Here is a 56,206-nt window from a genome sequence, read left to right as displayed (position 1 = left end):
GGCGCCGGCATCCCTCCCATCGCTTAGCAAGGAGTCAACCATGCCCGAAACCGAATGGTTCCCCGGCAATACGCTACCCGATCGTCAGGGCTACTTTGAAGTGGAGTTCGACACAGGCGAAACCGAAATCACGCGCTATGGACTGCTGGGCTGGGAGCCCGAGCAAGAGCGCGGCGGCATCGTGCGCTGGCGCGGCCTGGATCCGAAAATCGAAGAAGCCGAGATTACCCGCGAAACCGCGGTCCGCAAAAACAGCGACAACGTCATCGGCTAGCCGGTAGTCGCAATGCGCGGGGCATGCCATCCCTGCCCCGCTCAAAACAGAAACGCCGCGGAAATACTCCGCGGCGTTTTGCCTGGGACCGGCAGGGTCAGGGTTCTAACTTCGAGATCTTGGTGCCCGCCAACGACACGCCCGCCATCAGGCCGCCATTGTTCATCACAAAACCCACGATCGGCTGCTGCGCCGTATTGGTGTCTATGCGCCCGTTCGCGCCGATGTTGACGACGGCCACCGTGGCGTCCGCGCCCACGGTCCAGCCGCTGCTGTTGCGGAATTTGGTCAGGGCGTCGTCCGTCATGAACAGCAGGACCATCGCCTTGGACTGCGCGCCGGCCTGGAAGCCGATCGAGCCCGCCGTCGTGCTGTAGTAGCCCGCATTCGCGCCGCCAACCCGCAGCACGCCATTGCCGTGCTCGGCGCCGACAATGAAACTGCCGCTCAGCACGTCGGGGAAGATCAGCACGCCCTTGGCGCGGGCCACCAGCTCCTTGGACTGGGGAGAGGCTTCATACAGCTTCGAGAGCGTCGCGTTGGCGGCGCTGTTCATCGACTGTCGCTGCTCGGCCGTCGACGCGGCTGAAGACTTGGAGGGGGTGGTAGTAGTGCAACCTGCGAACAGCAGGCCGGCAACGCCGATCGCGGCGGCGATGCCGGTGCGGCGCAAGACAGGAAAAGTGTCAAACATGGAACTCTCCTTTTTTGTTGTCGTGCGCTGATACTGTACCGGCCAAGCCCCTTCCTGGCGAGGCACACGAATGTGATAAACGAAACAAAAACTAGCGCCAGCTAGAGAATCCCGTAGCGCGGTTCGCCGGTGGAGGCATCCACCGACACGATGCCCGACAAGACCAGTTCCGCGTGGCGCCGTGCCATGGCCGGGTCCTCGAAGGTCACGAACCGGGGCAGCGACCAGCGCTGCTGGAGCCCGCCATTGCCGGTCCGGCATACCGTCACTTCGATGGCCAGGACGCCGATATCCAGACTGACAACCTCGCACCGCACTTGAAAACCATCTATTTGACGCTGTGGCCACGCGCCCATGCTGCACTCCAGAAATCCGCCCATCCGGCCGCAATATGCCAAAAACAAACAGGCTTGGAAAGCAATGTTTTCAAGGGGTTAGGCAGTACTAGACAAGCTGGTGCAAACGCATCTTGCCGAACCCGAAAACAGCCGCGGCAATCCCTTTTTTCAGGCTTGCGCACAATTTCCCGGCGCCCCGCGAAATTGCCCTGCACTGCCGGTTTCCACCCACGGAAAGGACACGGCGGATCATGCGCCGCAGCACGTATTCCAGACTGACCGGCCATTCGCCGCCATAATGTCCGGGCGTCCGGCGCTGCGCGCCCGCATGCGCGGTCACACCGGCAACCGTCCCAACCAGCCCTTCGACTCCAATGACGAATCCCGCCTTCGAACCCGATACCGCTCCGCTCGAAATCCTGCCTCGCGACCTTTCCGCCTATCGCCAGGGCAACACCGGCATTCCGTACGTGCACCGCTTCGACTCGGGCAAGCCCGGTCCGCACGTGCTGATCAATGCCATCACGCACGGCAACGAGATCTGTGGGATGGTGGCCGCCACCCACCTGCTGGACACCGGCGTGCGCCCCAGGATCGGCACGCTGACCGTCAGTTTCGCCCACGTCGAGGCCTACGAGGCCTTCGACATCGACAGGCCCTACGACAACCGCCAGCTCGTCCACAACCTGAACCGCATCTGGTCGGCCGCCATGCTGGACGGCCCCGAAGACAGCCCGGAACTGCGCCGCGCGCGCGAAATGCGTCCGGTGCTGGACGCCGCCGACTTCGTCCTGGACATCCATTCCACCCGCGCGCCCGTGCAGCCTTTCTGGGTCTACAACGAGATGGACCGCAACACCGCGCTGGCGTCGGCCGTCGGCGCGCCGCAAGTGCACCTGGTCATGCCGCAGGACAAGTTCCCGGGAACCGGCGTCATGGGCTATGGCCGCCACGGCGATCCCGCGTCGGATAGCGGCGGCGCGCTAGTCGTGGAATGCGGCCAGCATTTCGCGCGGTCCGCGGCCGAACTGGCCACCGACGTGACGCTGCGCTTCCTGACCCACCTGGGCCTGATCGACCAGCCGGCCGACGCCGCGCCGCCGCCTGCGCCGCAGCGCTATCGCCTGCTGGAGGTCCACATGGTCAAGTCCGAAGACTTCCGCTTCACGCGCCCCGTCATCGGCTTCGAGACCTTCGACAAGGGCGAACTGATCGCCATAAACGGCGCCGAGGAAATCCGCTCTCCGGTGGACCACTGCACCATCTTCATGCCCACCCGCATGCCCATCGTCGGACGCGAAGCCGTCTACCTCACGCAGGCCATCTGAAGCCGCGGCCAGCCTGGTCTCCCGGGGCCGCACGCCGGGAGACCGGCGCGCGGCCCCCACCGGCCTTCAGACATCCGGGATCAGGCGTTTTCCCAGGCTGATCACCTCATCCTGCTGAAAGCCCAGGCCTTCGTAAAAGCGCTGCACCGCGATATTGCTGGAGCGGATCCGCAGATTGATCTTGGGACACCCCATCTCCAGCAGCTTGCGCTCCACCGCCCGCATGAGCGCGGTGGCATGGCTGCGCCGCTGGTGCGATGGCGATACGGCAAGGTAATTGATCCAGCCGCGATGGCCGTCGTAGCCGCCCATCAGCGTCGCGACGACGACGCCGTCGACCTCGCCAACCAGGAACAGGTCGGATTGCACGCTCAGCTTGCGCGCGATGTCCTTGCGCGGATCATTCCAGGGCCGGGTCAGGCCGCATTCGTGCCACAACGCGATGATGGCCGCCTCGTCGGACGGATGGAAAGCCCGGATGGCCAGGTCTTGATGGGTCATGCTTCATTCCTTGATCAAAGAAACGAAGGCCTTGCGATACGCCTCGGAAGCGAAATGGACATTGCAGACAAGAAAGGCCACGAGGGTATCGTGGCCTTCTGGGATGGGCGCTGAAGATTCAGCGCCCGGACGCGGGTGGCCACTCAACGTAGACGTCGAGTGACTCGTCGGTTATCGGCCCGGCATGCCGGGACGGGATGCGATGCGTTCATGGGGAACGAGCATACACGACGCCTGGCGCGGCCAGCAATGCCGGCGCATCAGGACTGTGTCGGCGCAGGCAAGGTGCCTTCCATCACCACCACGGCCTGGCCCGCCACGCCCGCCCACACACCGTCGCGCCGACGCTCGGCATGAGCCAGCAGCAGGCTTGCGCGCCCCATGTCCACACCCTGCCCCACGCGCAGTTGCAGCCGCCCTTCATCCAGCAGGGACGCGCGCAACGCAGTCATGGCCGCCGTCGCGCTGCCCGTGGCCGGATCCTCGGTCATGCGCCCGGTCAGCATGCGGGCCTGGACATCGGTGGGCGCGTCCATTGCGTCGCCCCTTGTGTCGGTGGTGTAGAGATAAATCGACTTCGCGCCCAGCGGCGGCATCAAGGCCTCATAGCCTGCTGCGTCCGGCGCGGCCCGGCGCAAGGCAGCGCGATTGGCGACCTGAACGACCAGGAACGGCAAGCCCACGGAAACCACCTGGGGCACATGCGTCGACACCTCAATGTCCGCCGGCTCCAAGCGCAGGGCTCGCGCCACGGCGGCCGCCGGCGCCTCGCTGCCGCGCGACAAAGGCTGCGGCGCGAGCAGTTCCGCGCCCTCCAGGCCCTGCGCTCCGTAAGACAACGCAATGCGCACCAGGCCCGCCTCTTCCTCGAACACATATGCATCCGGACGCGGCAGCCCTGCGGCAATCTGCTCGCGCGCCAACACCACTGCCGTACCAACGTTCGGATGCCCGGCAAAGGGCACCTCGCGATCCGGCGTGAATATGCGCACGCGCGCCGTGTGCGCCGAATCCTGCGGACGCATCACGAAACTGGTTTCCGAGTAATTGAATTCGCGGGCAATTCGCTGCATCTCGACCGCGCCCAGCCCGTCGGCGTCAAGCACAACTGCAAGCGGGTTGCCCAGATAGGCCTGGCTGGTGAACACATCGGCCGTGACATAGCGGTATCGCATGGAAGCATCCTCAAGAGCCGCGCGGATACGGCGGCAAGGCAGACATTCTGCCGACAGGGGCGCTTATGGCGAAAGGCACAGAGCCATGAAAATCCGCGCATAACAGATACCGCTAAACCGGCTCGCGCGGCCGGCTTATCCCGGCCGTTGCGGATCTGCCGCCCCCCTTCGCCACGCCTTGCGCACATGATGACGGCACCCTGCAAGATAGTGCCCGGTCACTATTGAAAATTGCTTTTTCGTGCGGAATACTTTGCTTCCCGATCACCCCTTTTGGAGGATATTGCAATGCAACGCGACGACATCCAAAAGCTGGGCGCACAAGCCGCCCGCGACGGATTGACCTTGTGGGACTGCCCCTACTATCGCGCCGCCGCCATGCCTGGCCACACCGGCGAGTCGATAGCGGAATGGCGCGACAAAGTTGAGGCCTGGGAAGCTGGATGGATGGAGGTAGCAGAATCCGGCCAGCCCCCTCCCCCTGGTCAAATCCGCTACTTGGCGCGTGCGGGCTCGCGACACCGCCATTGATCAATCCACAGCGCCCCGGATCTCGGGGCGCTTTTGTTTGGGCCGCAATCAAACCCCGATGGCATGGGCCGGGACGCGGTGTTAGCTCAGGAATTCCACCGCCGTAAACATCGGAAGGTCCTCATGCCCGAGTTCATTGAAGCGAACAGAAAACGGCCCGGAAATGAGAAAGGCCGTTAGTGATTTTCATCACTAACGGCCTTGGAACTGCTGGTCGGGACGGCGGGATTCGAACTCGCGACCCCTTGCACCCCATGCAAGTGCGCTACCAGGCTGCGCTACGCCCCGAAAGAAAAAGAGTATAGCAGAACAAAAAAATGTTTGCACGCATTGGTGCAAAAAAAGTGCTGAATACTCAAAAAAATTTGCGCCCTAGGTACCCCGCTTGCATCAGCATCGCATGATGGAGCGGCGTGCGCGTGGCGCAATGCGCTACGGCTTGCGTTGCGCGCGATCGTAAAGATCTTCGCGCTTCGCAGGTACTGCTTTAAATACTTTGGACTTCAAATGACGCGCAGGCCGCGCGCCATGCTCAGAACGCGGGACCGGCCTGGCCCGCGCTTGCGGCCGACGTGCTTGCCGCGTTGCCAAGGGCTTCGCCGAGCATCGCCGACACGTTGGTCAATTCGTTGCGCAGCGATTGCATCTCTGTGCCAGACAGGCGCACGGCGGCGTCCTGATCGTGCGGCACGTCGCGCGCATCGCCGAGGCGATTGCGTGCGCCGCTGATCGTGAAGCCTTGCTCGTACAACAGGGAACGGATGCGACGGATCAGCAGCACTTCGTGATGCTGGTAGTAGCGGCGGTTGCCGCGGCGCTTCACGGGCTTGAGCTGCGTGAATTCCTGTTCCCAGTACCGCAATACATGAGGCTTGACGCCACACAATTCGCTGACTTCACCGATGGTGAAGTAACGCTTGGCGGGAATGGGCGGTAAGGTAACGGTGGATTCAGTACGTGTCATAAGCGGATTTTATGCGCGCGGTGCGGCGGGTGCCGATAACAATTACCGACAAAGCGTATCACTCCGCGGCGTCGGGCGCCGCAGGCACTGCCTGCTCCACCACGCTCTTGAGTTTTTGACTCGCGTGGAAGGTGACTACGCGCCGTGCAGCGATGGGAATGGTCTCGCCCGTTTTGGGGTTACGGCCAGGGCGCGGCGGCTTGTCGCGCACCTGGAAATTGCCAAAGCCCGAGAGCTTGACAGAATCTCCGCGCGCCAGGGCGTCGCGGATTTCCTCGAAGAACGTATCAACGATGTCCTTGGCTTCGCGTTTGTTCAGGCCGACCCGCTCGAAGAGCAGTTCGGCCAGCTCGGCCTTGGTCAGGGTGCGTTGCTCGGCAAGCATACTAGTCCCCATGGTTCAGGCACGCTGGCGCGCGCCGTGCGCACTGACCAATGCATCCTTGATGCGTGCCAGGCAATCCGCCACGCGGGCTTCGTCCAATGTGACCTCAGTGTCCTGTAGCCAGAAACGGAAAGCAAGGCTTTTCTCGGCGACGGGTTCGCTGCCTGCGGCCTTCTCGCGCCACACGTCGAACACGCGCGCATCCTGCACCACAGCCAGTTGCGCATCGGACTTGACGGCAGCAGACACGGTATCAAGCATGGCTTGTGCGGACACATCCTCGTCGACCCACAGCGCCAGGTCGCGCACCACCACCGGCTGGCGCGAGAGTTCGCGCACTTGCGGCAGCTCACCTTCCGACAGCGCGACGACGTCGAGTTCGAAGACCACGGGCGCATGCGCCAGGTCGGCCTGCTGCGCCCAGCGCGGGTGCAATTCGCCGATCCAGCCGACCTGCTGCCCATCCAGCAGCACGCGGGCGCCACGGCCCGGATGCAGCGCGGGATGCGCAGCGGCCTCGAAACGCAGGCGACGACCGCGGGCGCCGAACAACGCCTCGACGTCCATCTTCACATCGAAGAAGTCGACGTGGCGCGTGGGCACGCCCCACTGCTCTTCCACCGCCGGGCCCCAGGCCGCGCCGGCCAGCTTCATGGGCTGGCGAACGCCGGCAACTTCAAGCGGACCATCCTGGGCCGAGGCGTCGCGCACGAAGACGCGGCCCAGTTCGAACAGGCGCACGCGCGATTGCTTGCGGTTGGCGTTGTGGCGGATGTTGGCCACCAGGCCGCCAATCAGGCTGGAGCGCATGACCGACAGATGGCTGGCGATGGGATTGACCAGGCGCACCGGATTGTCGTTGCCGGCGTAATCGCGTTCCCAGTCAGCTTCGACGAAGCTGTAGTTGACGACTTCCTGGTAGTCCTGCGCGGCGGTCAGGCGGCGCAGCGCATGCGCGCCGCGGCGCACTTCAGGCTGCGAGAACATCTTGGCGCGCGCCATCGGCGGCACGTCGGGGATGCTCTCGAAACCGTAGATACGCGCAACTTCCTCGATCAGGTCTTCCTCGATCTCCAGATCGAAGCGGTACGACGGCGGGCTGACGATGAAGTCGTCGCCTTCGACCGTGAACTCCAGGCCAAGGCTGCCGAAGATCTTCGCGACCTGTTCCTGCGTGACCGGCACGCCCAGCACACGGTGGCAGCGCGCAAGGCGCATGCGCACGGGCGGGCGCTGGGGCAGATTGACGATCTGGTCGTCGACGGGACCGACCTGGCCGCCGCAGATATCGACGATCAGGCGCGTAATGAATTCAAGGTGCTCGGGAATGCTGGCGTAGTCCACGCCGCGCTCGAAGCGGTGACTGGCTTCGGAGCTGAACTTGTAGCGGCGCGCGCGGCCGGCGATGGCCTGCGGCCACCAGAACGCGGCTTCCAGATAGATGTTCTGCGTGTCCAGCGTCACCGAGGTGGCTTCGCCGCCCATGATGCCGGCCAGGCTTTCGACCTGGTCGCCCGCGACCACCACGCCGACCTTCGGGTCCAGCGTTACGGTCTGGCCATTAAGCAGTTCGAGCGACTCGCCTTCGCGCGCCCAGCGCACGCTGATGTCGCCGCCGATCTTGTCCAGGTCGAACACGTGCGACGGACGGCCCAGTTCGAGCATGACGTAGTTGGAGATGTCCACCAGTGCGGACAGCGAACGCTGGCCGGCGCGCTCCAGGCGCGTCTTCATCCAGTCGGGCGTCGCCGCGCGGGCGTTAACGCCGCGAATCACGCGGCCGCCAAAACGGCCGCACAGGTCCGGCGCTTCGATCTTCACCGGCAGGCGCTCGTCCAGGGTGACCGGCACGGCGACCGCGGTGGGCACCGACAGCGGCGCGCCCGTCAGGGCCGCCACTTCGCGCGCCACGCCCAGGATGGACAGGCAGTCGGAGCGGTTCGGGGTGAGCTTGAGGGTAAAGAGGGTGTCGTCCAGATCCAGGGCTTCGCGGATGGACTGGCCGGGAACCATGTCGGCCGGCAGCTCCAGGAGGCCGGCGTGGTCTTGCGACAGACCGAGTTCGCGGGCCGAGCACAGCATGCCGGACGACTGCACGCCGCGCATCTTGGCCACGCCGATCTTCATGCCGCCGGGCAGTTCCGCGCCCACGCGGGCCAGCGGCACCTTCAGGCCAGCGGCGGCGTTGGGCGCGCCGCAGACGATCTGCAGGCGCTCGCCGGAGCCGTCGTCCACTTGGCAGACGCGCAGCTTGTCGGCGTCGGGGTGCGGAGCGATCTCGACGATATGCGCCACCACCACACCGGAGAATGCGGGCGCGGCGGGCGCGGTGTCTTCGACTTCCAGGCCGGCCATGGTGAGCCGGTGCGCGAGTTCATCGGTTGCGATCGGAGGATTGACCAGCGTACGCAGCCAGGATTCGGGAAATTGCATGATCAGCCGTCTGTTATTCGTTGAACTGGCGCAGGAAGCGCAAATCGCCTTCGTAGAACTGGCGCAGGTCGTTGACGCCGTAGCGCAGCATCGTCAGGCGCTCGAGGCCGGAGCCGAAGGCAAAGCCGATGTAGCGCTCGGGATCCAGCCCGAAGTTGCGCACCACCTGGGGATGCACCTGGCCGGAGCCGGAAATTTCCAGCCAGCGGCCGCGGTTCGGACCCGAGGTGAACATCATGTCGATCTCGGCGGACGGTTCCGTGAACGGGAAGAACGACGGACGGAAACGCACGACCAGATCGTCGCTTTCAAAGAAGCAGCGCAGGAAATCGGTGTACACGCCCTTCAGGTCGGCAAACGAGATGTCCTCGGCGATCCAGAGCCCTTCCACCTGGTGGAACATGGGCGAGTGCGTGGCGTCGCTGTCGACGCGATAGGTGCGCCCGGGCGCGATAACCTTGATGGGCGGCTTGTTCATGCGGGCGTAGCGCACCTGCATGGGGCTGGTGTGCGTGCGCAGCAGCAGCGGCAGGCCGTCCGCGTCGTTCATGTCGACGTAGAACGTGTCCTGCATGGAACGCGCCGGATGGTCCAGCGGGTTGTTCAAAGCGGTGAAATTAGTCCAGTCGTTTTCCACTTCGGGGCCGTCGGCCACATCGAAGCCTATGGAGCGGAAGATTTCTTCCACGCGTTCCCAGGTCCGGATTACCGGATGGATGCCGCCCGGCGCGCGACCGCGGCCCGGGAGGGTGACGTCAATGGTTTCGGATGCCAGACGGGCATCCAGCTCCGCCTGCGCCAGCGCTGCGCGGCGCGTGTTCAGGAGCTCTTCGATCTTTTGCTTGGCCTGATTGATCCGCGCACCCGCTTCGCGCTTTTGCTCGGGATCGAGCTTGCCCAGGCCTTTCAGCAGCACCGTCAGTGCGCCTTCCTTGCCAAGGAAGCGAGCCTTTGCGTTCTCAAGCGCGGCGGCGTCTGAAGCCGCTGCGAACCGTTCTTGCGCCTGGGATACCAGGTCATCAACCAATCGAGTCATGAAATCCAGCCTTCAAAACGCAAACGGGGCTATTACAGCCCCGTTTGCAGCGATGCGCGATGAGTTAAAGCGCGCGATCAGGCAGCCAAGGCAGCCTTGGCTTGCTGCACGATGGCGGCAAAGCCGGCCTTGTCGCGCACGGCCAGATCGGCCAGGACCTTGCGGTCGAGTTCGATCGAAGCCTTCTTCAGGCCAGCGATGAACACGCTGTAGCTGACGCCATGCTCGCGGACGGCCGCGTTGATACGCGTGATCCACAGAGCGCGGAACGTGCGCTTCTTGTTGCGACGGTCGCGGTAGGCGTATTGGCCAGCGCGCATGACTGCTTGCTTGGCAATACGGAACACATTACCGCGGCGGCCACGGTAACCCTTGGCGGCGGCAATAACTTTCTTGTGACGTGCGCGGGCAGTTACGCCGCGTTTGACGCGAGGCATAGTAGATCTCCCTTATATCAAGCGAAAGGCATCATGGCCTTGACGGAGGCCACGTTGGAGTCATGAACCGCCGCAGAGCCGCGCAATTGACGCTTGGCCTTGGTGGTCTTCTTGGTCAGGATGTGACGCTTGAACGCCTGACCGCGCTTGATGGAGCCGCTGCCGCGAACCTTAAAGCGCTTGGAAGCGCTTTTCTTGGTTTTCATCTTGGGCATGATGATTCCCTAAACTAAAACACTCGTTGTTGATTTATATGACGCCAGGTGCTTGACGCGCGCTTTGGGTTCATACCTTGGGGTTCATACCCTGGGGTCAACCTTTCACGCGACGGCAAAACTTGTAGACCTGTTGCCACTTCTGGGGTACTGCACCCGCGCCTGAAAGCTGCCGAAGGATTCCCAACTGGCATCGACTCAAGGCGCAAGCTCTTCCCAGCCGGGGCAAAAAGACAGCCCTGATCCGGGAAAGCCTTTGATTATATGGTGATTTCCTGCCGTTTGTCGAGTCGACGGGCAAGACGCACGGGAGGCGACGTTGCGTCCCCATCCCCGGCAATCACACGCTGGGGCGCCGGTACTGCACCGCCTGCGCAACATGGCGGGCCGCCAGCCTGTCCTGGCCGTCCAGATCGGCGATTGTACGGGCCACCCGCAAGGCGCGATGCATCGCGCGGGCGGATCCCTTCAGGCGCCGCATGGCCTGCACCAGGAGCCCGCGGGCTTCGTCGTCCATGGCGCAGAATTCATCCAGTTCTGCCCCCGCCAGCCCCGCATTGGGCTTGCCCTGCCGTGCCTGCTGCCGGTCGCGGCATTGGATGACGCGCGCCCGGACTGCGTCTGAGGCTTCGCCCGGCGCGGCCGCCATCCAGTCCGGATCAGAGGGCGGCAAGGCCACATGCAGGTCGATGCGGTCCAGCAGGGGGCCGGATATCTTGGCGGCGTAACGGGCCACCTGATCGGGCGTGCAGGCGCATGCGCGGGCGGGATGCCCGCGCCAACCGCAGGGACAGGGATTCATGGCGGCCACCAACTGGAACCGGGCAGGAAACTGCGCGGCGTACAGGGCGCGGGCGATGACCACCCTGCCCGCTTCCAGGGGCTCGCGCAGCGCTTCCAATGCGCGGCGGCTGAATTCGGGCAGCTCATCCAAAAACAGCACCCCATGATGGGCCAGGCTGATTTCGCCCGGTCGAGGCCGCCCGCCTCCACCCACCAGGGCCGCCACCGAGGCGGAATGGTGCGGCGCCCGGAAAGGCGGCTGGCTGGCCAGGGCCTCGGGCAGGCCGGCCATCGCTGCCACCGCGGCCGCTTCCAGGGCCTGGCCGCGCGCCAGCGGCGGCAGCAAACCAGGCAGGCGGGCGGCCAGCATGGTCTTGCCCGCGCCGGGCGGCCCCATCATCAGCAGGCTGTGCCCGCCGGCCGCGGCGACCTCCAGCGCCCGCCGCGCGCCGGGCTGCCCCCGCACGTCGGACAGGCAGGGAGCGGGCGGCGCTTCCGGCCAGGGCCTGGGTATGGCGTTCGGCAACTGGCCCGCGCCGGCCGCGTGCGCCGCGACATCGGCAAGGCTGCGCGCCGACAACACCTGCAGCCCTGGAACCCAGGCCGCCTGCTCGGCGCTGCCTGCGGGCAGTATCAGGGTGGCGCCGGGCGCATCGCGCGCCACGCTCAATGCAATGACCAGCGGCGCGGCAACCGGCACCAGCGCGCCAGTCAGGGAGAGCTCGCCGGCCAGGACCATATCCGCCAGGGAGGCTCCAGGCGTAGACGGTTTGGCGTCTTCGGCAGCGGGCGGCGCCAGTTGTCCGGACGCCAACAGCAGCCCCAGGGCAATGGGCAGATCGAACCGCCCCGACTCCTTGGGCATGTCGGCGGGGGAAAGATTGACGGTGATGCGGCCGGCCGGGAACTCGAACCCGCTATTGATGATCGCCGCCCTGACCCTTTCGCGGCTTTCCCGGACCTCGGTATCGGCCAGACCCACCACATTGAAGCCCGGCAGCCCCGGCCCCAGGTGCGTCTCGACGCGGACCTCGTGGGCGTGCATGCCGCAAAGGGCCCTGCTGGCAAGAACGGCAAGCGTCACTGCGGCCTCCGGATCGGTTCGGGAGCCGCCAGTATCCGCAAAAAACAAACGGCCGCAGGCGCGGCCGTGACAAAAGCATCGCGCGCAAGCGCATCCGACGATGCGCGGCGCGGCTTCCCGTGCTTACTTGTCCAGCGCGGACAGGCGCGACTCCATCTGCTGCACCTGGGCGGCCAGTTGATCAACACGCGCCCGGGTGCGGGCAAGCAGGTCGGCCTGCACATCGAATTCTTCGCGCGTGACCAGATCCAGCTTGGAAAACGCCTGCGTCATCATGGCGCGCACGTTGCGCTCGACATCCGCGGCAGGACTGCGGGCGATCAGGTCGGAGATGTTCTTCTGGAGATCTTCCATCCATTGGGTGCGATTGTTCATATACAGCCTCTCGATGTTCTTGATGCCCCAAGTGTAGTGCGTCGACGCATATGTTTCAGAGCCTCGACGCAGGCATGTGCCAAAAAAAAGGGCGGGCCGCATGCGGTGACCGCCCTTCAAAGCACAGGAGAAAACCGGGCTGCCAGACGGCAACCCCCTACCAACACCTTTAGCCCTGCCGCTGCCCGATACCGGCAGCGCCTTGGCATCGCCCAATTGACCGATGCCCTGTTCATGAATCCGATTCTTCTCGAGCCCACCCAGACCAACAAGCTCATCCGTGTAAACCCTCGTATCACGGTCGCTCCCCAATTTGAGGACTTTTTGGACAGATACGGACCGTGTCGCAGTCCGCCTGCCGCCCCCGAAGCCGCAGCCAGCAACGCTGAGCGGCCAGCTGCGTACCGGACACGGGCGCCGGCGGGTGTCGCGCGGCAAGGCTGGCCGCGACCACCACTGCATCAATTCGCTACAAATGCTTGATGCGGAACATATTTCGTTGCACGCCTCGCCGCGCCCTGGGAGCGCACCAATTTGAGGCCGCTCTGCGGTGCATGCCGCACCAACATAGTGCCTGAACGCACAATTCTTGCGCCGTTCTGCGGCGCTGCAGGGTCTCCCCGACATGGCACGGATATTGCTTTAACCACGGTGCGTGCAACCATGAGAGGAAATGCCATGAAACTCATCATCGCCATCATCAAGCCCTTCAAGCTCGACGAGGTGCGGGTGGCTCTATCCGGAATCGGGGTCCAGGGCCTGACTGTGACTGAAGTAAAGGGATTTGGCCGCCAAAAAGGCCACACCGAGCTCTACCGCGGCGCCGAATACGCCGTCGACTTCCTGCCCAAGCTGCGGGTCGAAGCCGCGGTGCCCGACCACCTGGTCGACCAGGTCATCGAAGCGATCGAACAAGCCGCCCGTACCGGCAAGATCGGCGACGGCAAGATCTTCGCCGCCCCCCTGGAACAAGTGATCCGTATCAGAACGGGCGAAGCCGGCGAAGCTGCGCTGTAAACAAATAAAGACTCAATGGAGCCCTGAAAATGGATAAAGCAGATATCTCCTGGTTGCTCGTCTCTACCCTGCTTGTATTGATGATGGCCGTACCCGGTCTGGCGATGTTCTATGGCGGCCTGGTACGCAGCAAGAACGTGTTGTCCGTGTTGCTGCAAGTGCTGTGCACGTTCGTGCTGGGCCTGGTTCTCTGGTTCATCTATGGCTATTCCCTCGCGTTCACCGAGGGCAACGCCTTCTTCGGCGGCCTGTCGCGCGCCTTCTTCTCCGGCATGTTCAATCCGGCCGACGGCGCCTACGCCATGTCGAACACCCTGACCGAGCTGATGTTCGCCTCGTTCCAGGCCACGTTCGCCGGCATCACCTGCGCCCTGGTGGTCGGCAGCTTCGCCGAACGCGCACGCTTCTCGGGCGTTCTGGTATTCACGGTGATCTGGTTCACGTTCGCCTACGTGCCCATCGCCCACATGGTCTGGTTCGCGTCCGAAACGGCGCCGGGTCTGCTCAACGCCCAAGGCGCGCTGGACTTCGCCGGCGGCACCGTGGTGCACATCAACGCCGGCGTTGCCGGTCTGGTGGGCGCTTATGTGGTCGGCAAGCGCGTCGGCTATGGCCGCGAAGCGATGCAGCCGCACAACCTGCCGATGACGTTCGTGGGCGCCGCCCTGCTGTGGGTGGGCTGGTTCGGCTTCAACGCCGGCTCGGCGCTGGCCGCCAACGAGAACGCCACTCTGGCCTTCTTCAACACCATGATCGCCACCGCTGGCGCCGTGCTGGCCTGGCTCTTCACGGAATGGGCCATCAAGGGCAAGCCCTCGATGCTGGGCGCCGCTTCGGGCGCAGTTGCCGGCCTGGTCGGTATCACCCCCGCCGCCGGCCTGGTTGGCCCCGTGGGCGCACTGATCATCGGCGTGGTTGCCGGCGTGGTCTGCGTCTGGGGCGTGAATGGCCTGAAGCGCATGCTGCGCGCCGATGACGCGCTGGACGTGTTTGGCATCCACGGCGTGGGCGGCATTGTCGGCGCCCTGCTGACCGGCGTGTTCAACGCCCAAGTCCTCGGCGGCCCCGGCCTGGCCGAGCCCGGCATGATCGCCCACCAGCTTTGGGTGCAGCTCGAAGGCGTGCTGCTGACCATTGTCTGGTCCGGCGTGGTGGCCTGGATTGCCTACAAGATCGCCAACGCCCTGTGCGGCATGCGCGTGCCGGAAGACCAGGAACGCGAAGGCCTGGACGTCACGAGCCACGGCGAATCGGCCTACCATAGTTGACCCACCCCCGAGGCGCGTTCGCGCCTCCCCCTCAACGGGGCGCCGCACAGGGCCCGGCAAAGCCGGCTCCCTGGCGGCCCGGATCGGGGGGGGCAGCGATTGGGTGTGGAGTATGGAAAAAGCCCGGAACTTGCGATTCCGGGCTTTTTCCATTCCATGGCCTGGCGGCGCCGAAGCGCGTTTCAGGTCGGACCCAGCGCGTCCAGGTCCACGGGCAAGGCCCGGTTCAGGGCCGTCGCCACCTTGATGCGCAACGCGTTGGAATGCGCACGGCGGATTTCTCGCTTCACGTCCAGCAATTGCTGCGGGTGCATCGAGAATTCGGTCAGGCCCAGGCCCAGCAGCAGCCGGGTCATGCGCGAATCGCCCGCCATTTCACCGCAGACGGCGACCGGCTTGCCGGCCCGTTCGCCGGCATTGATGGTGTTGGCCACCAGCCGCAGCACGGCGGGATGCAGGGGGTCGTAGAGCGTCGCCACATCGTGGTCGCCGCGGTCGATCGCCAGGGTGTATTGGATCAGGTCATTGGTGCCGATGGACAGGAAATCCAGCGCCTGAGCGAAGGGCTCGATGGCGATGGCGATGGCAGGAACCTCGACCATCGCGCCAATTTCCATGTGCGGCGCATAGGCTTGCCCGCGAGCATCCAGTTCGCGCCGCGCGCACTCGATGGCCGCCTTGGTCGCCACGACCTCATGCATGTGGGCGATCATGGGGATCAGCAGCCGGACCGGCCCGTGCGCCGACGCCCGCAAGATCGCACGCAGTTGGGTCGCGAACATTTCCGGCCGGGCAAGGCAGTAACGGATGGCGCGCTGCCCCAGGGCGGGGTTGGTCGCCACGGTGGCCTCGCCATCCAGCGTCTTGTCCGAGCCGATGTCGAGCGTCCGGATCGTGACGGGCCTGCCGGCCATCACCTTGACGACAGACGCATAGGCTTCGTACTGCTCTTCTTCGCCCGGCAGGTCCGGCCGTCCCATGAACAGGAATTCGCTGCGGAACAGCCCGATGCCATGGGCGCCCGCCGCCAGCGCAAGCGCCGCCTCGTCGGGAAGTTCGATGTTGGCGTGCAGAACGACGTCGATGCCGTCCAGCGTAACGGACGGCTCGTCGCGCAACAGGCTCAGTTCCGCGCGCTCGTCCGCGTATGCGGCCTGGCGGCGCCGGTATTCCTGCAGGATGCGTTCGGACGGATTGACCACCACCGCGCCTGCGCCGCCGTCGATGATGAGCATGTCGCCGTCACGGACGAGCTCTCGCACGTTGCCCATGGCGACCACCGCCGGCACACCCATGCTGCGCGCCACGATCGCGGTATGCGAAGTGGGGCCGCCCAGGTCGGTGACGAAGGCGGCAAAGCGCCCGCCGCGCAGACGCAGCATGTCCGCCGGAGAAATATCGTGCGCCACCACCACCAGCGCTTCATCGCCATCCATGTGGGACATGTCGGGCAGGATCGCCGACGTGCCGGCCAGGACGTGCAGCACCCGCTCGATGACCTGGCGCACATCGGCGCCGCGTTCGCGCAGGTACTCGTCTTCCATGGCGTCGAACTGCTGGCCCAGGATCTGGCCCTGAGTCGTCAGCGCCCATTCGGCGTTGTAGTGGCGTTCCGCGATCAGGGCGAGCGTCTGCTCCGCCAGCAGGGGATCGCCCAGCAGCAGGCTGTGCACGTTCAGCATGGCGCCAAGCTCGCGCGGCGCATCGGCCGGCAAGGTGTCGGCCAATTGCAGCAGTTCCTGTTGCGCGGACGCCAGCGCCGAGGTCAGGCGGCTGCTTTCGGCGGGTACGTCTTCCGGCAAAATGCGGTAGTGCGCCACCTCGAGGGCCGCGGCGCCCATGACGACCGCGCGCCCGATCGCGTAGCCCTTGGCGACGCCTTTTCCATATAGACAGACAACGGGGCTGGCAGAGCCAGCCCCGTTGCGGGCGTCCGCCATGGACGCGGGCGAACCCGTCCGAGCTGGGCTCGGGCTGGCCGCTACAGAAGATGTTCTATTCCTGCTCACCGAATTTGCTGTCGAAGAGGGTTTCGATTTCGGAAAGCGCCTGTTCGGCATCGCTGCCCGAGGCCTCGAGTTTGACCGTCACACCCAGCCCAGCGGCGAGCATCATGACGCCCATGATGCTTTTGGCGTTCACGCGCTGCGCGCCGCGTGAAATGAAGATTTCGCTGGAAAACTTGCTTGCGAGCTGGGTCAGCTTGGCGGCGGCCCGGGCATGCAGGCCCAGTTTGTTGCTGATGACAATGTCTGTATTAGGCATAGGAAATTTTATGACCGCGGCCTACGCCGCAGTGTTGATCGCAGCCAATCGTCGAACCGATCTTCGGCCTGAAATGATAGCCGACATAATAGGGCAATTCCCTGCCCGTCAGTCTACACGCAAGACGCCCTGCACCCCTCCGGCCAGGGCTTTTTCGCGCGTCTCAGCCAAAGGCAGGTTGCGGTACGTCAACGCGCGCAGCAGCATCGGCGTGTTCAATCCGGCCAGCACGCAGCACTGGATGCCCTGGGCCTGGGCGTCCGCGACTGCGCGCTTCGAGATATTGGCCGGCGTGGCGCCGATCAGGTCCGTCAGCACCAGCACGCCACCGCCGTGGTCTTGTTCCAGGATGTCCTTCAGGACAGCCGGAGCCTGATCGTCGGGCTGGTCCTCGGGCTGAATATCGTGGATGGCCAGCATGCCGTCGAGGTTGCCCATGACGTGGCTGGCGCATTCGCGCATGGCAGCGCCCAGGGGCGCGTGCACGACGATCACAATACCCGTGGTCATGTCAGGCGTTCCGGCACAGATCAGGCCGCTACCGCGCCGGCCGCCGCGGGTTTGACCGCAACGGCTTTTTCCAGCGCCTGGACGAACATGCCCGCGACATCGAAACCGGTTTGCTCGGCGATTTCCACGAAACAGGTGGGGCTGGTGACGTTGACCTCGGTGACGTAGTCGCCGATGACGTCAAGGCCGACCAGCAGCAATCCGCGGGCAGCCAGCTTGGGAGCCACGGCCTCGGCGATCTCGCGGTCACGGGGCGACAGTTCCTGCGCCACGCCGCGCCCGCCAGCCGCCAGGTTGCCGCGCGTTTCGCCGGCCAGCGGAATGCGGGCCAGCGAATACGGCACCGGTTCGCCGCCGATCAGCAGAATGCGCTTGTCGCCCTTGACGATGTCGGCGATGTAACGCTGCGCCATGATGGTGCGCGCGCCATTGTCGGTCAGGGTTTCCAGGATGGCGTTCAGGTTGGGATCCTTGGGCTGCAGGCGGAAGACGCCCGTGCCGCCCATGCCGTCGAGCGGCTTGACGATCACGTCCTGGTGGGTGTCGTGGAAGGCCTTGAGGCGGGCCATGTTGCGCGTCACGAGCGTAGGCGCCGTGAATTCGCTGATTTCGGTGATGGCGAGCTTTTCGGGATGGTTGCGGATGGCCGCGCCGCCGTTGAACACGCGGGCGCCCTGCGCCTCGGCGTACTCGAGCAGGTGCGTGGAATACACGTATTCCATGTCGAACGGCGGATCCTTGCGCATCACGACCGCGCCAAAGTCGGCCAGCGGCAGGTCGCGCGCGGCGGACTCGCGCCACCAGGCATGGCCGTGCAGATCGGCGTCGGCAACCAGTTCGATCGGCGTGGTCGTGGCCTTGACCGTGCCGGCCTCGATATAGAGGTCGCCCTGCATGGCCACGCTGAGCGTATGGCCGCGCGCCACCAAGGCGCGCATCATGGCGACGGAACTGTCCTTGTAGGCCTTGAGCAGCGGCAAAGGATCCAAAACGAACAAAACATGCATCGCGACACCCTGAACGGACGCCGCCTCCCCTCGCGGGAAGGCGGCTTGACTTTATGACATCGTAGCCCAGAGCCGCCCAATAAGCGAACCCGCCGGTCACGAGGCGGACACGGCGGGTCGCGGTATTGGAAGGCCGAGCCTTGCCTTAAGTGGTACGGCCGGCGCTCAGGCCGCCGATTCGGGCTTGCCCGCGGGCACGGCCTTCTTCTTGGGGGCCAGCACCATGACCATCTGACGGCCTTCGAGCTTCGGCATGGCTTCGACCTGGGCAAGCTCCAGGAGATCGTCGCGCACACGCTCAAGCACCCGCATACCCAGCTCCTGGTGAGCCATTTCGCGGCCGCGGAAGCGCAGCGTCACCTTGGCCTTGTCGCCTTCTTCGAGGAAGCGGCGCAGGTTGCGCAGCTTGACCTGGTAGTCGCCCTCGTCGGTGGCCGGACGGAATTTGACTTCCTTGACCTGGATGACCTTCTGCTTGGACCGGGCTTCGGCCTGGCGCTTCTGCTCTTGGTACTTGAACTTGCCGTAGTCCATCAAACGGCAGACCGGCGGCTCGGCGTTCGGCGCGATTTCCACCAGATCCACGTCGTTTTGCTCGGAAAGACGGAATGCGTCGGCGATCTTGACGATGCCCAGCTGTTCTCCGTCCAGACCTATCAGGCGCACCTCGGGGACGCGGATTTCACCGTTGATGCGATTGGCTTTTTCAGTGGCGATGTTGAAAGCTCCTAGAAATGTTAAGCAGCGCTGCTATCAGGTTGATTGACGTCGCGACGGGTGGCTACGTCCTCGGAGAGTCGCGCGACGAAGTCGTCGTATGCGATGGCGCCAAGGTCCAGTCCACCCAGTCCGCGTACGGCTACGGTGCCGTTCTGCTTCTCCTTGTCGCCGACGACAAGAATGTACGGCACCTTTTGCAGGCTGTGCTCCCGAATTTTACGAGTGATTTTTTCACCGCGCAAATCGGACTCTACTCTAAAGCCTTGTTTTTTCAGGCTTTGCGTGATTTCTGCCGCATAATCGGCCGAAGGTTCGGAAATGCAGCATACGACAGCCTGCACCGGAGCCAGCCACGGAGGCATCGCGCCGGCGTGGTTTTCGATCAGCATGCCGATAAACCGCTCCAGGGAACCCAGGATGGCCCGGTGCAGCATGACCGGGGGACGGCGCTGGTCGTTCTGGTCCACGTATTCGGCGCCCAGGCGCACGGGCATGGAAAAGTCCACCTGGATCGTGCCGCACTGCCAATGGCGCCCGATGGCGTCCTTCAGCGTGTATTCCACCTTCGGGCCGTAGAAGGCGCCCTCTCCCGGGGAGATCTCGAATTCGCAGCCGGTGCGGCGCAGGCTTTCCATCAGGGCGGCCTCGGCCGTATCCCAGACTTCGTCCGTGCCGATGCGTTTTTCGGGACGGGTGGCGACCTTGTACAGGACTTCGGTGAAGCCGAAGTCGCGGTAGACCTTCTGCAGCAGCGCGGTGAAATCGGCGCACTCGTCCTGGAGCTGTTCTTCGGTACAGAAAATGTGGCCGTCGTCCTGGGTGAAGCCGCGCACGCGCATCATGCCGTGCAGCGAACCCGAGGGCTCGTTGCGGTGGCACTGGCCGAATTCGCCATAGCGCAGGGGCAGTTCGCGATAGGAATGCAGGCCGGCGTTGAAGATCTGCACGTGGCCCGGGCAGTTCATCGGCTTCAGGCCGTAAACGCGGTTCTCGGATTCCGTCGTGAACATGTTTTCACGGTAGTTATCCCAGTGGCCCGTCTTTTTCCAGAGCGAGATATCGAGGATCTGCGGCGCCTTGACTTCCTGGTAGCCGTTGTCGCGGTAGACGGAGCGCATGTACTGCTCCACCTGCTGCCACAGGGCCCAGCCCTTGGGATGCCAGAAAATCAGGCCCGGCGCCTCGTCCTGGAAGTGGAACAGGTCGAGTTCGCGGCCGATCTTGCGGTGATCGCGGCGTTCGGCCTCTTCCAGCATGTGCAGGTAGGCTTCCTGTTCTTCCTTGGTGGCCCAGGCGGTGCCGTAGATGCGCTGAAGCATCTCGTTCTTGCTGTCGCCCCGCCAGTAGGCGCCCGCCACCTTCATCAGCTTGAAGACCTTCAGCTTGCCCGTGGACGGCACGTGCGGGCCGCGGCACAGGTCGATGAAGTCGCCTTCGCGATACAGGCTGAGCGGTTCGTTGGACGGGATCGAGGCGATGATTTCCGCCTTGTACTTTTCGCCGATGCCCTTGAAGAATTCGACGGCGTCGTCGCGCGACCATTCTTCGCGCGTGACGACTTCGTCTTTCTTGGCCAGTTCGGCCATCTTCTTTTCGATGGCGGCCAGGTCTTCAGGCGTGAAGGGGCGCTTGTACGAAAAGTCGTAGTAGAAGCCGTTGTCGATCACGGGGCCGATGGTGACCTGGGCGTCGGGAAACAGCTCTTTGACCGCGTAAGCCAGCAAATGCGCCGTGGAATGGCGGATCAGATCCAGGCCGTCCGCGTCCTTGGCGGTCACGATTGCCAGGCGGGCATCGCCCTCGATGCGGAAACTGGTGTCGACGAGCTTGGAATCCGCGCCTTCAAACGTCACGCGGCCGCCCAGGGCAGCCTTCGCCAGGCCCGTACCGATAGATTGCGCCACTTCGGCGACCGTTACCGGCCCCGGAAATTGGCGCTGCGAACCATCGGGCAATGTGATCTGTACCATCGGGAGTGCTTCCTGGGGTTCTTGGAACTGAAAAATCGAAAAACAGAAACGAAAAACGCGGCCTCAAAGCCGCGTTTATTTGATTGTCTTGATGAGTCCTACCGCTGACCTGACACGGTGAAACCCGACGCACGAAAAACTAACGCGACATAGGGCGAAAGTTCCGGGTCGTAGTTCGTGCAAGCGGGAAAAGCATGGTTGGTAGGCCTGTTGGTGCGCGGCCGGTGCGGCGCGGATCAATATGCTGCAAGACAACGGCAGCAAGTTAAGCTGCATATATCGTTGCCGATTGTAGCACCCTTTGCTCCCTTTCCGTAGCGAAAACGCCACGGTGGCGCGCCCTGGGAGACCCGGCGCCGGACCTGGTGTTTGTCCGCTGGATATACGCCGACCCCACGCCCAGCCCTTAATTTTTTTCCCGACAACATCCTGGCGTGTCTGGCTGGGTCGCCGTGCGTCGGTCTGATTTTGACTAGTTTGGCGTCCGCTCGGCCAATCCAGCACGTAATCTGCCGACCAAAATCTAGGACCAATCGGGACAGGTGCGCCAGCGCCGCATCATGGCGGCAGCTGCCCGCAAGCGTCCCATCCGACCGTGGAGCAACGATGAATCCTGTTTCAGAGTCAGCCAGCAAGTCACCCGGCCCCACCCCCGCGATGCCCGCGACGCGCCAGCGGGGGGCACCGGCACGCGCCGCCATCTGCTACTGTCGCGCCCGCCCCCCGTCGTCCGCGTCGCCATCCTGGACGACCACCCCGTCGTGGCGCTGGGGGTCGGCGCCTATCTGGAAACGCGGCCGGGCTTTCAGGTGCTGCACCGCGAAACCTCGGCGCGGACGTTAATGGAAAAATTGGCGCACACCCCGTGCGACGTGGCCCTCATTGATTTTTACCTGCCTCTGGACCCCTGGGACGGCGTGAACTTCCTGCGGCGCGTCCGCCGCTACCATCCCGACATGGCGATCATCACGTTTTCCGCGGGGAATCGGCTTGAAACCGAATACGCCGCCTATCGCGCGGGCGCCAATGGCTACCTCGCCAAACAATGGGGCATGGTCCTGCTGCCGGACATGATCAAGGGAGTGGTCGGCGGCAAGGCGCCGTTTCTATCCGTGCAAGAAGGCAAGATCCACAGCCAGCCGCCCTCTTCACCTCATGCGCTGCTGACCACCTCCGAGGTGGAGATTTTGCGACACATCAGGCAAGGCCTGTCGGTCACCCAGATCGCCGTACGCCTGGTGCGCAGCAAGAAAACCGTCAGCACCCACAAACGCCGCGCCATGCGCAAGTTGCAGCTTGCCGACGACCTGTCGCTGGCGCTGTACCTGCGAGACAAGTTTGCGGAATAGCCGCACACGGCCCCGCCGTGCGCAGCGTCAGATGATGCGGGAGTAGCTGGCGCCGGTGGCGGCCGTGCGCAAATACCCGTCGAAGGCCATGGCCACCGCGCGCACAAAATACCAGCCCAGGCCGGTTACCCGCAGTTCTCCCGGGTGCAGGTTGACCAGGCCCAGTTCCGCCAGGCTCGCCATCTGGGAGAGCTCGCGGCTGAAGTAGTCGCCAAACCGCAGGCCATGGCGCGCTTCGATACGCGCGAAATCCACGCGGCCCTGGCACATGATTTCCATGATGACCTCGCGCCGCACGAGGTCGTCGGGATTCAGCGTCAATCCTCTTTCGACGGCAAACCGTCCGCCTTCAATGGCCTCGTAGTATTCGTCGAGCACCTTGGCGTTCTGGCTATAGGTGTTGCCGATGCGGCCGATGGCGGACACGCCCAGCGCCACGAGGTCGCGGTCAGGCTGCGTACTGTAGCCCTGGAAATTGCGGTGCAGTTCGCCGCGCTGCTTGGCAATGGCCAGCGCGTCGGTATTCAGCGCGAAATGGTCCATGCCGATGTAGGTGTAGCCCTGCGCCAGGAATCCCTGGATTGCGGCGCTGAGCAGGCCCACGCGCGTGGCGCGGTCGGGCAGGTCGGCTTCGTGGATGCGGCGCTGGGGCTTGAAGCGTTCGGGCAGGTGCGCGTAGGCATAGAGCGCGATGCGGTCCGGCCGCAACGCGATCACTTGCTCGATCGTGCGGGCAAAGGATTCTGCGGTCTGCAGGGGCAGGCCATAGATCAGGTCCACATTGACCGACGCATAGCCCAGCGCCCTTGCGCTATGCATCAGCGCGGCCACGTCTTCATAGGACTGCACGCGATGCACCGCCACCTGCACCCGCTTGTCGAAGTCCTGCACGCCGAAGCTCAGCCGGTTGAAGCCCAGCTGCTTCAGATACGCCAGGCGTTCGGGGGTGGCCGTGCGCGGATCCACTTCAACGGATATTTCGGCGTCGGGCTGGAAATGGAAGGCTGCCCGCAGGTCGCCCATCAGGCGCGCCAGTTCTTCGTCGGAGAGGAATGTCGGGGTGCCGCCCCCAAAGTGCAATTGCGATACCGGCACGCCCTGCCCCAGCTCTTGCACGTGCAGGGCGATCTCCCGCGACAAGGCGTCCAGATAGCGGGCGGCGCGGTCATGGTGGCGAGTCACCACCTTGTTACAGGCGCAGTAGTAACAGACGGATTCGCAAAAGGGGATGTGGACGTAGAGCGACAGCGGCTCAGCCGGACTGGCGGCGCGGCGCTGCTGCAGCGCCAGGCGGTAGTCTTGTTCGCCAAAGCCGCCGTGATAGCGGTCCGCTGTGGGATACGAGGTATAACGCGGCCCGTTTTTGTCCAGCCGGGCCAGCAGCTGCGGGGGAAAAAGCGGCTCGGCGGTGGCGGGCGCCGGCGATTCCAGGGATTGAGGGCGTAGAGCGGCTTGCATAACCTGGATTATTCGCCTGCGCGGGCGAACGAACCTTGATCTTGCGCAAACCCCAAGCCGGAGACCCGTTTGCGGGCAAATCGCACGAATTCGTGAGCGGCTTGGTCCGGCCCTAAAATGCAGGCATTCATGAAGCAAAACAAGGACATGCAAATGGACACCGAATTGGACGGCCGCCTGTTGGCCATGCGCCAGGCGCTGGCGATCGCCATCGCCCTATCCACCCGCAGCAGCCCGCAGGCCACGGACATGGCCCTGGAACTGCTTGATGACCTGAAGGCGAACCTGGACCGCACACCCGCGGACAGCCCGTTTGACAAGCCGGAATGGGTGCTGGGCGCACACGATGAACTCGACGGCATCGCGCGCCTGGTGCGCGCCTTCACGCAGACGCCCGACCCCGACGAAGACGCGCAATAGCGCTATCCGGACGCCGCCTCCCGCTGCGGTGTCCGATCCCGTCTTAACTGGCCTGACCACCAGACGAAAAGAGGTGAAATCCCTCACATCGTTTTCCCTGAATTCGCCGGATTTTCCTTTTATTTCAATATCGAGGTGCCTATATTAGTGGCCTGACCACCAGGCCAACCATTGCGCGAACCGCCCGATGAGCACCTTCCAAGCCGTTGCCGTCACCCGCTTGTACCGCATGATCGCCGACCAGATCGCCGGCCGCATCAAAGCGGGCGATTTCCCCCGCGGGCGGCGGCTGCCATCGGAAAGGGATCTGGCCGAGCAGTTGCAGGTCAGCCGCGCATCTATTCGCGAAGCGCTGATCGCACTGGAGATCGAAGGCTACGTCGAAGTGCGCGTGGGAACGGGCGTATTCGTCGCCGACAAGGACGGCGCGGCGGCCGATCCGGTTCGCAGCCGGGACGACATCGGTCCTTTCGACCTGCTGGAAGCACGCCTGATCGTCGAACCTGAATGCGCCGGCATGGCGGCCCAGCATGCCACCCCGGCCCAGCTCGCGGCCATCCGCGAGGCCCACGAAGGCATGTCCCTGACCGACTCCCCTGGCCGGCACGATCGCGAATTCCATGGCGCCATCGCTGCCGCCTGCGGCAATGCGGCGCTGGCCGCCAGCGTCGCCCACTTGTGGAGCCTGACCCTGTCCAGCTCCGTGTACCGCCGGATGCAGGACTATTTCGTCGACGCCAAGGTCTGGGCAACGGCCCATGCCGAACACCAGCGCATTCTGACGGCCCTCATGGCGCGCGACCCCATCCGGGCGCGCCATGCGATGCATGCGCACCTGCTGGGCATCCTGGCTCGCCTGCGTGAAGACTTCGGCGATGCGCCCGGAAAGATCCCGCCGGACACCTGACGCCAGCCCGCACGAGGGCCGCCGTTTCGTGCGCCCGCCATCCCACACCCGACCTCCCCCCCATTCACCAAGGCGACCTATGACTTCCCCTACTCTGTCCATTGATGGCAACCGGCTGTGGCAGTCGCTGATGGACCTGGCTCGGATCGGCGCCACGCCCAAGGGCGGCAATTGCCGCCTGGCGCTGACCGCGCTGGACGGCCAGGGCCGCGACCTGGTCACCGGCTGGATGCGAGATGCCGGCATGGCGGTGCGCGTGGATCAGGTGGGCAATATCTTTGCCCGCCGCGCCGGCCGCGACGACAGCCTGCCGCCGGTCATGACCGGCAGCCATATCGACACCCAGCCCACCGGCGGCAAGTTCGACGGCTGCTACGGCGTGCTGGCCGGTCTGGAAGTCATGCGCACGCTCAACGATGCCGGCGTGATCACTGAAGCCCCGCTCGAAGTGGCCATCTGGACCAACGAAGAGGGCTCGCGCTTCGTGCCGGTCATGATGGGCTCCGGCGTATTCGCCGGTAAATTTCCCCTTGAGACGGCGCTGAGCGCGCGCGACGCGCAGGGAATCAGCGTGCGCGACGAACTGCAGGCCATCGGCTACGCGGGCCAGGACCCGGTGGGCGGCCGGCCGGTGGACGCCTACTTCGAGGCCCACATCGAACAGGGCCCGATCCTCGAACACGAAGAGAAAACCATCGGCGTGGTGACGGGGTCGCTGGGCCTGCGCTGGTACGACATCACGGTGACGGGCATGGAAATGCACGCGGGCCCTACGCCCATGCCGATCCGCCGCGACGCATTGTTCGCCGCCAGCTTTCTGCTGCAGGCCGTCGTCAACATCGCCAACACCCACCAGCCTCACGGGCGGGGAACCGTGGGCGAGATCCACGCCCACCCGGGTTCGCGCAACGTCATTCCCGGGCAGGTCCGCTTCACCGCCGACCTGCGCCACGAGAACGAAGCGACGCTCGCGCGCATGGACCAGGAGTGGCGGCGCGTGTGCGACGACATCGCGGTGGCGCATGGCGTGCGCGTCGAGGTGAAGGACGTGCAGTACTTCCCGCCGACGCCCTTCGACTCAGACCTGGTGGACAAGGTCCGCCAGGGCGCCGCCAGCCGCGGCCTGCCCGCCATGAACATCGTCACCGGCGCTGGGCACGACGCCGTGTACATGGCCGCCGTCGCGCCCACCGCGATGATCTTCGTGCCCTGCAAGGACGGCGTCAGCCATAACGAAATCGAAGATGCGCAGCCTGAGCACCTGGAAGCCGGCTGCAACGTACTGCTCGACGCCATGGTGGCTCGGGCCAACGGCGCGCGCTAGCGCCCTCTGCAAGGTCATCGCCTATGTCACAGCACACTCTTGAATACTGGCAGCAAAAGGCGGAAGCGCTGACGCTGCGCGGCCAGGCCTACATCGACGGGGCCTACGCCGACGCCGCCGACGGCGCCACCTTCCCCGCCACCAGCCCCATCGACGGCCGCAAGCTGGCCGACGTGGCCGCCTGCGGCCAGGCCGACGTAGACCGGGCGGTGGCCGCGGCCCGCCGCGCGTTCGACAGCGGCGTCTGGTCCGCGCTTGCGCCGCGCGAGCGCAAGTCGCGCATGCTGAAGCTGGCCGCCCTGATCTCCGAACACACGGAAGAACTGGCGCTGATCGAAACCCTGGACATGGGCAAGCCCATCCGCGACGCGCTGGCGTTCGACCTGCCCGAAACCGTTCAGACCTACGCCTGGTACGGCGAGGCCATCGACAAACTGTATGACGAGATCGCGCCCACCGGTCCCGACGCGCTTGCCACGGTCACGCGCGAGCCGGTCGGCGTGGTGGCCGCCGTGGTTCCGTGGAACTACCCGCTGCTGATGGCGGCCTGGAAGGTTGCGCCCGCGCTGGCCGCGGGCAACAGCGTCATCCTGAAGCCCGCCGAACAGTCCTCGTTGAGCGCCCTGCGCCTGGCCGCGCTGGCGCAGGAAGCCGGCATCCCGGCCGGCGTCTTCAATGTGGTGCCCGGCACGGGTCCGGTGGCGGGCCGCGCACTGGGCGTACACCCCGATGTGGACTGCCTGGCCTTTACCGGCTCAACCGCCACCGGCAAGCGCTTCATGAGCTATTCCGGCGAATCCAACCTGAAGCGAGTCTGGCTGGAATGCGGCGGCAAGTCCCCCCACATTATTTTTGAAGACTGCCCCGACCTGGACCGCGCCGCGCTTATCGCCGCGCTGGCGATCTTCTCGAACCAGGGCGAAGTCTGCATCGCGGGCTCCCGGCTGTACGTGCACGACTCCATCTACGAAACCTTCATGGAAAAGGTGGCCGCGCACGCCGCCGCCATGCAGCCGGGCAACCCGCTGGATCCCGAAACCACGCTGGGCGCCATGGTGGACGAACGGCAGACGCGCTCGGTGATGGCGCGCATCGAGGCCGGCGCCAGCCAGGGCGCAAGTTTGCGCATCGGCGGCCGCCAGGTCCGCACCGACACCGGCGGCTTCTACATCGAGCCCACCATCTTCGACTGCGTCGATGCCGGCAGCGAGCTGGTCCGCGAAGAGATCTTCGGCCCCGTGCTGGCGGCGCAGCGCTTCCATACCGAAGACGAGGCCATCGCGCTGGCCAATGATTCATCGTATGGCCTGGGCGCCGGCCTCTGGACTGCGAACCTGGGGCGGGCGCATCGCCTGTCGCGCCGCCTGCGGGCGGGCCTGGTCTGGGTCAATACCTATGCCGCCGGCGACATCACCGTGCCCTTCGGCGGCGTCAAGCAGTCCGGCTTCGGCCGCGACAAATCGCTGCACGCGCTGGACAAGTACAGCGATCTGAAAACCACGTGGATCGACATCACCGTGTAGCCGCGAAGCCCGCTCGATCATGCCGTAGACCGCACGCCTGATTCGTCCAATAAAAATGCAAAGGGGAAAAACTTGCAGCCGGACACTCAACGCATTGCCGCCGAATTCGACGCCCTGGCGCCTTGCCCGGGCCAGGCGCCGCCGCGCGCGCCCTCCGCCGACGCGCACTGGGCGTTGACCCGTCGCGCCCCCCATGCACCACTGATTTCGCCGCATTGGTGCGCGGCGCCTTACCCAGCACCTGAACGAAGCACCTGAACGAAGCATTGTTGCAGCAGCTCCACCCGCAGTACCCCAGAAACGCAGGTGGCATGAGGTTTGCTTATTCCGGCACGGCATACGCCGCGCACGAGCGGCCGCCTGTCAGTCCCTTTCCAGCCCGGAGGCTCGCAGTGAAATCGAAAAAATGGTTCTCCCTCAGCATCGGCGCACTGGTCCTAGCGGCCGCGCTGCCCGCCACACAGGCCCTGGCCCAGACCAAGGGCGGCACGCTGAACATGATCGTCCAGCCCGAACCGCCCGTGATCGTCACGGCCATCAACCAGCAGGGGCCGACCCAGTTCGTCGCCGGCAAGATCTACGAAAGCCTGCTGACGTATTCCACCGACCTCAAGCCGCAGCCCGGCCTGGCCAAGTCGTGGGAGGCTTCCGCCGACGGCCTGACCTACACCTTCCATCTGCAGGACAACGTGAAGTGGCATGACGGCAAGCCCTTCACGTCGGAGGACGTGGTGTTTTCGCTAGCGGATATGCTGCCCAAGACCCATGCGCGCGCCCGCGTCATCCTGAACAAGTTCGTCGATTCGGTCCAGGCGCCTGACGCCAAGACCGTGGTCATCAAGCTGAAGTCGCCGTTCCCGGCCTTTATGCTGATGTTCGAGCCGGGCTTTGCGCCGATGATGCCCAAGCATTTGTATGCCGGCACCGACTACATGACCAACCCGGCCAACCAGAAGCCGGTGGGCACCGGGCCGTTCATGTTCAAGGAATGGAAGCGCGGCGAATACATCAAGCTGACGCGCAACCCCGACTACTGGAAGCCGGGCATGCCGTACCTGGATGAGCTCGTGTTCAACGTGATTCCCGACGCGGCCTCGCGCGCCGTGGCGTTCGAGCGCGGCAGCGTGGACGTGCTGCGCGGCGGCGACGTGGACAACGTCGACATCAAGCGCCTGCGCGCGCTGCCCAAGGTGGAATACACCACGAGCGGCTGGGAGATGTTTTCGCCGCAGGCCTATCTGATCTTCAACATGCGCAAGCCGCCCTTCGACAACCTGAAGGTGCGCCAGGCCGTCATGGCCGCCATGAACCGCAACATGGTGGTCAACAACATTTTCTTCGGCCTGGGCAAGGTGTCGACCAGCCCCTTCGTGACCACCGAGATGTTCTACGACAAGAACATGCCGGCCATGGCGTTCGACATGAAGAAGGCGCGCGCGTTGATCAAGGAATCGGGCATCAAGCCCGGAGACTACACGATCCGCCAACTGAGCTTCCCCTATGGCTCCACTTGGGACCGTCTGGGCGAATACACCAAGCAGGCACTTGAACAGCTGGGCTTCAAGGTCAACCTGGAATCCACCGACGCGGGCGGCTGGGCCAGCCGCACCGGCAACTGGGACTTCGACCTGACGACCAACTTCACCTACCAGTACGGCGATCCCGCGCTGGGCGTGCAGCGGCTGTATATCTCGTCGAACATCGTCAAGGGCTCGCCCTTCGCCAACGTGCAGGGCTACAGCAACCCCGAGACCGACAAGCAATGGGAGGCTGCGGCATCCGAGGTCGACCCGGCCAAGCGCCAGGAGCTTTACAGCAAGATCCAGACGACCCTGGTCAACGAGGTGGCCAACGGCTTCATGGTGGACATGGAGTTCCCCACGCTCTACCGCGCCAACGTGAAGAACCTGGTGAAGACGGCCATCGGCCTGAATGAGTCGTTCGACGACGTCTACATCGAGAAGTAAGCGCTGCGAGACGCCGCCGCGGATGTTCCCGCGGCGGCGCACCCCGGCCGAGCGACGGACGCGCCTGAACGCTCCGCGCCCGTCCTGAGAGGACCCCGACGCATGAAATTCCTGACCTTTCTTCTTTCCCGCATCGGCAAGGCCCTGGTGGTCGTGCTGGGCGTGGTGATCATCAATTTCTTCCTGATCCGCCTGGCGCCCGGCGACCCTGCCGCCGTGCTGGCGGGCCAGGCCGGCGCGGGCGACGCCGCCTACGTCGAACAGCTGCGCGCGGCCTTCGGCCTGGACAAGCCCGTCCTGACGCAATTGCTGCTCTACCTGAAGGGCGTGCTGCAACTGGACCTGGGCTTTTCCTACCGCAACCACGTGCCGGTGCTGGACCTGATCGTCGAGCGCCTGCCCGCCACGTTCCTGCTGATGTCGTGCGCCTTCGTGTTTTCCATCGTGCTGGGCGTCCTGCTGGGCGTCGTGGCGGCCAAGGCGCGCTACCGCAACAAGCGGCGCTGGATCGACAGCTCGGTGATGACCGGCGCCCTGCTGCTGTATGCCACGCCGCTGTTCTGGCTGTCGCTGATGGGCATCCTGCTGTTTTCCGTGGTGCTGGGATGGCTGCCGGCCTTTGGCATGGAAACCGTGGGTGGCGGCCTGACCGGATGGGCGCGCGCAGGCGACATTGCGCTGCATCTGATCCTGCCCACCGTCACCCTGGGCTGCTTTTTCATGGCGGTCTACGTGCGGCTGACGCGCGCGTCGATGCTGGAGGTGATCGGCATGGACTTCGTAAAGACGGCGCGCGCCAAAGGCGTGAGTCCCAGCCGCGTGATCCGCGCCCACGTGCTGCGCAATGCGCTGCTTCCCGTCATCACCTTCGCCGGCATCCAGCTTGGCCAGATGGCGGGCGGCGCGGTGCTGACCGAGACCGTGTTCGCCTGGCCTGGCATCGGCCGGCTGATGTTCGACGCCCTGCTGCAGCGCGACTACCAGTTGCTGCTCGGGATCTTCCTGGTCACCTCCATCATGGTGGTGGTCTTCAACCTGCTGACCGACGTGCTTTACCGCCTGATTGATCCGCGCATCGCCGCAGGCGCGCAGCAAGGAGTCTCCGCATGAAGTCATTCGCCCAACGTTATATGCGCAACTACGGGGCGGTGGCCGGCCTGGTCATCATGCTGATCGTGGTCGTCGTGGCTCTGGCGGCGCCGCTGCTTTACGAAGAGTCGCCATGGATGATGGTGGCCGATCCGCTGATCCCGCCGTTCACCAACGCGGACTACCCCTTCGGCACCGACATGCTGGGCCGCGACATCACCGCCGGGCTGGTGTGGGGCGCGCGAGTGTCGCTGATGGTGGGCCTGCTGTCCACCGCCGTGGCGCTGCTGTTCGGCATCGTGGTGGGCTCGGTCGCAGGCTATTGCGGCGGACGCGTGGACGACGCGCTGATGCGCTTCACGGAGTTCTTCCAGACCATTCCGCAACTGGCCATGGCCGTCGTGCTGGTCGCGATCCTGAGCCCGTCGGTGTATTCCATCATGGGCGCCATCGCGGTGGTGTCGTGGCCGCCCGCGGCCCGGCTGGTGCGGTCGGAATTCATGACGCTCAAGCAGCGCGAATTCGTACAGGCGGCCATCGTCATCGGGCAGACGCCTGCCCGCATTGTCGGCACCCAGATCCTGCCCAACGCCATGTCGCCCATCATCGTCTCGGCGTCCTTCATGGTGGCCACCGCCATCCTGACGGAGTCGTCCCTGTCCTTCCTGGGCCTGGGCGACCGCAACCTGATGAGCTGGGGCTTCATGATAGGCGCGGCGCGCACCATGATCCGCGAAGCCTGGTGGATGAGCGTGTGGCCCGGCGTGGCAATCCTGCTGACCGTGCTGGCCATCAACCTGATCGGCGAAGGCCTGAACGATGCCCTCAACCCGCAACTGCGCAAGCGCGGCGAATAGGAGGCCGACATGAACGAAACCCCGCCGCTGCTTTCCATCCAGAACCTCAGCATCGCGCTGCCCAGGGGCGGCGACCGCCCCTACGCCGTGCAGGACGTGTCGTACGACATCCGCGCCGGCGAGATCCTGTGCATCGTGGGCGAGTCCGGCTCGGGCAAGTCCATGAGCGCGAACGCCATCATGGGGCTGCTGCCCGACTACCTGACGCCGCAGCAGGGCCGCATCCTGTTCCGCGGCCAGGACCTGCTGGCGCTGGACGAACCCGCCTTGCAGGCCATGCGCGGCAAGGACATGGCGATGATCTTCCAGGAGCCGCTGTCGGCCCTGAATCCCCTGATGACCGTCGGCGAGCAGATCAGCGAAGTCATGCGCGTGCATAACGCCTATCCCGGCGCCGAACGCGGCAAGCGCACGCTCGAACTGCTGGAATTCGTGGGGCTGCCCGATCCGGCCACGCTCTACCACGTGTATCCCTTCCGCCTGTCGGGCGGCCAGCGCCAGCGGGTGATGATCGCCATGGCGCTGGCGCTGGAACCGGCCCTGCTGATCGCCGACGAGCCCACGACCGCGCTGGACGTCACCACCCAGGCCCAGATCCTGGCGCTGATCGCCCGCATCCAGAAGGAGAAAGGCATGGGCGTGATGTTCGTCACGCACGATTTTGGCGTCGTGGCGGAGATCGCCCACCGGGTCGCGGTCATGGAAAAAGGCGTGCTGGTGGAGCAAGGCCCGGCCGCCGAGGTCCTCAACCGGCCCCGCCACCCCTACACCCAGCGCCTGATCGCCGCCGTGCCGCACCGCCGCGGCGAGGAGCGCGCCGCCGCCGAAGGCGACAAGCCCGTGCTGGAGGTGAAAGACCTGAAAAAGACCTACGTCATCGGCCACGGCTGGCTGGGCGGCAGGCGGGAAGTCCATGCGGTGGATGGCGTGAGCTTCTCGGTGCGCCGCGGCGAGACGCTGGGTATCGTGGGCGAATCCGGGTCGGGCAAGTCCACCATCGGCAAATGCCTGCTCAAGCTGGTCGGCATCAATGGCGGCCAGCTGCTCTTCAACGGCCAGGATATCGCCGCCCTGTCCGAGTCGCGGTTCCGGCCCATGCGCCACGAGATCCAGATGATCTTTCAGGATCCGTTCGCCTCGCTCAATCCGCGCCACACGGTGGGCCGCATCATCAGCGACGGCCCGGTCGCCAATGGCGTTCCGCGCGCCCAGGCGGAAGCGCGGGTGCGCGAGCTGCTGTCGCTGGTAGGGCTGGACCCGTCCGCCTTCGACCGCTATCCCAACCAGTTCTCGGGCGGGCAGCGCCAGCGCATCGGCATTGCGCGCGCCCTGGCGCTGGAGCCCAAGGTGCTGGTGGCCGACGAGTCGGTGTCGGCGCTGGACGTTTCGGTGCAGGCGCAGGTGCTGCAATTGCTGCATGACCTGCAGCAGCGGCTGAAGATCGCGCTGGTGTTCATCACCCACGACCTGCGCGTCGCGGCGCAGATCTGCAATTCGGTGCTGGTCATGCACCGCGGGAAGGTGGTGGAATACGGTTCGCCCGCGCAGATCTTCGACAATCCCCAGCATGCGTATACGCAGCAGCTGATTGCCGCCGTCCCCGGCCAGCACTGGGACCCGACCAAGGCGCAGGCCGCCTGAGCCCATTTCAGACCCATGATTGAAACCAGGAGAGAACCCATGCAACGCCCCCCCGCCGTTCCCACCGTGCAGATCGACAACGAGCTGGTCACCGTCACTGAATGGCGCTTTCCGCCGGGCGGGGAAACGGGCTGGCACCGGCACGGCATGAACTACGTGGTGGTGCCGCAAACCACCGGCCCCTTGCTGCTGGATACGCCCAACGGCCAGGTGACCAGTCAGCTCACCACCGGCGTGGCGTACTACCGGCCGGTCGGCGTCGAGCACAACGTCATCAACCCGAGCGACACCGAATTCGTGTTCGTCGAGATCGAGCTCAAATAGGCCCCGGGCCACGCATAACCCGCCAGGCGCAGACACCCGCCAACAAGCCCCAGTTCCAGCGAGGACATCCATGAAGGCGTTTTTCTCGGAAGAACAGTTGCTGCATTCGCCCCAGCAGTTCATGCGGCTGGGGCGCATCAGCGCACCCACCGACCTGCCCTCGCGGGCGGAGAGCCTGCAGGGCGCGCTCGCCGCCCGGGGCGTGAAGGTCGAAGCGCCCGCCGACTATGGCCGCAAGCCGCTGGACCACATCCACAGCCAGGATTACCTGGACTACCTGGAAACCGCCTACGTCCGCTGGCAGGCCATGAAAGCGCCCGGCGTGGATCCCGGGCCGGAAGTGCTGCCCAATCTTTCGCCCTACTACAACGGCCGGATCGAACTTGCCGGGCGCGGGCCCTGCCCGTCGCCCTCGATCGTGGCGCAGACCGGTTACTACCTGAGCGACCTGTCATGTCCCATCGGGCCGCAGACCTGGCGGTCGGCGCTCAGGTCCACCCACAGCGCCGTTGCCGCCGCGGACCATGTCGCCAGCACGAGCGAGACGGCGTACGCCCTGTGCCGCCCCTCCGGCCACCACGCCCACCGCGACCGCGCGGGCGGCTTCTGCTACCTGAACAGCAGCGCGGCCGCGGCGAGCCGGCTGCTGCAGACCTGGTCCAGGGTCGCGGTGCTGGACGTGGACGCGCATCACGGCGACGGCACCCAGAACATCTTCTATCAGCGCGCGGACGTCATGACCGTATCGCTGCACGCCGACCCGTCCGGCTACTACCCCTTCTATACCGGCTACGCGCACGAACGCGGGCACGGCGCAGGCGAAGGCTTCAACCTGAACCTGCCGCTGCCCCATGGCTGCGGCAACCAGGATTTCCTGCGGGCCCTGGACAACGCCCTGGACGTGCTGGCCGGATATGCCCCCCAGGCGCTGGTGCTGGCGCTGGGCTTCGATACCTATAAGGACGATCCCATCAGCGTGCTGAAGCTGGACATGGACGCCTACCGCGACATCGGCGCACGCGTGGCCAGCCTGGGCGTGCCGACGGTGGTGGTGCAGGAAGGCGGCTACATGGTCCAGGCAATCGGGCCGGCGCTGGACGCGTTTCTGCTGGGCATGGCGCAAGCCCGCGCCTGACGCAAGCCCAGCCCCATGAGCGCCGTACCCGCCTCGCTGCCCGCCCATTCCGCTGCGCGCCAAACCGGAATCCTGCTGTTCTTCGCCGCGCTGGTCGCGTTCGCGACCTTCGACGCCGGCGCCAAGCAGATGCTGGAACGCTACCCCGCGCCGTTCCTGAACGTGATGCGCTATCTGGCGGTGGTGACGCTGGCGGTCGTCATGCTTTGGCGCCATGGCCGCGGCGTTCGATTGCGCGACGCGCCCGAAAAGCCGCTGCTGGTGCTGCGCGGCGTCATGCTCGCCACCGTCGCCACCTGCTTCATGACGGCCCTTATCTGGATGCCCCTGTCCGAAGCCACGGCCATCTACTTCACAGCGCCGCTGATCATGGTGGCGCTGTCGCCATGGATGCTGGGAGAGCGCGTGCGCCCCGCGCAATGGGCGGCCGTCGGCGCCGGCTTTGCCGGCATGCTGCTGATTGTGCGGCCAGGATCCAACCTGCCCGCCCTGGGGACGCTGCTGATGGCGGTGTCCGCCATCAGCTACGCGATTTTCCAGGTGCTGACGCGCAAGCTGTCGGGCAAGGTGCCCGGGCCGGTGCAGTATGCGTACACGGCCTTCATCTGCCTGATCGTGACGGCGCTGCCGGCTCCGTTCTTCCTTCCCGATCCCTGGCCCGGCCTGGCCGACACTCTCATCATCGTCAGCCTCGGCGCATGCAGCGGCCTGGCGCAGATCCTGCTGATCGCCGCCTTCCAGCGCGTATCCGCCGCGACGCTGGCGCCCCTGAACTACTTCCAGCTGCTGCTGGCCGTGGGCTTCAGCACCTTCTGGTTCCAGCGCCCGCCCGACGCGCTGGCGCTGGCCGGCATCGGATTGATCATGGCGTCCGGCGTGTTCCTGGCGCTGCGGCGCGCACCTTGATCCGAGGGCGCGCCCGCGCAGATCAGAAGTCCATCGAAGCCGAGAGCATGAACGTGCGCGGCGCGCCCAGCGCCAGGCTCGACAGCTGCGGCATCCCCCAGTAGGCCTTGTTCGTCAGATTCGTGATGCTGGCGCGCAGCATGACGGGCCGGTCGGCAACCTTGGTCGCGTAGCGCGCGCCCACGTCGAAGGTCGTGCGCCCCCCCACCGATAACGAGTTGTCCGCGCTGATGTATTGCTTGGACACCGAGATCGCATTGGCCGTCAGCGTCAAGCCCTGCACTACCGGCACATCCCATTCCACGCCCAGCTTGCCCTGGAGCCTGGGGATGCCGGTAGCCTGTTTGCCCTCGTTGGCGGCCAGGGCGGCTTTCGTCACCTTGGGGTCGATATAGGCCACACCGCCCATGAGGCGCACCCCGCGCATCGCCTCGCCGAAGAACCCCCATTCGACGCCCTGATTGCGCTGTTCGCCGCCGAAGGAGAACACGTTGGTGACGGGATCCGTGTAGCTGGTGGGCCGGGTTATCTCGAAGAGCGCGAGCGTATGGGTGAACTCGCCCAGATCGACCTTCAGGCCGATCTCCTTTTGCTTGGTCTTGTAGGGCGGGAACAGATCCCCCGCGTTGGCGGCGGTCGCGGGCGCCGTCTGGCCCTTGCTCAGACCCTCGATGTAGTTCGCATACACGGAAATGTTGTCGGTCGCCTTGATCAGCAGCGCCGCGGCGGGCGACGTAGCGCTCGCGTCGTAGCGGCTGGTCCGCGCCCCGGTCGCGACACTGAAGTTGTCTGTGCGGACTTCCTGCCGGCGCGCGCCCAGCGTCAGTTGCACCCGGTCCTCGGCAAAGGACAAGGTGTCCGCCAGGCCGTAGCTCACCAGGCGGGTCTTGCTGTGCAGGATCGGCGGCCAGTAGCCGGCGGGAGCCGGCCCCCAGACCGGGTTGTAGATGTTGGTGACCCAATCCGCCCCCGGCACCGACCTGCGGCCGTAGTCCCGCTGGTTGTCCGAGTAGTACGTGGCGTTCAGCACCCACTGGTGCTTGATGGCGCCGGTCTGCAGCTTGCCCCGCAGGCCGGCTTCGCCGGATGTCTTCTTCAAGTTCGTGTTCAACTGGCCCATCGAGGTGCGGAAGTCGCCCGCCGCGTTGAACACCTGCGCCGACATGGCGCCGCTGTAGGTGTATTCCGTTCTGCTGGCGCCTATCGCCCCGTAGGCCATCAGCTTGTCGCTGACATCGAATTCGCCGCGGATCATTGCCCCCCGGTCCTGGTTTTTCACATAGGCCCAGTCGGGGTTCAGCAAGGTTTCGGGCTTGGGCGGCGTGGGCACGGCAATGCCGGGCGCCAGATTGATGCCGCGCGTCACGCCGTCAATGCGCTCGTCGCTGTCATACAGGTCGGCGGAAATGCGCACGCGCTCGCCGCGCCAGTCCAGGCCCAGCGCGGCCAACTGCGCCCGCTTCTTCTGATTGTCGACCGGGCCGTCCCCGTTCCGGTACACGCCGTTGAAACGCAAGCCGAACTGCTGGTTCTCGCCAAAGCGCCGCCCCAGGTCCACATGACCGCCGAACTGCGAGTCGGACATGTATGTCGTGGTCAGACGCGCCAGCGGCTCGGCGCCCGCGCGCTTGGGCGCCAGATTGACGGTTCCTCCTACCGAGCCGCCGGGGGGCATGCCGTTCAGCAGTGCGGACGGGCCCTTGAGGACTTCGATGCGTTCGAACATTTCGGGCATGGTCCGGTAGTACGGCGCCATGCCGAACAGCCCGTTGAATGAGATGTCTGAAGTGCTGGAGCTGAAACCGCGAATCGAGTAGTTCTCGCTCCAGGCGCCCGTCACGCCATTGCTGAATACCGTGGGATCGGTCCTGGCGATCACGTCGGTGATGTCCCTGGCCTGCAGGTCTTCGATGTACTTGTCCGTATAGCTGGTGACAGAGAACGGCGTTTCCATGAAATCCTTGTCGCCGAGAAAGCCCACGCGGCCGCCATACGTCACCTGCCCGCCGGCGTAGGGGGTGGCAGGCGCTTCGCCCTGTCCGGTCACCGTTACCGCCGGCAAAGTCTTTACGGCCGTCTCGGCGGCCTCTTGCGCCCATGCTGCCGGCGCGGCTGCGATGGCGCCCGCGGTCAGACCGAACAAGGCCACCGAAAGCAGGTTCAGGGAAAGGACTGGGCTTGCCTGCCCGGCTTGCGGCGAAAGACGCGCGACGCGGCCGCTGTGGCGACGTTTGCTCATGGAATGCTCCGTTCGGTTGAGCTTGGGATCGCCCGGAAAAATCAGGCGACTGGGAATCATTTACGCTTGAATTGACACCGACGCGCATGGCGTCGAATGCATCAGTTCCGGTAGGCCTTGGTCACGTCGTCGATCATGAGCTTCAGCGAGTTCACGCTGGCGGCAGTGACATACCAGGCCTCGGCATCGGCAAAGACCACCCGGCCGTTGCGCCAGGCGGAGGTCTGCCGCAGCAGCGGATTGCTCAGCGTCTCGGCATCGAGCATCGGCCGGCGCTCCATCACGGCGGTGCGATCGACCACGTAGAGAATGTCCGGGTTGGCCTGCTGGATGAATTCGCTGGATATCGGCTGGCCGTGCAGGCCGGCCTCGGCCGACGGGCTGGCCGGCTTGACGCCCAGGGCCTTGAAGATGAAGCCATAGCGCGACTGCACGCCGAACGAGCTGAAGGCGCCGTTGTTGTGCAGCACGATGAGCGCCGTTTCGGGGCGGTCCTGGATGAGGCTTCTTGCCTCCTGGACCCTGGCGTCCAGTTCGGCCGACTTCCTGCGCGCAAGGTCTTCCTTCTGGAAGATCCGCCCCAGGGTCATGAGGTGATCCTGGATGACCTCAATGTGATTGGCCTGGCTGTCCCGATAATCGACGTCGAAATGGATAGTCGGCGCGATCTGGCTCAGCTCCTTGTAGTGGTTCGCCTGCAGCGACGTGATCAGAATCAGGTCGGGCCTGGCCGCATGCACCCGTTCCAGGTTCGGCTGGACGATCGCGCCCATGTCCTGCACGTCCGCAGCGTCCTTGTATTTGGCAAGAAAGTGCGGCACGAAGTCCTTCGGCATACCCGCGACGGGAACGCCCAGTTCGTCCAGGAAATCGACTTCATTCATATCCAGCGCCACCACGCGTTGCGGCAGCTTGTCGATGACGGTCGCACCCAGCTTGTGGTGAACCGTGATGCTGGCGTAGGCCTGCTGCGCGGGGGAACTGGCGGCGGGCGGCGGCGCCGTCGCCTTCGGCGATCCCGCGTCTTCCTGGCCGCAGCCCTGGAGCGCGGCCATTGCGGCCAGCATCAGGGCAAGCGCCCACGGCCTGTGCGTCTGGGTCATTTCAATTCTCCTGGCGGATTGAAGTAATTGCACAGGCGTCCGCGCTCACCCTGTGTAATCTCGAATTCCAGCCCGTACAGTTCCCGCAGCCGCGCTTCGGTCACAACCTCGGCCACGCCGCCGGCGCAATGCACCGCGCCGCCCTTCATCGCCACGATGTGATCGGAGTAGCTGGCCGCGAAATTGATGTCGTGCACCACCAGGATCACGGTGCGGCCATGCTCGTCGGACAGGCGGCGCAGCGCACGCATGATCTGGACGGCATGCTTGATGTCAAGGTTGTTCAGCGGTTCGTCCAGAAGCAGGCAATCCGTCTGCTGGGCGATGGTCATGGCCAGGAACGCCATCTGGCGCTGCCCGCCGCTCAGTTCGTCGAGATAGGCGCTGCGCAGGGGTTCCAACGAAAGAAACGCAATGGCCTCGTCGATCGCCCGCAGATCGGTTGGCGTCAACGCGCCGCGGCTGTACGGAAACCGGCCGAAGGCGACAAGCTCTTGCACCGTCAGCCGCAGATTGAAGTCGGGAGACTGGCGCAAGGTGGCGACACGACGGGCGTAGTCGGCGACGCGCATCTCGTCTACCCTGCCGCCGTCGATCAGGATGTCGCCCCGGCTCGGGTCCAGCAGCCGGGCGACCAGCATCAGAAGCGTAGTCTTGCCCGCGCCGTTCGGCCCGATGAGCGAGGTCAGCCGCCCGGCGGGAAACCGCAAGCTCACATCACGCAGCACGGCCGTTTTGCCATAGCTCTTGGAAAGATTTCTGACCGTGATCATGCCGTGCCCCGCGTGCGCGCCATCAGCGCGAGAAACCAGCCGCCGCACGCCAGGTTCACCAGGATTCCAACGGTGGTCTTGTAGTTGAAGACGTGTTCAACCGCGAACTGGGCCAGGATGAACATGCCGATGGCGATTGCGCAGCCCGTGGGCAACGTGGCCCGATGCCTGCGCGTGCGCGCCAGCGCATACGCGGTATTGGCCACGAAGATGCCCATGAAGGCCGTGGGCCCGAGCAGGCTGGTCGACACGGCCACCAGCACCGCGATCAACGCAAGCTGCAGCCGCACCGCGCGGCGATAATCGACGCCCAGGGAGCTGGCCTGCTCACGCCCCAGCGACAGCACGTCCAGCGTCGGCAGGCTTCTGGAACCGGCAAGGCAAACCGCCGCGACCAGGACTGCGGAAACAAGCAGCTGCGCGGGCTCCGCCCTGCTGAAGGACGCCTGGCTGAAACCGAGCAGAATCGAGAACTCGCCCGGGCTGGTCTTTAGCTGCACGAACTGCGTGAAGGTGCCGATCACCATCGTCAGCACCAGCCCCACCAGCAGCAGGAAGTACACGTTCTGCCTGCCGTCACGGAACAACCAGCGATGGAGGATCCACGAGTAGGCCAGCATCAGCAGGATGGACAGGAAGAAATTGCCGTTCGGGCCCAGCGCCACCAGGCTTTGCGTACCCATCGCCAGGATCATCACGGATTGCAGCAGCAGGTAGACCGCCTCGTACCCCATGATGGCCGGCGTCAGGATCCGGTTTCCGGTGAGGGTCTGGAACACGATCGACGACCACGCAATGCAGACGCCCCCGATGACCATGGCCGCCAGCCGGGCCAGCCGCTTGGGAATGATGTAATCGAAGTCGAATCCGGCGCGGAAGAACAGGAAGGCCATTGCCATGGCGATCACCGCCGTCCAGATCATTTTTCGGGAAGCCGCGAGCATCACCGGTTCTTCCAGAAGAGAATTGCCAGGAACAGGACGCCGCCGATGCCGCCCGCGGTCAGCGCAATGGGCACCTCGAACGGATGGATCAGCACGCGGCCAAGGATGTCGCAGAACAGCAGCAACGAGGCCCCGCCCAGCGCCACGACAGGCAGGGTGCGCCTCAGGTTGTCGCCATAATGCAGCGCCACCAGGTTCGGGATGACCAAGCCGACGAACGGAATCGCCCCGACAGTGATAACCGTGACCGATACGGTCACGGCCACCAGCATCAGCCCCAGCGTGACGGTGGCCGGGTAGTTCAGCCCCAGGCTCGACGCCATGCCTTCGCCCATGCCGACCACAGTCAGACGGTGCGCGTACAGATAGGTCAGCGCGACAATCGGCAGGATCAGGTAAATGATTTCGTAGTTGCCCTGCACGATCCTGGAGAAGTCGCCCAGCAGCCAGCCCTGCATGCTCTGCATGATGTTGTTGCGGTAGGCGTGGAATTCCGCCACAGCGCTCAGAACGCCCCCGAACATCAGCCCGATCACGGGAACAAGAACCGTGTTCTTGAACTTGACGCGGCGCACGATCGCCACGAAGAGCAGGCTGGCCGCCAGGCAGAAGGCCAGCGCGAACAGCATCCGGCCCGCCGCCCCGACGGACGGCGCCGCCGTCATCGCAACCAGGATGCCGAGCTTGGCCGCGTCCAGGCCGCCCGTGGTGGCGGGCTCGACGAATTTGTTGCGGACGATGTGCTGCAGGATCACACCGCAGACTGACAGGCCTATGCCCGTCAGCACCAGCGCCGCCAGGCGCGGCAGCCGGCTGGCCGTCAGCGTCAGCCAGGCGTCGCCGGCGTCCGAAAACAGTTGCGACCACGCCATCTGCCGCGCGCCGACCAGTAGCGACACGCCGCAGAGTACGACGAACAGCACGGAAAGCCCTGCACGCATCAGACGCGCTCTCCAGCGATGCGCCAGCCCTTGGCGGCCTGGCGTTCACGCAGAAACTGCGCATACCGCCCCTGGCTTTCGCGCAGCGCCGCCGGCGCGCCTTGTTCGACGATCCGCCCGTCTTCCACCACTGCGATACGGTCAGCCATCGCCACGGTGGAAAGCTGGTGCGCGATCACCACCAGCGTGCGGCGGCCGCGCAGCCGCGCCAGCGTGTCGGCGATGACCGCCTGATTGCCGGCATCCAGGGCTGCGGTGGCCTCGTCCACCAACAGGATGGGCGCATCGCAAAGCAGGGCCCTGGCGATGGCGACGCGCTGGCGCTCGCCGCCGGACAGGCGTGCGCCACCCTCGCCCACCGGCGTTTCCAAGCCCTGCGGCAGGCGCGCGATGATCTCGCCCACCCCCGCGTGCCGCGCGGCCTGCATAAGCTCGGCATCGCTGGCGCCGGGCTTGCCGGCGCGAATGTTGTCGGCGATGCTGCCCGAGAACAGATAGTTGTCCTGGAAGATCTGGCTGATCTGGCCTGCCAGCCGCGTGCTGGCGATCTGCCGCACGTCCACGCCGCCGACCCGCACACTGCCTTCCTCCACGTCGAAGAAGCGCGCGATCAGCCGCGCCAGCGTGGTCTTGCCCGAGCCCGACTCTCCGATCAAGGCAAACATGCTGCCCGGTTCGATGCGCAGGTCCACGCCGCGCAGCACGCAGGGTTCGTCGTGCGCATAGCGGAAATGCACATTGCGCAGTTCGATGGATGCGTCGCGCGGCGCCTGCGGCGCGTCAGGCTCCGGCAGCGGCTGGACGGCGAACAATTCTTCGATGGCGTCGAGCTGCGCGCGCGCGCCGCGCAAGACCTCGCCATAGCCAGCGACTTCCTGCAGCGCATCAATGTAACGGACCGCCAGCGCCATCGAGACAATCGCGGCCACGAGTTCCCCAGCCCCAACGCTGCTGCCCAGCATTCCGTTGAGCCACAGGGCCGCAGCGATCAGCAAGGCGGCGAAAACCGCCTGCACAGCCCAGGCGTTGAGGACAGCCGCCCCCGCCGACAGCCATATCAGCCGCGCCCCGGACCGGCGCTGCTGCTCGACGGCCTGCTCAAGAAAGCGCATGCCCCCGGCCTCTGCGCTGAACGCGCGCAGCACGGACTGGGCCTGGGCAAACTCCACCACGCGCTGGCTGGCGTCCGCGAAGCGCCGCTGGTAGGCTGCGTCGGCTCGCCGCGCCAGCCTTGCGGAAACGACAAGAACACTCGCCAACAGCGGCAACGCGGCCAATGCAATCACGCCCAGCAGCCAGTGCTGCGCGAACAGCGAAACGACCAGCACGGCCGGCGTCGCCACGCCGGAGATGACGGGCGTGAAAACGTGCGCGGGAAGCTGGGCGACCGACATCATTCCCTGCGTGACCACATGCCCCAGGCGGGCGGTGTTGTCCGGTGTGAACCAGCCGACGGGCAGTCGCGCAATATGGTCGCCGAGCTGGTGGCGGCCGCCTTGCAGGATCGCCACGCCCACCCGCACGCCGGCCCGCTCCACATGGCGCCGCAAGACCCAGCAGATCCCGACCCCGGCCAGCAGCGCAAGCAGCCACGGCGCCGTTCGCCCTGCGTCGGCGCCCAGCAGGTGGACGAGTATCGGCGCGGTGGTCGCAATGGTCAGCCCGCAGCCGACGCCATAGGCGACGGCCAAGCCCACATAACGGCGCAGCACCGGCGCGTCCTTGCCCAGCAACAGCAGGAAGGTCCTCAGCATGACGGGTCCTTTCGAACCGAGGCCGTTCCATAACCGCCCTGCGCCCACAGCCTTGCATAGCTGCCGCCCCGCGCCAGCAGGTGTTCGTGCGTGCCCTGTTCAGTAATGGCGCCGTCCTCGAGGACGAGGATGCGGTCGGCGTGCACCACCGTATCCAGCCGGTGCGCGATCACCATCAAGGTGCGCCCCTGGGCAAAGCGCGACAGCGCGCTCTGGATCGCCGATTCATTGCCGGCATCCGCTGCCGCAGTGGCTTCGTCGAGCACGAGCACGGGAGGATCGAGCAGCACGGCGCGCGCGATGCTGACACGCTGGCGCTCGCCGCCTGATAGCTGCGCATCCTCGCCGATCACCGAGTCGTAGCCGCGCGGCAGGGCCAGGATACGTTCATGGATGTTGGCGGCCTGGGCGGCGGCCTCGATTTCCTGCTGGCTGGCGGCGGGCCGGCCCAGCGCGATGTTCTCGCGCACGCTGGCGTGGATCAGCCGCACCTCCTGCAAGACGAAGCCCACGCGCCGGTACAGCTGCGAACTCTCGATCTGTCGCAAGTCTGCGCCGCCAAGCGTGATGCGCCCAGCGTCCGGATCGAAGAATCTCAATAGCAGGCGCGCCAGCGTGGACTTTCCGGCGCCCGACGGGCCGACGATGGCCGTGACCGTCCCGGGCGCCAGCGTGAAGCTGATGTTCGATAGCGCCTGGCGCGCTTGGCCATAGGCATAGCCCACGTTTTCGAACCGGACTTCATGTCCTGCGGGGATCTGCTCCCGGCCCGGCGCGGGCGGTTCCAGCACGGGGGTCTCCATCAGCGCCAGCACGCGGCGCGCGGCGTTCGTGGCCCCGCCCAGGTCGTGCAGCAGCGTATGCAGCAACAACAAGGGAGCACAAATGCCCGGCGCCGCCAGGGCAAACGGCAGCACGTCCACAGGCGCCATCCAGCCCAGGCCCACGAACAAGGCGCCAACGCCCAGCACGACGCCCAGCACCGTGACCGGGGCAATCATTGCGTGGGCATGCGCCATTGCCGCGACCAGCGGACGCGTGAAACCGACGAAGGCTTCGGCAAAGCCGTCGACGGCTTCCCCGTAGCCGCGATGCGCCTTGCCGGCATCGCCGAACGCCTTGACCACGGGGATCCCGGCCACGAATTCGACCGTCGCCCCATTGAGGCGCCCCAGCCGGGCGACGAATTCCTGCATGTTCGCCCCGCCGGCCTTGACGGCGCGGCGCAGGAACAGGAAGAAGCCGGGAAACGGCAGCAGCGCCGCAATGGCCAGTCGCCAATCTTGTGCGAACAAATAGACGACCGAAACCGTAATCACGCCCGCCGCGCGCGCAACCGCCGTATAGAAATGCGCCGTCAAGCTGTGCAGGGTTGCGATGTCGTCCTGCAGCGCCTGCTTGACCTCGCCCGACGTCCTGCCGGTGAACCAGCCCAGCGGCGCCCGGGCCAGCCGCTGCGCGCCAGCCAGGCGCAGGTGGTGGGTGATGCGGTTGTCGGCCAGATGGGCGGTCAATTCTCCGGCGGACACCAGCGCCATGCCAGCGAACATGCACGCCGCACCGACAAGCACGGTCCACCAGATTTCGGGCCAGGCGTGCGCTGGCGCTGCCCCCGCGAGACCGGGATCGGCAAGGACCAGCCGGGCGATGTGCGCAATGGCGGCCAGGGGCGCTAGCGTGAGCATGGCGCCGGCGGCGGCGAGCAAAGCCGCAGCGATGAGTTGTCCGCGGATGGGGGCCAATACCAAGTTGAGCGGGCCGGACTTCTCAGGTTTGGCCGGCGCGGCTCCAGTAGTGCTCATGAATCAAGTACCGAGATGTGGGTGATAATTATTTGCATCACTATAAACTAAATTGCGAATTAGTTGCATGCAAATAAACTAAATAATTGCGCGCCGGGTTAAAGTGCCGGGTAGCCGACGCCAAGAACAGGGAACACACATGCAGCCGCCAGAGCGCCGCACGACGCGGGGACGCCCTCCCACCATCACCCGCGAGAGGATTGCCGATGCCGGCATCGCGATGGGCCTGCCCAACATCACCTTCATCGGGGTGGCGGCCGCGCTGGGCGTCAGCCACATGGCGCTCTACAAGCACGTGCCCAGCCTTGAGGAACTCAAGCGCCTGGTCGCCGAGGAAATCTTCAGCCGCTGGCAGATCCCGCAAGCCTGTAGCAACAACCGCGACGACCTGAAGGAATACCTGACCCTGTTCGCCACGTCCGTGCGCGAATTCGTCAGAGCCCACCCGGGGGTGACGCCCTACGTGATCCGCAGGCTGGCGGCGACGCCTTCCATGCTCGCGAAAATCGACGGGCACCAGCGCCATATCGCCAATGCGTACGGCATTTCAAAGGAGCAGTCCCGGATACTGCTGGCAACCGTGGCTTTCCACGGCCTTGCGGTGGCCGACACGGTGTACTCGGTCGCCGGGCAGGAACCGGTGGTCGACGCGGCGCGGGCGGCGGAAGAATCCGAGATGGAAGCAGAGCTCGACCAGGGCATGCAGGCGCTGATCATCGGCCTGCTGGCCGTGCTGGAAGAAGGTGCGCGGCGGCCCGAAACGCCTCGCACGAACAAGAAAGTCCCGACACCCGCCAAGAAGCCGCGCGCCGCCTGAAGGCGGTCCGCGCGGCCTTCAGCCCGATGCCGGCAGGCACGGGCCGCTCAGCTCGTTTCGCGCTGGACCAGCGTGAAACCCAGGTCCACATGCCGCTGCAAGACGGCCTCCCCCGCCAGGTGCTGCATGAGCAACTGCGCCGCGGACAGGCCGATCTGGTAGCGCGGCGTGGCGATGGTGGACAACGGCGGGGTGGTCCAGGCCGTGCCCGCCAGGTCGTGGAAGCCGATGATGCCCATCTGTTCTGGCACCTGCAGCCCCGCGCGGCCGCACTGGAACACCGCGCCCTGGGCCAGGTCGTCGTTGCAGAAGAAGACGGCATCGCAATCGGGATGGCTTGCGTGCAGGTCTTGCATCAGGGACGCGCCCAGGCTGATTGAAGACTTTTCGGGCGTCATGATCTCCAGCGACGGGTCGTACAGACCCGCGTCGCGCAGCGCCTGCCGGCAGCCCTCGCAGCGCCGCAGCGAGCGCGGATCGAGCTGCGCGCCCACGATGCCGATGCGGCGATAACCCCGCTCCGCCAGATGGCGCCCGGCGGCGTAGCCCGACTCGAACTGCGAAAACCCGACGCTCATGTCGTCGGCGCCGTCCAGCGTCTCGATCGTGTGAACGGTGGGAATCGCCTGCGTCCGCAACAGCTTCCAGACGCCGGGGTTGTGGTCGATGCCCGTCAGGACCAGCCCGTCCGGCGAATGCTGCAGATACTTGCGCAACAAGGCCTCTTCCTCGTCCAGCGAGTATCCCGTGACCCCGATCAGCATGTGGTATCCGTTGTGGTCCAGCACCTCTTTGATGCCCGAGATGATGTCCACGAACACCACGTTGCTCAGCGACGGAATGAGCACCACGATGGTCTGGGACCGCGCCGATGCCAGCGCGCTGGCGGCATGGTTGGGCACATAGCCCAGTTCCTGGCAAACCCGGGCAATGTGCTGGCGCAGGTCCGGCCCCACCTTGTCGGGCGTGCGCAGGGCCCGCGATACCGTGATGGCGCTGACGCCCACGCGGCGCGCGACATCCTGCATGGTGACTCGCCCGGCGCGCGAGCTTCTGGGTTTACGGACGGTCATGGGCCCTCTCGGCAGGTCGAAGCGCGTAGTCTGACGCAAAAAAAGGGGGTTGCCAAAGCGAAAATGTTAGCGCTAACATCCTTTGCAGCATAAGCCTAAAAAAAAATTCCGGGAAACGGATAGGAGACAAACATGCATGCATCCCCACCGGGGCGGCCCGGCCGCGCACGGCCGGATCGTTCCCCCCTGGCCCGGGCGGCGGACTGGTGCTTCGCGCTGCAGACCTGGCTGATGGTCGCCTGTCTGGTCGTCATGCTCGTGCTGCTGTTCGGCAACGTGGCGCTGCGCTACTTCTTCAATTCCGGCATCAACGTATCCGACGAACTTTCCAGGCTGGCCTTCGTCTGGCTGATCTTCCTGGGAGCGGTCATCGCGCTGCGGGAACACCAGCACATCGGCGTGACCATGCTGGTCGAACGTTTCGGCCCGGCCGCCCGCCGCGTGTCGCACATCGCCTGCCAGTTGATGATCCTGTGGGTGCTGTGGCTGCTGGCCGAAGGCGGCTGGGTGCAGACCGTCATCGGTCTGGACACGGTGCTGCCCGTCACGGGCATGCCGTTGGCCGTGTTCAACGCGGCTGGCCTTTATGCCGCCGTGGCCATGGGCATCCTGACCCTCATTGATCTGGTCCGCGTGATTGCGGGGGGCCCTCTTCCGGCGGAATCCAGTCCCGAAGACCCCCTGATCTGAATCCGCCCTACTCGCCCTCTCATCCGCCCGGACATCCGCAATGATCCTGACCGTCTTCCTCGTCGTGCTGCTGGGGCTGATCGCCCTGGGCATGCCGATCGCCTTCGCGCTGATCATCAGCGCGATCGTCATGATGTTCCAGCTGGACTTCTACGACACCCAGCTTCTCGCGCAGAACATGCTGTCCGGCGCCAACAGCTTCACGCTGATGGCGGTGCCGCTGTTCATGCTGGCAGGCGAACTGATGAACGCCGGCGGCATTTCCCGCCGCATCGTGCACCTGGCCAACACCTTCGTGGGCCACATCCAGGGCGGCCTGGGCTATGTGGCCATCTTTGCCAGCGTGCTGCTGGCCTCGCTGTCGGGCTCCGCCGTCGCCGATGCCGCCGCGCTCGGTTCGCTGCTGATCCCGATGCTGCGCGAAAGAGGCTACAACGCCGGTCAGGCCTCGGGGCTGATTGCAGCGGGCGGCATCATCGCTCCCATCATCCCGCCGTCGATCTCGTTCATCATTTTCGGGGTCGCCACCAACGTCTCGATCACCAAACTCTTCTTCGCGGGCATCGCGCCCGGACTGATGATGGGCCTGACGCTGATCGCCGTGTGGACGTGGGTGGCGCGCAAGCACGGCAGCATCGAGCCGTCGCCGCGCGAGTCCTGGAGCACACGCCTGAAGGCGCTTCGCGGCTCGCTGTGGGCCCTCTTCCTGCCCGTGATCATCATCGGCGGCCTGCGGGGCGGCATCTTCACGCCGACGGAGGCCGCCGTCGTCGCCGCCGTCTACGCGCTGCTGGTCAGCCTGTTTGTCTACCGGGAGATCGGCCTGCGCGACCTGGGACGGCTGTTTATCAATGCCGCGCGCACCACTGCCGTCGTCATGTTCCTGGTGGCGGCCGCCATGGTCTCCTCCTACATGATCACCCTTGCCGACCTGCCGCAGGATCTGATCGCCCTGCTTGAACCGGTGATGGACCAGCCCAAGATGCTGATGTTCGCGCTGTTGATCCTGCTGACGCTGGTGGGCACGGTCATGGACCTGACGCCCACCATCCTGATCCTGGGCCCCGTGCTCATGCCGGTCGTCGTCAAGGCGGGCATCGACCCGGTGTACTTCGGCGTCATGTTCGTCATGGTCGGCAGCGTCGGCCTGCTGACGCCCCCCGTGGGCACGGTGCTGAACGTGGTGTGCGGCGTGGCCCGCATCAATATGGAAACCATCTGCAGAGGGGTGTGGCGCTACGTCGTGGCCTACACGCTGCTGCTGGCCCTGCTGGTGATCTTCCCCGAGCTGATCACCGTACCCGCACGCTGGATGCACTAGCGGCATTGAAAAAACCCCAAGGAGGAACACCATGATCAAGCACTTCAAGACCCGTATTCTTGTCCTGGCGACGGTGCTGTCCTGCACCGTCGCCGGCGTGGCCGCCGCCGCGGACGTCAAACCGCGCCTGATCCGCTTCGGCTACGGCCTGAACGAAGAAAGCGTGCAGGGACGCGCCGCCCGCTTCCTGGCGCAGGAACTCGAGAAAGTCAGCGGCGGCAAGCTCAAGATGAGGACCTTCGGATCCGCCAACCTGGGATCCGACGAACAGATGCAGAGCGCGCTGGTGGGCGGCGCACAGGAAATGATGGTGGGGTCCACCGCGCCGCTGGCCGGCATGGTCAAAGAATTCGGCGTGTTCGACCTGCCCTTTCTCTTCAACAGCGAGAAAGAAGCCGACGCCGTGCTCGACGGACAGCTCGGGCAGGACCTCTTGAAGAAGCTGGAAGCCAAGGGGCTGGTGGGCCTGGTCTACTGGGAAAACGGCTTTCGCAACATGACCAACTCCAAGCGCCCCATCACGCGGGCCGAGGACCTGCAGGGGATCAAGCTGCGCGTCATGCAGAACCAGGTCGCGCTGGGCGTCTTCAATACCCTGGGCGCCAACGCAGTCCCCATGCCGTTTTCGGAACTCTTCACCGCGCTGGAGACCCGCACGGTAGACGGTCAGGAAAACCCCATCACCACGATCCAGAGCAGCAAGTTCTATGAAGTGCAGCCCTACCTGACCATCACGCGCCACGTCTATACGCCCTGGGTGGTGCTGGCTTCCAAGAAATGGTGGGACACGCTGTCGGCCGACGAACAGAAACTGATCCGCCAGGCTGCGGCAGCGTCGCGCGACTTCGAACGGCAGGACAGTCGCACCGATTCCACCAAGGCCATGGGCACCCTCGAGAAGAACGGCATGAAGATCAACACCATCTCGCCCGAGGAAATTGCCCGCATGCGGCAGAAGGTTCAGCCCGTCGTCGACAAGTACACGCAGGAACTCGGGCCTGAACTGGTCAAGCAGTTGAACGACGAAATTCAGAAGGCGCGCAACTAGCGCTGGCGGCCCGGATCCGGTCCGGGCCGGCCTGCAACCGAAGCAAGCGAGACAACCATGTCCCAGACACCCCGCAGACTGCGCAGCCAGAAATGGTTCGACGATCCCTCGCACGCCGACATGACGGCGATCTACGTCGAGCGCTATCTCAACTATGGCCTGACGCGCCAGGAACTGCAGTCGGGGCGGCCGATCATCGGCATCGCCCAGACCGGCAGCGACCTGGCGCCGTGCAACCGTCATCATCTGGCGCTGGCCGAACGCATCAAGGCTGGCATCCGGGACGCGGGCGGCATACCGATGGAGTTCCCGGTGCATCCGCTGGCGGAACAGGGCCGCCGGCCCACCGCCGCGCTGGACCGCAACCTCGCCTACCTCGGCCTGGTGGAGATCCTGCATGGCTATCCGCTGGATGGCGTGGTGCTGACGACCGGCTGCGACAAGACCACGCCCGCCTGCCTGATGGCCGCGGCCACTGTCGACATCCCGGCCATCGTGCTGTCGGGCGGCCCCATGCTGGACGGCTGGCATGAGGGCCAGCGCGTCGGATCGGGCACCGTCATCTGGCACGCGCGCAACCTGATGGCCGCGGGCAAACTGGACTACGAAGGCTTCATGACCCTGGCCACCGCGTCGTCGCCGTCGATCGGCCACTGCAACACCATGGGCACGGCGCTGTCGATGAACTCGCTGGCCGAGGCGCTGGGCATGTCGCTGCCCACCTGCGCCAGCATCCCCGCGCCCTACCGCGAACGCGGCCAGATGGCGTACGCCACCGGCATGCGCATCTGCGATATGGTGCGCGAGGACCTGCGCCCCTCGCACATCATGACCCGCCAGGCGTTCGAAAACGCCATCGTCGTCGCGTCGGCGCTGGGCGCCTCCAGCAATTGCCCGCCGCACCTGATCGCCATGGCCCGCCATGCAGGCATCGACCTGAGCCTGGACGATTGGCAGCGGCTGGGCGAAGACGTGCCGCTGCTGGTCAATTGCGTACCCGCGGGCGAGTACCTGGGCGAAGGATTTCACCGCGCGGGCGGCGTGCCGGCGGTGCTGCACGAACTGCTGGCGGCGGGCCGGCTGCACGCGGATTGCCCGACGGTATCCGGCAAGACCATCGGCGACATCGCCGCGGCCTCGAAAACCCACGACGCCGACGTGATCCGCAGTTGCGAAGCGCCGCTCAAGCACCGGGCGGGCTTCATCGTGCTGTCGGGCAACTTCTTTGACAGCGCCATCATCAAGATGTCGGTCGTGGGCGAGGCGTTCCGCCGCGCGTACCTGTCCGAACCCGGTTCGGAAAACGCCTTCGAAACGCGCGCCATCGTATTCGAAGGCCCCGAGGACTACCACGCGCGCATCGAGGATCCCGCCCTGAACATCGACGAACACTGCATCCTGGTGATCCGGGGCGCCGGCACCGTCGGCTACCCCGGCAGCGCCGAAGTGGTCAACATGGCGCCGCCCTCGCATCTGCTCAAGCGCGGCATCGACTCCCTGCCCTGTCTGGGAGACGGCCGCCAGAGCGGCACGTCCGCCAGCCCATCCATCCTGAACATGTCGCCCGAAGCCGCCGTGGGCGGCGGCCTGGCGCTGCTGCGTACCGGAGACCGGATTCGCGTCGACCTGAACCAGCGGTCGGTCACCCTGCTGGTGGACGAGCCGGAACTGGAGAAACGCAGACAGGAGCCGCCGTACGAGGCGCCGGCGTCGCAGACGCCCTGGCAGGAGCTGTACCGGCAAACGGTGGGGCAACTGTCGACGGGCGGCTGCCTGGAGGCCGCCACGCTATATCTGAAGGTGGTGGAAACGCGTGGCGACCCACGGCATTCGCACTGACCGGCATGGGCTGCGCAGCAGCCTTATCTGGCGGAAGTTTCCTTCCTGGCGTCGTCCGACTTCGGAGCCGGACGGCTGACGACATAGGCCGCGCTGGCCAGGAAAAAAACGCCCACGCCAATGGCCAGCGGCAACGAGGGGTGCGCGCTCCAGAAAAACAACAGATAGCCCGCCGCCATGCCCGCGCAAGCATACGCCTTGCCCTTGCGCGACACGGCCCCCTGCTCGCGCCAGGCGCGCAGCGAAGGTCCGTACGTCGGACTGTCCAGCAGCCATTTCTCAAGCCGCGGCGACGATCGGGAAAAGCAGGCCACCGCAAGGATCAGGAAGATCGTCGTCGGCATGACCGGCAGGAACGCGCCGATGACGCCCAACGCCAGCATCAGGCAGCCCAGGCATAACCAAAGTGCTCTCATCATGATGGTCAGCAGGATATCGCAAATGGCCGCGCCGGTTGCCCGCAGGCAATCATCCCGCCCACATCAGGAAGACGGCGGTTCGGGCATTCTTGCACGCAGCATTTCCACGAATGCCGGGCTGGGATTGCCGCCCGCGGCGCGCGACCGGTGCACCATGGCCCAGGCCTCGCCATACTGCCCACGCCAGTAGTAGGCGGTCGCCCACGAGGCATACAGATAGCCCTTGTCGGGTTCGACGGCCTCGCTCTTGCGATACCACTCGTCCGAACGCGCCGTGGCGGCAATTCGCGCTTCGGGCGGCAGAGTCTTGTCTTCCGCCGCGCAACGCGCAGCAATCCGCCCCGCATCCGCATAGATGCCGCGGAACGTCGGCGGATGCAGACTGATCGCCCGGTCCATCATGCTCATTGCCTGGCAGAGCTTGCGCTGGTCTTCCAGGACCACCGCAAACCCGGCGTATACCTCGGGATTGTCGGGATTCAGCAGCCACGCCTGATTGAAACTCCGCATGGCCATGCCTGGCTGAGCCTCCCGCTGAAGACGATACCCCTGCTCCACCAGCGCCTGGGCGGCCGCTCCCGGCGAACCGTATGACCGGGCCGCCTCGGTGATCGAACCGTCGCGGGCTGCGGTCACTGCTGCCCCGGCCTGCTTGCCGGCGCCATACATGGGCAGTTCATCCGCGCGCACCTGCGGAGCTTTCGGCACAGACGTCACGCAGCCCGCAAGCCACAGGCATGAGGTCAGGAATGCGAGCTTGCTGTGGAACTGCATGGATTTATCCTGGGGTATGGCCGAACACGCAACGCCGAATATGGCTGACGGAAAACAGTAGAGCAATACCGCGACAAGCAAAACCCCACCATGCGGCAGAGCGGAAGCCGGTATGCGCGACATTAAATTCGCGCTCGCAATCGGTATTCCTACGACAATCGGCTAAGGCATACGATCCGCAAATGCGTTGACACGCCATGCGCTTAATCGGTTTACCGCGATATTCCCGGATCAATACAAAAATCCGCTAGAAAAGCAAAAAGCCGCGAAGTCAAAAGACTTTCGCGGCTTTTCAGGTCTGTGTCCGACTAGCTCTATCAGACACACCTTTGCAGGAATTTGGTAGGCGGTATTGGAATCGAACCAACGACCTCCACGATGTCAACGTGGCGCTCTAACCAGCTGAGCTAACCGCCTGCAAAGAAGAAGAATTATATAGTGCTTTTTTAAACTATGCAAATCGTCTTGGAAGATTTTTTGCATTTTTTATTGCGCTTTGAAGTTTGCTTTGAACCTATTTGGACTCGCTGTTTTCAGCCGCGCCCAATCACTTTCAACTGCTACTTCAACTACACAACAAGCACTACTTTTTTCCCTTCACTTCGTGTCTGCGTCATGTGCCGCAGCAACGAAGAACGAGATTCTATCAGAACTTTTTATTCCTTGCTCGACTTCCACGCCGCTGCTCACATCGACCGCCCACGGCCGCACCCGCTGCACGGCCTGGCCTACGTTTTCGGCGTTCAATCCGCCCGACAGGATCAGCGGGCGCGACACGGGATCAGCCCGCACTTCGTCGAGCAGCGCGTAGTCGAAGCCGTGTCCACTGCCGCCATAGCCGGCGCTGTAGCTGTCGAACAGCCAGCCCGACGCCTCGCCGTAGGCGCGGCAGGTGGAAGCGAGGCTTTCCGCCGTGTCCATCCCGGGCGCGCCGACACGGAATGCGCGCAGGAAGCGATGCCCATAACGCGCGCACTCCAACGGGGTTTCGTCCCCATGGAACTGCAGCAATTCGGGGCCAACCTCATCCAGCACGGCCTGGACCTCGTCCTGCCCCGGGTTCACGAAGAGCGCCACGACATCGACGAAGGCCGGCACCATGCGCCGCAACTGCGCGGCGCGCGTCGGCGTCAGGCAGCGCCTGCTTTTGGGATAGAAGACAAAACCGATCGCATCCACGCCCGCCGAAACGGCGGCGTCGACATCCTGTTCGCGGGTCAGCCCGCAGATCTTGATGCGTGTACGCATGACACTCTTTACTAAACAAACGTCGCCCAGCGCGACTTGCTGAATCAGTATATCTGGGCCTGGCCGATCGCTTACGCGCCCGGCTGGCCCAGCGTCGCCACCATGTTGTCGAAACTGCCCTCGGCCATCCGGAACCAGGGAACCTGCTTGTCCCGAAACGCCATCATGCTGTCGTAGAGCTTCTTGAACATCGGATCCTTGGCGCTCAGTTCCTTGTACGCCGCCAGCGATGCTTCCTGGCACGCCTGCAGCACCGGTTTGGGAAACGCCTTCAATTGCGCGCCCAGGGACACCAGCCGGCGCAGCGCATCCGGATTGCCTGCATCGTATCTGGCGATCATGTTGCTGGAGGCCATATTGCAGGCCAGCGCCAGCGCGGTCTGGTAGGGCTTGGGCAGTTCCTCGTACGCGCCCTGGTTCACGTACAGCGACAGCTGCAAGGTGCCCGCCCACCATCCCGGGAAATAATAGTTGCGCGCCACCTTGTAGAGCGCCAGGCGCTCGTCGTCGTATGGCCCGATCCAGGCGACGGCATCCACGACGCCCTGTTCCAGGGCCGTGTACGCCTCGGCCGCCGGAATGTCGACTGGCGTGGCGCCAAGGCGCGACAGCACATGGCGGGCGAATCCGCCGGCCTTCACCTTCAGTCCACGCAGATCATCCACCGTCTTGATTTCGCCGCGGAACCAGCCGCCCATCTGCGCACCGGTGTAGCCGCAGGGGAAATTGAGGATGCCGTATTTGTCGAACAGGACGCGCGTAAGGGCCAGCCCTTCGCCCTGGTTCATCCAGGCATTCATTTGCCGGGTGTTGAGCCCGAACGGCACGGCCGCGTCGAAGCAGAGCGCGGGATCGGTATCGAAATAGCGCGTGGAGGCGGTATGGCCGCAATCGACGACACGGTGCTGCACCGCCTCGAGCACCTGGCCAGGCTGAACCAGATCGCCGGCGGGAAAGATCTCGATGGTGAAGCGCCCGTCTGTGACCTCGGCCACGTAGCGCGCCACGTCTTCGGCGCCGGCGAACAGCGTGGGCGATTCGTTCGGAAAGCTGGACGCCAGCCGCCATGAAACTCTGGGCGCCTCGTGCACCACCGCGGGGGCACTCTGCGTTGCTGCGGGGATATCCTGCGGCGCCGCGGGAGCAGGCGCGGCGGGAGTCGCCGGCGGCTCCGAGGGAGCATCCGGCAGCACAGCCGGAACATCCTGCGC

General features: G+C 65.1%; 53 protein-coding genes and 2 tRNA genes. 22 read left to right on the top strand and 33 right to left on the bottom strand.

Features of this window, described 5'->3' with window-relative positions:
- The first annotated feature begins 40 nt into the window (after positions 1-40).
- Positions 41-274: a hypothetical protein gene (locus KYC_RS06035; RefSeq protein WP_008159928.1), complete on the top strand. Its 234-nt coding sequence runs from the start codon at positions 41-43 to the stop codon at positions 272-274.
- Positions 275-371: 97 nt separating this feature from the next.
- Here KYC_RS06035 and KYC_RS06030 read toward each other — a convergent pair whose 3' ends face one another.
- Together KYC_RS06030 and KYC_RS06025 are read right to left on the bottom strand one after the other, a co-directional pair.
- Positions 372-968 carry a BPSL1445 family SYLF domain-containing lipoprotein gene (locus tag KYC_RS06030; RefSeq protein ID WP_008159925.1) on the bottom strand — a complete coding sequence of 199 codons (597 nt, stop codon included), beginning with the start codon at positions 966-968 and terminating at the stop codon, positions 372-374.
- A 101-nt stretch (positions 969-1,069) separates the two neighbouring features.
- Entirely contained in the window at positions 1,070-1,285 is a 216-nt protein-coding gene (locus KYC_RS06025; protein ID WP_238531891.1) for a hypothetical protein, read from the bottom strand.
- Between the two features lie 395 nt (positions 1,286-1,680).
- On the opposite strand from KYC_RS06025, the gene KYC_RS06020 reads away from it, so the two are divergent.
- On the top strand, positions 1,681-2,634 hold the full coding sequence (locus KYC_RS06020) for a M14 family metallopeptidase (protein ID WP_008159921.1): 954 nt from the start codon (positions 1,681-1,683) through the stop codon (positions 2,632-2,634).
- 66 nt (positions 2,635-2,700) lie between these two features.
- Here the strand turns inward: KYC_RS06020 and KYC_RS06015 are convergent, their stop codons facing one another.
- Both KYC_RS06015 and KYC_RS06010 read right to left on the bottom strand, forming a co-directional pair.
- A complete protein-coding gene (locus KYC_RS06015; protein WP_008159920.1) occupies positions 2,701-3,135 on the bottom strand; it encodes a GNAT family acetyltransferase in 435 nt (144 codons plus the stop codon).
- A 260-nt stretch (positions 3,136-3,395) separates the two neighbouring features.
- Positions 3,396-4,310: a PhzF family phenazine biosynthesis protein gene (locus tag KYC_RS06010; protein WP_008159919.1), complete on the bottom strand. Its 915-nt coding sequence runs from the start codon at positions 4,308-4,310 to the stop codon at positions 3,396-3,398.
- A gap of 288 nt (positions 4,311-4,598) precedes the next feature.
- Here KYC_RS06010 and KYC_RS28605 point away from each other — a divergent pair, with 288 nt between their 5' ends.
- Positions 4,599-4,841, top strand: coding sequence for a CrpP-related protein (locus KYC_RS28605; protein ID WP_008159918.1), 243 nt, complete (start codon positions 4,599-4,601; stop codon positions 4,839-4,841).
- A gap of 211 nt (positions 4,842-5,052) precedes the next feature.
- Here KYC_RS28605 and KYC_RS06005 read toward each other — a convergent pair.
- The 9 genes from KYC_RS06005 to KYC_RS05965 form a co-directional block, all read right to left on the bottom strand.
- Positions 5,053-5,129, bottom strand: a tRNA-Pro gene (locus KYC_RS06005).
- A gap of 244 nt (positions 5,130-5,373) precedes the next feature.
- A complete protein-coding gene (locus KYC_RS06000; RefSeq protein WP_043517685.1) occupies positions 5,374-5,805 on the bottom strand; it encodes a MerR family transcriptional regulator in 432 nt (143 codons plus the stop codon).
- Positions 5,806-5,863: 58 nt separating this feature from the next.
- Positions 5,864-6,202, bottom strand: a complete 339-nt coding sequence (locus KYC_RS05995; protein WP_081477996.1) for an integration host factor subunit alpha — start codon at positions 6,200-6,202, stop codon at positions 5,864-5,866.
- A 3-nt stretch (positions 6,203-6,205) separates the two neighbouring features.
- Positions 6,206-8,623 (bottom strand): phenylalanine--tRNA ligase subunit beta, encoded by a 2,418-nt coding sequence (pheT, locus tag KYC_RS05990; RefSeq protein WP_008159915.1) that lies wholly within the window; start codon positions 8,621-8,623, stop codon positions 6,206-6,208.
- Between the two features lie 13 nt (positions 8,624-8,636).
- Entirely contained in the window at positions 8,637-9,659 is a 1,023-nt protein-coding gene (pheS, locus tag KYC_RS05985) for a phenylalanine--tRNA ligase subunit alpha (protein ID WP_043517683.1), read from the bottom strand.
- A gap of 77 nt (positions 9,660-9,736) precedes the next feature.
- Entirely contained in the window at positions 9,737-10,096 is a 360-nt protein-coding gene (gene rplT / locus KYC_RS05980) for a 50S ribosomal protein L20 (RefSeq protein ID WP_006218741.1), read from the bottom strand.
- A gap of 17 nt (positions 10,097-10,113) precedes the next feature.
- Complete coding sequence (gene rpmI / locus KYC_RS05975) at positions 10,114-10,311, bottom strand: 50S ribosomal protein L35 (RefSeq protein ID WP_008159912.1); 198 nt, start codon at positions 10,309-10,311, stop codon at positions 10,114-10,116.
- Between the two features lie 340 nt (positions 10,312-10,651).
- The gene (locus KYC_RS05970) at positions 10,652-12,178 is read right to left on the bottom strand and encodes a YifB family Mg chelatase-like AAA ATPase (protein WP_043517681.1); all 1,527 of its coding nucleotides are present in this window, start codon (positions 12,176-12,178) and stop codon (positions 10,652-10,654) included.
- 123 nt (positions 12,179-12,301) lie between these two features.
- Positions 12,302-12,553, bottom strand: coding sequence for an accessory factor UbiK family protein (locus KYC_RS05965; protein ID WP_008159910.1), 252 nt, complete (start codon positions 12,551-12,553; stop codon positions 12,302-12,304).
- A 678-nt stretch (positions 12,554-13,231) separates the two neighbouring features.
- Between KYC_RS05965 and KYC_RS05960 the strand changes: the two genes are divergently transcribed.
- Together KYC_RS05960 and amt are read left to right on the top strand one after the other, a co-directional pair.
- A complete protein-coding gene (locus KYC_RS05960) occupies positions 13,232-13,570 on the top strand; it encodes a P-II family nitrogen regulator (RefSeq protein WP_006218735.1) in 339 nt (112 codons plus the stop codon).
- A 29-nt stretch (positions 13,571-13,599) separates the two neighbouring features.
- On the top strand, positions 13,600-14,838 hold the full coding sequence (gene amt, locus KYC_RS05955; RefSeq protein WP_008159909.1) for an ammonium transporter: 1,239 nt from the start codon (positions 13,600-13,602) through the stop codon (positions 14,836-14,838).
- Between the two features lie 182 nt (positions 14,839-15,020).
- Here amt and ptsP read toward each other — a convergent pair whose 3' ends face one another.
- From ptsP to thrS, 6 genes are all read right to left on the bottom strand, one after another.
- Entirely contained in the window at positions 15,021-16,778 is a 1,758-nt protein-coding gene (gene ptsP, locus KYC_RS05950; protein ID WP_050814838.1) for a phosphoenolpyruvate--protein phosphotransferase, read from the bottom strand.
- A 55-nt stretch (positions 16,779-16,833) separates the two neighbouring features.
- Positions 16,834-17,103 carry an HPr family phosphocarrier protein gene (locus KYC_RS05945; protein ID WP_006387993.1) on the bottom strand — a complete coding sequence of 90 codons (270 nt, stop codon included), beginning with the start codon at positions 17,101-17,103 and terminating at the stop codon, positions 16,834-16,836.
- A gap of 108 nt (positions 17,104-17,211) precedes the next feature.
- Positions 17,212-17,613, bottom strand: coding sequence for a PTS sugar transporter subunit IIA (locus tag KYC_RS05940; RefSeq protein WP_008159907.1), 402 nt, complete (start codon positions 17,611-17,613; stop codon positions 17,212-17,214).
- Positions 17,614-17,633: 20 nt separating this feature from the next.
- A complete protein-coding gene (gene gshB / locus KYC_RS05935) occupies positions 17,634-18,620 on the bottom strand; it encodes a glutathione synthase (RefSeq protein ID WP_043517679.1) in 987 nt (328 codons plus the stop codon).
- A gap of 165 nt (positions 18,621-18,785) precedes the next feature.
- Positions 18,786-19,337 (bottom strand): translation initiation factor IF-3, encoded by a 552-nt coding sequence (gene infC, locus KYC_RS05930; RefSeq protein ID WP_076812461.1) that lies wholly within the window; start codon positions 19,335-19,337, stop codon positions 18,786-18,788.
- Between the two features lie 20 nt (positions 19,338-19,357).
- Positions 19,358-21,310 carry a threonine--tRNA ligase gene (thrS, locus tag KYC_RS05925; protein WP_008159903.1) on the bottom strand — a complete coding sequence of 651 codons (1,953 nt, stop codon included), beginning with the start codon at positions 21,308-21,310 and terminating at the stop codon, positions 19,358-19,360.
- A 560-nt stretch (positions 21,311-21,870) separates the two neighbouring features.
- Here thrS and KYC_RS05920 point away from each other — a divergent pair.
- Positions 21,871-22,659, top strand: coding sequence for a response regulator (locus tag KYC_RS05920; RefSeq protein WP_081477999.1), 789 nt, complete (start codon positions 21,871-21,873; stop codon positions 22,657-22,659).
- A 27-nt stretch (positions 22,660-22,686) separates the two neighbouring features.
- On the opposite strand, the gene hemN is transcribed toward KYC_RS05920, so the two are convergent.
- Entirely contained in the window at positions 22,687-24,117 is a 1,431-nt protein-coding gene (hemN, locus tag KYC_RS05915; protein ID WP_008159899.1) for an oxygen-independent coproporphyrinogen III oxidase, read from the bottom strand.
- A gap of 153 nt (positions 24,118-24,270) precedes the next feature.
- Here hemN and KYC_RS05910 point away from each other — a divergent pair, with 153 nt between their 5' ends.
- From KYC_RS05910 to KYC_RS05860, 11 genes are all read left to right on the top strand, one after another.
- Positions 24,271-24,537: a hypothetical protein gene (locus tag KYC_RS05910; protein ID WP_043517704.1), complete on the top strand. Its 267-nt coding sequence runs from the start codon at positions 24,271-24,273 to the stop codon at positions 24,535-24,537.
- A 187-nt stretch (positions 24,538-24,724) separates the two neighbouring features.
- A complete protein-coding gene (locus KYC_RS05905; protein ID WP_008159896.1) occupies positions 24,725-25,444 on the top strand; it encodes a FadR/GntR family transcriptional regulator in 720 nt (239 codons plus the stop codon).
- A 79-nt stretch (positions 25,445-25,523) separates the two neighbouring features.
- Complete coding sequence (locus KYC_RS05900; protein ID WP_008159894.1) at positions 25,524-26,768, top strand: Zn-dependent hydrolase; 1,245 nt, start codon at positions 25,524-25,526, stop codon at positions 26,766-26,768.
- 23 nt (positions 26,769-26,791) lie between these two features.
- Positions 26,792-28,291 carry an aldehyde dehydrogenase gene (locus KYC_RS05895; RefSeq protein ID WP_008159892.1) on the top strand — a complete coding sequence of 500 codons (1,500 nt, stop codon included), beginning with the start codon at positions 26,792-26,794 and terminating at the stop codon, positions 28,289-28,291.
- A 392-nt stretch (positions 28,292-28,683) separates the two neighbouring features.
- The gene (locus tag KYC_RS05890) at positions 28,684-30,258 is read left to right on the top strand and encodes an ABC transporter substrate-binding protein (RefSeq protein WP_008159891.1); all 1,575 of its coding nucleotides are present in this window, start codon (positions 28,684-28,686) and stop codon (positions 30,256-30,258) included.
- A gap of 102 nt (positions 30,259-30,360) precedes the next feature.
- Positions 30,361-31,368, top strand: coding sequence for an ABC transporter permease (locus tag KYC_RS05885; RefSeq protein ID WP_008159889.1), 1,008 nt, complete (start codon positions 30,361-30,363; stop codon positions 31,366-31,368).
- Positions 31,365-32,204 carry an ABC transporter permease gene (locus tag KYC_RS05880; RefSeq protein WP_008159887.1) on the top strand — a complete coding sequence of 280 codons (840 nt, stop codon included), beginning with the start codon at positions 31,365-31,367 and terminating at the stop codon, positions 32,202-32,204. The genes KYC_RS05885 and KYC_RS05880 overlap by 4 nt, the downstream gene beginning before the upstream one ends.
- A 9-nt stretch (positions 32,205-32,213) precedes the next feature.
- Positions 32,214-33,845 carry an ABC transporter ATP-binding protein gene (locus tag KYC_RS05875; RefSeq protein ID WP_008159885.1) on the top strand — a complete coding sequence of 544 codons (1,632 nt, stop codon included), beginning with the start codon at positions 32,214-32,216 and terminating at the stop codon, positions 33,843-33,845.
- A gap of 39 nt (positions 33,846-33,884) precedes the next feature.
- Positions 33,885-34,169, top strand: a complete 285-nt coding sequence (locus KYC_RS05870) for a cupin domain-containing protein (protein ID WP_008159883.1) — start codon at positions 33,885-33,887, stop codon at positions 34,167-34,169.
- A gap of 70 nt (positions 34,170-34,239) precedes the next feature.
- Positions 34,240-35,304 carry a histone deacetylase family protein gene (locus KYC_RS05865; RefSeq protein ID WP_008159880.1) on the top strand — a complete coding sequence of 355 codons (1,065 nt, stop codon included), beginning with the start codon at positions 34,240-34,242 and terminating at the stop codon, positions 35,302-35,304.
- A gap of 15 nt (positions 35,305-35,319) precedes the next feature.
- A complete protein-coding gene (locus tag KYC_RS05860) occupies positions 35,320-36,210 on the top strand; it encodes a DMT family transporter (protein WP_008159878.1) in 891 nt (296 codons plus the stop codon).
- A gap of 22 nt (positions 36,211-36,232) precedes the next feature.
- Here the strand turns inward: KYC_RS05860 and KYC_RS05855 are convergent, their stop codons facing one another.
- The 7 genes from KYC_RS05855 to KYC_RS05825 all read right to left on the bottom strand — a co-directional run bounded on the left by KYC_RS05855 (position 36,233) and on the right by KYC_RS05825 (position 45,766).
- On the bottom strand, positions 36,233-38,449 hold the full coding sequence (locus KYC_RS05855) for a TonB-dependent receptor (RefSeq protein WP_043517703.1): 2,217 nt from the start codon (positions 38,447-38,449) through the stop codon (positions 36,233-36,235).
- Positions 38,450-38,550: 101 nt separating this feature from the next.
- Positions 38,551-39,552, bottom strand: coding sequence for a siderophore ABC transporter substrate-binding protein (locus KYC_RS05850; RefSeq protein WP_008159874.1), 1,002 nt, complete (start codon positions 39,550-39,552; stop codon positions 38,551-38,553).
- Positions 39,549-40,325: an iron ABC transporter ATP-binding protein gene (locus tag KYC_RS05845; protein ID WP_008159871.1), complete on the bottom strand. Its 777-nt coding sequence runs from the start codon at positions 40,323-40,325 to the stop codon at positions 39,549-39,551. The genes KYC_RS05850 and KYC_RS05845 overlap by 4 nt, the downstream gene beginning before the upstream one ends.
- Positions 40,322-41,269 (bottom strand): iron chelate uptake ABC transporter family permease subunit, encoded by a 948-nt coding sequence (locus KYC_RS05840; RefSeq protein ID WP_008159869.1) that lies wholly within the window; start codon positions 41,267-41,269, stop codon positions 40,322-40,324. The genes KYC_RS05845 and KYC_RS05840 overlap by 4 nt, the downstream gene beginning before the upstream one ends.
- Positions 41,269-42,210 carry an ABC transporter permease gene (locus KYC_RS05835; protein ID WP_008159867.1) on the bottom strand — a complete coding sequence of 314 codons (942 nt, stop codon included), beginning with the start codon at positions 42,208-42,210 and terminating at the stop codon, positions 41,269-41,271. The genes KYC_RS05840 and KYC_RS05835 overlap by 1 nt, the downstream gene beginning before the upstream one ends.
- Entirely contained in the window at positions 42,210-43,964 is a 1,755-nt protein-coding gene (locus tag KYC_RS05830; RefSeq protein WP_008159864.1) for an ABC transporter ATP-binding protein, read from the bottom strand. The genes KYC_RS05835 and KYC_RS05830 overlap by 1 nt, the downstream gene beginning before the upstream one ends.
- Complete coding sequence (locus tag KYC_RS05825; RefSeq protein ID WP_043517678.1) at positions 43,958-45,766, bottom strand: ABC transporter ATP-binding protein; 1,809 nt, start codon at positions 45,764-45,766, stop codon at positions 43,958-43,960. The genes KYC_RS05830 and KYC_RS05825 overlap by 7 nt, the downstream gene beginning before the upstream one ends.
- 139 nt (positions 45,767-45,905) lie before the next feature.
- Between KYC_RS05825 and KYC_RS05820 the strand changes: the two genes are divergently transcribed.
- Positions 45,906-46,583: a TetR/AcrR family transcriptional regulator gene (locus tag KYC_RS05820; protein WP_043517677.1), complete on the top strand. Its 678-nt coding sequence runs from the start codon at positions 45,906-45,908 to the stop codon at positions 46,581-46,583.
- Positions 46,584-46,630: 47 nt separating this feature from the next.
- On the opposite strand, the gene gntR is transcribed toward KYC_RS05820, so the two are convergent.
- Complete coding sequence (gene gntR / locus KYC_RS05815; RefSeq protein ID WP_043517675.1) at positions 46,631-47,656, bottom strand: HTH-type transcriptional regulator GntR; 1,026 nt, start codon at positions 47,654-47,656, stop codon at positions 46,631-46,633.
- A gap of 132 nt (positions 47,657-47,788) precedes the next feature.
- Here gntR and KYC_RS05810 point away from each other — a divergent pair, with 132 nt between their 5' ends.
- From KYC_RS05810 to KYC_RS05795, 4 genes are read left to right on the top strand one after another with little or no spacing between them, the layout of a single operon-like run.
- Positions 47,789-48,346 carry a TRAP transporter small permease gene (locus KYC_RS05810; RefSeq protein WP_043517673.1) on the top strand — a complete coding sequence of 186 codons (558 nt, stop codon included), beginning with the start codon at positions 47,789-47,791 and terminating at the stop codon, positions 48,344-48,346.
- 40 nt (positions 48,347-48,386) lie between these two features.
- Complete coding sequence (locus KYC_RS05805) at positions 48,387-49,667, top strand: TRAP transporter large permease (protein WP_008159855.1); 1,281 nt, start codon at positions 48,387-48,389, stop codon at positions 49,665-49,667.
- Between the two features lie 31 nt (positions 49,668-49,698).
- The gene (locus tag KYC_RS05800) at positions 49,699-50,715 is read left to right on the top strand and encodes a TRAP transporter substrate-binding protein (RefSeq protein ID WP_008159853.1); all 1,017 of its coding nucleotides are present in this window, start codon (positions 49,699-49,701) and stop codon (positions 50,713-50,715) included.
- A 57-nt stretch (positions 50,716-50,772) separates the two neighbouring features.
- Complete coding sequence (locus KYC_RS05795; RefSeq protein ID WP_008159852.1) at positions 50,773-52,554, top strand: IlvD/Edd family dehydratase; 1,782 nt, start codon at positions 50,773-50,775, stop codon at positions 52,552-52,554.
- A 23-nt stretch (positions 52,555-52,577) separates the two neighbouring features.
- On the opposite strand, the gene KYC_RS05790 is transcribed toward KYC_RS05795, so the two are convergent.
- The 5 genes from KYC_RS05790 to KYC_RS05770 all read right to left on the bottom strand — a co-directional run bounded on the left by KYC_RS05790 (position 52,578) and on the right by KYC_RS05770 (position 56,119).
- Positions 52,578-52,973, bottom strand: a complete 396-nt coding sequence (locus tag KYC_RS05790) for a YbaN family protein (protein WP_202946578.1) — start codon at positions 52,971-52,973, stop codon at positions 52,578-52,580.
- Positions 52,974-53,036: 63 nt separating this feature from the next.
- Positions 53,037-53,747 (bottom strand): tetratricopeptide repeat protein, encoded by a 711-nt coding sequence (locus KYC_RS05785; protein ID WP_008159848.1) that lies wholly within the window; start codon positions 53,745-53,747, stop codon positions 53,037-53,039.
- Positions 53,748-54,087: 340 nt separating this feature from the next.
- Positions 54,088-54,164 (bottom strand) — tRNA-Val (locus KYC_RS05780).
- Between the two features lie 180 nt (positions 54,165-54,344).
- Positions 54,345-54,995, bottom strand: coding sequence for a phosphoribosylanthranilate isomerase (locus KYC_RS05775; RefSeq protein WP_008159846.1), 651 nt, complete (start codon positions 54,993-54,995; stop codon positions 54,345-54,347).
- Positions 54,996-55,066: 71 nt separating this feature from the next.
- Positions 55,067-56,119: a TRAP transporter substrate-binding protein gene (locus KYC_RS05770; protein ID WP_043517700.1), complete on the bottom strand. Its 1,053-nt coding sequence runs from the start codon at positions 56,117-56,119 to the stop codon at positions 55,067-55,069.
- Positions 56,120-56,206: the final 87 nt, after the last annotated feature.

It is taken from the genome of Achromobacter arsenitoxydans SY8 (assembly GCF_000236785.1).
GTDB lineage: Bacteria > Pseudomonadota > Gammaproteobacteria > Burkholderiales > Burkholderiaceae_B > Achromobacter > Achromobacter arsenitoxydans.
This window is presented reverse-complemented; position numbering and strand designations above follow the sequence as displayed.

Bases quoted from the DNA above. Each gene is read 5' to 3' on its own strand.
- KYC_RS05810 (WP_043517673.1), top strand. From the start codon at position 47,789: ATGCATGCATCCCCACCGGGGCGGCCCGGCCGCGCACGGCCGGATCGT.
- KYC_RS05995 (WP_081477996.1), bottom strand. From the start codon at position 6,202: ATGGGGACTAGTATGCTTGCCGAGCAACGCACCCTGACCAAGGCCGAG.
- KYC_RS05880 (WP_008159887.1), top strand. From the start codon at position 31,365: ATGAAGTCATTCGCCCAACGTTATATGCGCAACTACGGGGCGGTGGCC.
- gntR (WP_043517675.1), bottom strand. From the start codon at position 47,656: ATGACCGTCCGTAAACCCAGAAGCTCGCGCGCCGGGCGAGTCACCATG.
- KYC_RS06000 (WP_043517685.1), bottom strand. From the start codon at position 5,805: ATGACACGTACTGAATCCACCGTTACCTTACCGCCCATTCCCGCCAAG.
- KYC_RS05965 (WP_008159910.1), bottom strand. From the start codon at position 12,553: ATGAACAATCGCACCCAATGGATGGAAGATCTCCAGAAGAACATCTCC.
- KYC_RS05835 (WP_008159867.1), bottom strand. From the start codon at position 42,210: ATGCGTGCAGGGCTTTCCGTGCTGTTCGTCGTACTCTGCGGCGTGTCG.
- KYC_RS05860 (WP_008159878.1), top strand. From the start codon at position 35,320: ATGAGCGCCGTACCCGCCTCGCTGCCCGCCCATTCCGCTGCGCGCCAA.
- KYC_RS05855 (WP_043517703.1), bottom strand. From the start codon at position 38,449: ATGAGCAAACGTCGCCACAGCGGCCGCGTCGCGCGTCTTTCGCCGCAA.
- KYC_RS05905 (WP_008159896.1), top strand. From the start codon at position 24,725: ATGAGCACCTTCCAAGCCGTTGCCGTCACCCGCTTGTACCGCATGATC.
- KYC_RS05920 (WP_081477999.1), top strand. From the start codon at position 21,871: ATGGCGGCAGCTGCCCGCAAGCGTCCCATCCGACCGTGGAGCAACGAT.
- KYC_RS05840 (WP_008159869.1), bottom strand. From the start codon at position 41,269: ATGCTCGCGGCTTCCCGAAAAATGATCTGGACGGCGGTGATCGCCATG.
- KYC_RS06030 (WP_008159925.1), bottom strand. From the start codon at position 968: ATGTTTGACACTTTTCCTGTCTTGCGCCGCACCGGCATCGCCGCCGCG.
- KYC_RS05900 (WP_008159894.1), top strand. From the start codon at position 25,524: ATGACTTCCCCTACTCTGTCCATTGATGGCAACCGGCTGTGGCAGTCG.
- hemN (WP_008159899.1), bottom strand. From the start codon at position 24,117: ATGCAAGCCGCTCTACGCCCTCAATCCCTGGAATCGCCGGCGCCCGCC.
- rplT (WP_006218741.1), bottom strand. From the start codon at position 10,096: ATGCCTCGCGTCAAACGCGGCGTAACTGCCCGCGCACGTCACAAGAAA.
- KYC_RS06035 (WP_008159928.1), top strand. From the start codon at position 41: ATGCCCGAAACCGAATGGTTCCCCGGCAATACGCTACCCGATCGTCAG.
- KYC_RS05895 (WP_008159892.1), top strand. From the start codon at position 26,792: ATGTCACAGCACACTCTTGAATACTGGCAGCAAAAGGCGGAAGCGCTG.
- KYC_RS05870 (WP_008159883.1), top strand. From the start codon at position 33,885: ATGCAACGCCCCCCCGCCGTTCCCACCGTGCAGATCGACAACGAGCTG.
- KYC_RS05945 (WP_006387993.1), bottom strand. From the start codon at position 17,103: ATGCCTAATACAGACATTGTCATCAGCAACAAACTGGGCCTGCATGCC.
- KYC_RS05865 (WP_008159880.1), top strand. From the start codon at position 34,240: ATGAAGGCGTTTTTCTCGGAAGAACAGTTGCTGCATTCGCCCCAGCAG.
- thrS (WP_008159903.1), bottom strand. From the start codon at position 21,310: ATGGTACAGATCACATTGCCCGATGGTTCGCAGCGCCAATTTCCGGGG.
- KYC_RS05845 (WP_008159871.1), bottom strand. From the start codon at position 40,325: ATGATCACGGTCAGAAATCTTTCCAAGAGCTATGGCAAAACGGCCGTG.
- KYC_RS05825 (WP_043517678.1), bottom strand. From the start codon at position 45,766: ATGAGCACTACTGGAGCCGCGCCGGCCAAACCTGAGAAGTCCGGCCCG.
- KYC_RS05875 (WP_008159885.1), top strand. From the start codon at position 32,214: ATGAACGAAACCCCGCCGCTGCTTTCCATCCAGAACCTCAGCATCGCG.
- KYC_RS05805 (WP_008159855.1), top strand. From the start codon at position 48,387: ATGATCCTGACCGTCTTCCTCGTCGTGCTGCTGGGGCTGATCGCCCTG.
- KYC_RS05850 (WP_008159874.1), bottom strand. From the start codon at position 39,552: ATGACCCAGACGCACAGGCCGTGGGCGCTTGCCCTGATGCTGGCCGCA.
- KYC_RS06015 (WP_008159920.1), bottom strand. From the start codon at position 3,135: ATGACCCATCAAGACCTGGCCATCCGGGCTTTCCATCCGTCCGACGAG.
- gshB (WP_043517679.1), bottom strand. From the start codon at position 18,620: ATGCATGTTTTGTTCGTTTTGGATCCTTTGCCGCTGCTCAAGGCCTAC.
- KYC_RS05940 (WP_008159907.1), bottom strand. From the start codon at position 17,613: ATGACCACGGGTATTGTGATCGTCGTGCACGCGCCCCTGGGCGCTGCC.
- KYC_RS06010 (WP_008159919.1), bottom strand. From the start codon at position 4,310: ATGCGATACCGCTATGTCACGGCCGATGTGTTCACCAGCCAGGCCTAT.
- amt (WP_008159909.1), top strand. From the start codon at position 13,600: ATGGATAAAGCAGATATCTCCTGGTTGCTCGTCTCTACCCTGCTTGTA.
- KYC_RS05800 (WP_008159853.1), top strand. From the start codon at position 49,699: ATGATCAAGCACTTCAAGACCCGTATTCTTGTCCTGGCGACGGTGCTG.
- pheS (WP_043517683.1), bottom strand. From the start codon at position 9,659: ATGACTCGATTGGTTGATGACCTGGTATCCCAGGCGCAAGAACGGTTC.
- rpmI (WP_008159912.1), bottom strand. From the start codon at position 10,311: ATGCCCAAGATGAAAACCAAGAAAAGCGCTTCCAAGCGCTTTAAGGTT.
- KYC_RS05830 (WP_008159864.1), bottom strand. From the start codon at position 43,964: ATGCTGAGGACCTTCCTGCTGTTGCTGGGCAAGGACGCGCCGGTGCTG.
- KYC_RS05820 (WP_043517677.1), top strand. From the start codon at position 45,906: ATGCAGCCGCCAGAGCGCCGCACGACGCGGGGACGCCCTCCCACCATC.
- KYC_RS05790 (WP_202946578.1), bottom strand. From the start codon at position 52,973: ATGATGAGAGCACTTTGGTTATGCCTGGGCTGCCTGATGCTGGCGTTG.
- KYC_RS05910 (WP_043517704.1), top strand. From the start codon at position 24,271: ATGGACACCGAATTGGACGGCCGCCTGTTGGCCATGCGCCAGGCGCTG.
- KYC_RS05960 (WP_006218735.1), top strand. From the start codon at position 13,232: ATGAAACTCATCATCGCCATCATCAAGCCCTTCAAGCTCGACGAGGTG.
- KYC_RS05795 (WP_008159852.1), top strand. From the start codon at position 50,773: ATGTCCCAGACACCCCGCAGACTGCGCAGCCAGAAATGGTTCGACGAT.
- ptsP (WP_050814838.1), bottom strand. From the start codon at position 16,778: ATGGCGGACGCCCGCAACGGGGCTGGCTCTGCCAGCCCCGTTGTCTGT.
- KYC_RS05885 (WP_008159889.1), top strand. From the start codon at position 30,361: ATGAAATTCCTGACCTTTCTTCTTTCCCGCATCGGCAAGGCCCTGGTG.
- KYC_RS05785 (WP_008159848.1), bottom strand. From the start codon at position 53,747: ATGCAGTTCCACAGCAAGCTCGCATTCCTGACCTCATGCCTGTGGCTT.
- KYC_RS05775 (WP_008159846.1), bottom strand. From the start codon at position 54,995: ATGCGTACACGCATCAAGATCTGCGGGCTGACCCGCGAACAGGATGTC.
- pheT (WP_008159915.1), bottom strand. From the start codon at position 8,623: ATGCAATTTCCCGAATCCTGGCTGCGTACGCTGGTCAATCCTCCGATC.
- KYC_RS28605 (WP_008159918.1), top strand. From the start codon at position 4,599: ATGCAACGCGACGACATCCAAAAGCTGGGCGCACAAGCCGCCCGCGAC.
- KYC_RS06020 (WP_008159921.1), top strand. From the start codon at position 1,681: ATGACGAATCCCGCCTTCGAACCCGATACCGCTCCGCTCGAAATCCTG.